This is a genomic window from Vibrio sp. MMG023, from assembly GCF_021654215.1.
Lineage (GTDB): Bacteria > Pseudomonadota > Gammaproteobacteria > Enterobacterales > Vibrionaceae > Vibrio > Vibrio jasicida.
Window position 1 is genome coordinate 115,343 of record NZ_JAKFZP010000001.1, and the last position, 57,671, is coordinate 173,013.

At 44.7% G+C, this 57,671-nt stretch carries 47 protein-coding genes, 6 tRNA genes and 1 pseudogene (2 of these 54 running past the window's edge); 40 read left to right on the top strand and 14 right to left on the bottom strand.

Going from position 1 to position 57,671, the window contains the following annotated elements:
* The 8 genes from tssI to L1076_RS00505 form a co-directional block, all read left to right on the top strand.
* A protein-coding gene (gene tssI / locus L1076_RS00470) for a type VI secretion system tip protein TssI/VgrG (RefSeq protein ID WP_237302916.1) crosses the window boundary here: on the top strand, window positions 1-842 show its 3' end. Its footprint begins 994 nt before the window's first position; 842 of the gene's 1,836 nt are visible here — the last part of the coding sequence; its start codon lies beyond the left edge, outside the window; the stop codon is at window positions 840-842.
* Window positions 843-853: 11 nt separating this feature from the next.
* Window positions 854-1,144 (top strand): PAAR domain-containing protein, encoded by a 291-nt coding sequence (locus L1076_RS00475; RefSeq protein ID WP_038867681.1) that lies wholly within the window; start codon window positions 854-856, stop codon window positions 1,142-1,144.
* Window positions 1,145-1,990, top strand: a complete 846-nt coding sequence (locus L1076_RS00480) for a hypothetical protein (RefSeq protein ID WP_042606081.1) — start codon at window positions 1,145-1,147, stop codon at window positions 1,988-1,990.
* A gap of 9 nt (window positions 1,991-1,999) precedes the next feature.
* On the top strand, window positions 2,000-6,289 hold the full coding sequence (locus L1076_RS00485) for a polymorphic toxin type 15 domain-containing protein (protein ID WP_237302917.1): 4,290 nt from the start codon (window positions 2,000-2,002) through the stop codon (window positions 6,287-6,289).
* Between the two features lies 1 nt (window position 6,290).
* Window positions 6,291-6,962, top strand: coding sequence for a GAD-like domain-containing protein (locus L1076_RS00490; RefSeq protein ID WP_038878423.1), 672 nt, complete (start codon window positions 6,291-6,293; stop codon window positions 6,960-6,962).
* A gap of 103 nt (window positions 6,963-7,065) precedes the next feature.
* Entirely contained in the window at window positions 7,066-7,440 is a 375-nt protein-coding gene (locus L1076_RS00495) for a hypothetical protein (RefSeq protein WP_237302918.1), read from the top strand.
* Between the two features lie 434 nt (window positions 7,441-7,874).
* Window positions 7,875-9,011 carry an exonuclease SbcCD subunit D gene (locus L1076_RS00500; RefSeq protein ID WP_237302919.1) on the top strand — a complete coding sequence of 379 codons (1,137 nt, stop codon included), beginning with the start codon at window positions 7,875-7,877 and terminating at the stop codon, window positions 9,009-9,011.
* A 12-nt stretch (window positions 9,012-9,023) separates the two neighbouring features.
* Window positions 9,024-12,113: an SMC family ATPase gene (locus L1076_RS00505; protein WP_237302920.1), complete on the top strand. Its 3,090-nt coding sequence runs from the start codon at window positions 9,024-9,026 to the stop codon at window positions 12,111-12,113.
* 68 nt (window positions 12,114-12,181) lie between these two features.
* Here L1076_RS00505 and L1076_RS00510 read toward each other — a convergent pair whose 3' ends face one another.
* Window positions 12,182-12,562 (bottom strand): cystatin domain-containing protein, encoded by a 381-nt coding sequence (locus L1076_RS00510; RefSeq protein WP_237302921.1) that lies wholly within the window; start codon window positions 12,560-12,562, stop codon window positions 12,182-12,184.
* 373 nt (window positions 12,563-12,935) lie between these two features.
* On the opposite strand from L1076_RS00510, the gene L1076_RS00515 reads away from it, so the two are divergent.
* The 7 genes and pseudogenes from L1076_RS00515 to L1076_RS00545 all read left to right on the top strand — a co-directional run bounded on the left by L1076_RS00515 (window position 12,936) and on the right by L1076_RS00545 (window position 17,989).
* Window positions 12,936-14,621: an immunoglobulin-like domain-containing protein gene (locus tag L1076_RS00515; protein ID WP_237302922.1), complete on the top strand. Its 1,686-nt coding sequence runs from the start codon at window positions 12,936-12,938 to the stop codon at window positions 14,619-14,621.
* A gap of 190 nt (window positions 14,622-14,811) precedes the next feature.
* A pseudogene (locus tag L1076_RS00520) lies at window positions 14,812-15,354 on the top strand (adenylate kinase).
* Window positions 15,355-15,471: 117 nt separating this feature from the next.
* Window positions 15,472-15,717, top strand: a complete 246-nt coding sequence (locus L1076_RS00525) for a hypothetical protein (protein ID WP_005444063.1) — start codon at window positions 15,472-15,474, stop codon at window positions 15,715-15,717.
* Between the two features lie 70 nt (window positions 15,718-15,787).
* On the top strand, window positions 15,788-16,441 hold the full coding sequence (locus L1076_RS00530) for an aspartate/glutamate racemase family protein (RefSeq protein ID WP_237302923.1): 654 nt from the start codon (window positions 15,788-15,790) through the stop codon (window positions 16,439-16,441).
* Entirely contained in the window at window positions 16,428-16,856 is a 429-nt protein-coding gene (locus L1076_RS00535; RefSeq protein ID WP_237302924.1) for a hypothetical protein, read from the top strand. The genes L1076_RS00530 and L1076_RS00535 overlap by 14 nt, the downstream gene beginning before the upstream one ends.
* Window positions 16,857-16,883: 27 nt before the next feature.
* The gene (locus L1076_RS00540) at window positions 16,884-17,411 is read left to right on the top strand and encodes a histidine phosphatase family protein (RefSeq protein WP_171357254.1); all 528 of its coding nucleotides are present in this window, start codon (window positions 16,884-16,886) and stop codon (window positions 17,409-17,411) included.
* Between the two features lie 56 nt (window positions 17,412-17,467).
* Window positions 17,468-17,989: a lipocalin family protein gene (locus L1076_RS00545; RefSeq protein ID WP_042601520.1), complete on the top strand. Its 522-nt coding sequence runs from the start codon at window positions 17,468-17,470 to the stop codon at window positions 17,987-17,989.
* 65 nt (window positions 17,990-18,054) lie between these two features.
* Here L1076_RS00545 and L1076_RS00550 read toward each other — a convergent pair whose 3' ends face one another.
* The 5 genes from L1076_RS00550 to L1076_RS00570 all read right to left on the bottom strand — a co-directional run bounded on the left by L1076_RS00550 (window position 18,055) and on the right by L1076_RS00570 (window position 22,896).
* A complete protein-coding gene (locus L1076_RS00550) occupies window positions 18,055-19,050 on the bottom strand; it encodes a succinylglutamate desuccinylase/aspartoacylase family protein (protein WP_038867648.1) in 996 nt (331 codons plus the stop codon).
* Between the two features lie 145 nt (window positions 19,051-19,195).
* Window positions 19,196-20,728, bottom strand: a complete 1,533-nt coding sequence (yfcC, locus tag L1076_RS00555; RefSeq protein ID WP_005426784.1) for a putative basic amino acid antiporter YfcC — start codon at window positions 20,726-20,728, stop codon at window positions 19,196-19,198.
* 218 nt (window positions 20,729-20,946) lie between these two features.
* Window positions 20,947-21,273 carry a cytochrome c gene (locus L1076_RS00560; RefSeq protein WP_017190809.1) on the bottom strand — a complete coding sequence of 109 codons (327 nt, stop codon included), beginning with the start codon at window positions 21,271-21,273 and terminating at the stop codon, window positions 20,947-20,949.
* Between the two features lie 78 nt (window positions 21,274-21,351).
* Window positions 21,352-22,356 carry a low-specificity L-threonine aldolase gene (gene ltaE / locus L1076_RS00565; RefSeq protein ID WP_054755341.1) on the bottom strand — a complete coding sequence of 335 codons (1,005 nt, stop codon included), beginning with the start codon at window positions 22,354-22,356 and terminating at the stop codon, window positions 21,352-21,354.
* 24 nt (window positions 22,357-22,380) lie between these two features.
* On the bottom strand, window positions 22,381-22,896 hold the full coding sequence (locus L1076_RS00570) for an NUDIX hydrolase (protein WP_039976576.1): 516 nt from the start codon (window positions 22,894-22,896) through the stop codon (window positions 22,381-22,383).
* 271 nt (window positions 22,897-23,167) lie between these two features.
* Here L1076_RS00570 and L1076_RS00575 point away from each other — a divergent pair, with 271 nt between their 5' ends.
* The 10 genes from L1076_RS00575 (at window position 23,168) to L1076_RS00620 (ending at window position 36,544) form a co-directional block, all read left to right on the top strand.
* On the top strand, window positions 23,168-24,829 hold the full coding sequence (locus tag L1076_RS00575; RefSeq protein ID WP_042601511.1) for an ATPase RavA domain-containing protein: 1,662 nt from the start codon (window positions 23,168-23,170) through the stop codon (window positions 24,827-24,829).
* Between the two features lie 9 nt (window positions 24,830-24,838).
* Window positions 24,839-26,293, top strand: a complete 1,455-nt coding sequence (gene viaA, locus L1076_RS00580) for an ATPase RavA stimulator ViaA (protein WP_042601510.1) — start codon at window positions 24,839-24,841, stop codon at window positions 26,291-26,293.
* 244 nt (window positions 26,294-26,537) lie between these two features.
* Window positions 26,538-26,611, top strand: a tRNA-Cys gene (locus L1076_RS00585).
* A gap of 654 nt (window positions 26,612-27,265) precedes the next feature.
* Complete coding sequence (locus tag L1076_RS00590) at window positions 27,266-30,553, top strand: glycoside hydrolase family 3 protein (RefSeq protein WP_237303268.1); 3,288 nt, start codon at window positions 27,266-27,268, stop codon at window positions 30,551-30,553.
* Between the two features lie 166 nt (window positions 30,554-30,719).
* The gene (locus tag L1076_RS00595; protein WP_039976572.1) at window positions 30,720-31,622 is read left to right on the top strand and encodes a LysR family transcriptional regulator; all 903 of its coding nucleotides are present in this window, start codon (window positions 30,720-30,722) and stop codon (window positions 31,620-31,622) included.
* A 446-nt stretch (window positions 31,623-32,068) separates the two neighbouring features.
* A complete protein-coding gene (gene dld, locus L1076_RS00600) occupies window positions 32,069-33,775 on the top strand; it encodes a D-lactate dehydrogenase (RefSeq protein WP_237302925.1) in 1,707 nt (568 codons plus the stop codon).
* 249 nt (window positions 33,776-34,024) lie between these two features.
* Window positions 34,025-34,111 (top strand) — tRNA-Leu (locus L1076_RS00605).
* A gap of 134 nt (window positions 34,112-34,245) precedes the next feature.
* A tRNA-Cys gene (locus L1076_RS00610) sits at window positions 34,246-34,319 on the top strand.
* A 318-nt stretch (window positions 34,320-34,637) separates the two neighbouring features.
* Window positions 34,638-36,161, top strand: a complete 1,524-nt coding sequence (gene amyS / locus L1076_RS00615; RefSeq protein ID WP_237302926.1) for an alpha-amylase — start codon at window positions 34,638-34,640, stop codon at window positions 36,159-36,161.
* A gap of 137 nt (window positions 36,162-36,298) precedes the next feature.
* Complete coding sequence (locus tag L1076_RS00620) at window positions 36,299-36,544, top strand: hypothetical protein (protein WP_042606504.1); 246 nt, start codon at window positions 36,299-36,301, stop codon at window positions 36,542-36,544.
* Between the two features lie 82 nt (window positions 36,545-36,626).
* Here the strand turns inward: L1076_RS00620 and L1076_RS00625 are convergent, their stop codons facing one another.
* Window positions 36,627-37,415 (bottom strand): lipase, encoded by a 789-nt coding sequence (locus L1076_RS00625; RefSeq protein ID WP_054755336.1) that lies wholly within the window; start codon window positions 37,413-37,415, stop codon window positions 36,627-36,629.
* 384 nt (window positions 37,416-37,799) lie between these two features.
* Between L1076_RS00625 and L1076_RS00630 the strand changes: the two genes are divergently transcribed.
* From L1076_RS00630 to cobA, 10 genes are all read left to right on the top strand, one after another.
* Window positions 37,800-37,886: transfer RNA gene (locus L1076_RS00630), tRNA-Leu, on the top strand.
* Between the two features lie 49 nt (window positions 37,887-37,935).
* Window positions 37,936-38,009: transfer RNA gene (locus tag L1076_RS00635), tRNA-Cys, on the top strand.
* Window positions 38,010-38,185: 176 nt separating this feature from the next.
* Window positions 38,186-38,259: transfer RNA gene (locus L1076_RS00640), tRNA-Cys, on the top strand.
* A gap of 351 nt (window positions 38,260-38,610) precedes the next feature.
* Window positions 38,611-39,105, top strand: coding sequence for a hypothetical protein (locus L1076_RS00645; RefSeq protein WP_039976568.1), 495 nt, complete (start codon window positions 38,611-38,613; stop codon window positions 39,103-39,105).
* Between the two features lie 128 nt (window positions 39,106-39,233).
* On the top strand, window positions 39,234-40,586 hold the full coding sequence (locus tag L1076_RS00650) for a diguanylate cyclase (protein ID WP_237303269.1): 1,353 nt from the start codon (window positions 39,234-39,236) through the stop codon (window positions 40,584-40,586).
* A 77-nt stretch (window positions 40,587-40,663) separates the two neighbouring features.
* Window positions 40,664-42,145 (top strand): nucleoside hydrolase, encoded by a 1,482-nt coding sequence (locus L1076_RS00655; RefSeq protein WP_237302927.1) that lies wholly within the window; start codon window positions 40,664-40,666, stop codon window positions 42,143-42,145.
* A 276-nt stretch (window positions 42,146-42,421) separates the two neighbouring features.
* Window positions 42,422-44,986: a nitrite reductase large subunit NirB gene (gene nirB / locus L1076_RS00660; protein WP_054755335.1), complete on the top strand. Its 2,565-nt coding sequence runs from the start codon at window positions 42,422-42,424 to the stop codon at window positions 44,984-44,986.
* A gap of 13 nt (window positions 44,987-44,999) precedes the next feature.
* Entirely contained in the window at window positions 45,000-45,323 is a 324-nt protein-coding gene (gene nirD / locus L1076_RS00665) for a nitrite reductase small subunit NirD (RefSeq protein ID WP_104036538.1), read from the top strand.
* A 184-nt stretch (window positions 45,324-45,507) separates the two neighbouring features.
* On the top strand, window positions 45,508-46,356 hold the full coding sequence (locus L1076_RS00670) for a formate/nitrite transporter family protein (protein ID WP_038865796.1): 849 nt from the start codon (window positions 45,508-45,510) through the stop codon (window positions 46,354-46,356).
* Window positions 46,357-46,562: 206 nt separating this feature from the next.
* Window positions 46,563-47,321 carry a uroporphyrinogen-III C-methyltransferase gene (gene cobA / locus L1076_RS00675; RefSeq protein WP_045405384.1) on the top strand — a complete coding sequence of 253 codons (759 nt, stop codon included), beginning with the start codon at window positions 46,563-46,565 and terminating at the stop codon, window positions 47,319-47,321.
* Window positions 47,322-47,342: 21 nt separating this feature from the next.
* On the opposite strand, the gene L1076_RS00680 is transcribed toward cobA, so the two are convergent.
* A complete protein-coding gene (locus tag L1076_RS00680) occupies window positions 47,343-47,783 on the bottom strand; it encodes a DUF4174 domain-containing protein (protein ID WP_054755334.1) in 441 nt (146 codons plus the stop codon).
* A 127-nt stretch (window positions 47,784-47,910) separates the two neighbouring features.
* Between L1076_RS00680 and L1076_RS00685 the strand changes: the two genes are divergently transcribed.
* Window positions 47,911-48,399: an NYN domain-containing protein gene (locus tag L1076_RS00685; protein ID WP_038865790.1), complete on the top strand. Its 489-nt coding sequence runs from the start codon at window positions 47,911-47,913 to the stop codon at window positions 48,397-48,399.
* Between the two features lie 102 nt (window positions 48,400-48,501).
* Here the strand turns inward: L1076_RS00685 and L1076_RS00690 are convergent, their stop codons facing one another.
* A complete protein-coding gene (locus L1076_RS00690) occupies window positions 48,502-49,833 on the bottom strand; it encodes an anaerobic C4-dicarboxylate transporter (RefSeq protein ID WP_038877310.1) in 1,332 nt (443 codons plus the stop codon).
* 351 nt (window positions 49,834-50,184) lie between these two features.
* Window positions 50,185-50,373 (bottom strand): DUF2986 domain-containing protein, encoded by a 189-nt coding sequence (locus L1076_RS00695; protein WP_020196844.1) that lies wholly within the window; start codon window positions 50,371-50,373, stop codon window positions 50,185-50,187.
* 72 nt (window positions 50,374-50,445) lie between these two features.
* On the opposite strand from L1076_RS00695, the gene L1076_RS00700 reads away from it, so the two are divergent.
* The gene (locus tag L1076_RS00700; protein ID WP_237302928.1) at window positions 50,446-50,955 is read left to right on the top strand and encodes a GNAT family N-acetyltransferase; all 510 of its coding nucleotides are present in this window, start codon (window positions 50,446-50,448) and stop codon (window positions 50,953-50,955) included.
* Between the two features lie 14 nt (window positions 50,956-50,969).
* On the top strand, window positions 50,970-51,365 hold the full coding sequence (locus L1076_RS00705; RefSeq protein WP_237302929.1) for a nitrous oxide-stimulated promoter family protein: 396 nt from the start codon (window positions 50,970-50,972) through the stop codon (window positions 51,363-51,365).
* A 12-nt stretch (window positions 51,366-51,377) separates the two neighbouring features.
* On the opposite strand, the gene L1076_RS00710 is transcribed toward L1076_RS00705, so the two are convergent.
* Window positions 51,378-52,763, bottom strand: a complete 1,386-nt coding sequence (locus L1076_RS00710; protein WP_039976557.1) for an MATE family efflux transporter — start codon at window positions 52,761-52,763, stop codon at window positions 51,378-51,380.
* 52 nt (window positions 52,764-52,815) lie between these two features.
* On the opposite strand from L1076_RS00710, the gene L1076_RS00715 reads away from it, so the two are divergent.
* On the top strand, window positions 52,816-53,715 hold the full coding sequence (locus L1076_RS00715) for an AraC family transcriptional regulator (RefSeq protein ID WP_039976556.1): 900 nt from the start codon (window positions 52,816-52,818) through the stop codon (window positions 53,713-53,715).
* Between the two features lie 111 nt (window positions 53,716-53,826).
* Here L1076_RS00715 and L1076_RS00720 read toward each other — a convergent pair whose 3' ends face one another.
* Together L1076_RS00720 and trxC are read right to left on the bottom strand one after the other, a co-directional pair.
* Entirely contained in the window at window positions 53,827-54,987 is a 1,161-nt protein-coding gene (locus tag L1076_RS00720) for an MFS transporter (RefSeq protein ID WP_042603343.1), read from the bottom strand.
* Between the two features lie 176 nt (window positions 54,988-55,163).
* Window positions 55,164-55,598: a thioredoxin TrxC gene (gene trxC, locus L1076_RS00725; RefSeq protein ID WP_042604241.1), complete on the bottom strand. Its 435-nt coding sequence runs from the start codon at window positions 55,596-55,598 to the stop codon at window positions 55,164-55,166.
* Window positions 55,599-55,763: 165 nt separating this feature from the next.
* Between trxC and L1076_RS00730 the strand changes: the two genes are divergently transcribed.
* Window positions 55,764-56,861, top strand: coding sequence for a ketoacyl-ACP synthase III (locus L1076_RS00730; RefSeq protein WP_061034720.1), 1,098 nt, complete (start codon window positions 55,764-55,766; stop codon window positions 56,859-56,861).
* Window positions 56,862-56,948: 87 nt separating this feature from the next.
* Here the strand turns inward: L1076_RS00730 and L1076_RS00735 are convergent, their stop codons facing one another.
* Window positions 56,949-57,671, bottom strand: partial view of a DUF1501 domain-containing protein gene (locus tag L1076_RS00735; RefSeq protein WP_237302930.1) — the 3' portion only. It continues 603 nt past the right edge of the window; 723 of the gene's 1,326 nt are visible here — the last part of the coding sequence; its start codon lies beyond the right edge, outside the window; its stop codon occupies window positions 56,949-56,951.

The following is a 57,671-nucleotide window of genomic DNA, read 5'->3' on the forward strand; positions in this document are numbered from 1 at the left end:
CCGTTTCAGCTTCGGTATTCAATCAGACAGGTCAGGGTGGTACCGCCAACCAAGGCGTGAGAGTTGCTTTTTATTGTGTTGATTCAAAAACGATATTGCGTCCATTAGCTAGGTTTGGAAAACCACAAGTTCGAGGCCTTCAAACGGCCATAGTGACAGGAAACAAAGAAGGTGAAATCTACATAGATAAGCATGGGCGAATCAAAGTTCAGTTCCACTGGGATCGTCAAGGAGAGCATGACGCAAACAGTTCATGTTGGATACGTGTTGCTCAGACAGTAGCAGGAAATGGTTGGGGGAGTGCTTTTCATCCTAGAGTAGGACAAGAGGTTATTGTTGACTTCGTTAACGGTGATCCAGACCAACCTATCGTCACTGGTTCTTTGTATAACGGTAACCAAGGAACACCGTATAGCTTGCCGGATCAAGCATCCCAAAGTGGTTACAAATCTCGATCAGTGCAGAAAGGTGGCAGCAATTTTAACGAATTACGTTTTGACGACAAACCTGGTGAAGAGCACGTCTATTTACACGCCGAAAAATTATTTCAAATGTTGGTAGAAGATTGCGCGGAAATTACCGTTGAAAATAACAAAACGGAAACCGTGACCAACAATGTAACGCAGGACATCGGCCAAAACTCGACGCTTAACGTTGGAAAAAATCATAAAACTGACGTTGGTGAGGCCTTGTCGGTTTGCGCTGGGAAGAGTATCGAAATTAAAGTTGGCGGAGCGTCGATACAAATGTCTAGCTCTGGGGACATCAATATTAAAGGAAATAAGATCTCGATCAACGGCTCCACTATCGGTCTGAAAGCTGGCCAAATATCTTTGAACTAGGGAGAAAGCAAATGGGAAAACCCGCTGCTGTCTTAGGAAGTCATCACGTCTGTCCAGCTAAAACCGGAAAAGTACCTCATCAGGGCGGCCCTGTAGCGATAGGTTCTGCAAACGTAAAAATTTCAGGTATTCCAGCTGCGAGGCAAGGCGATAAGCTAGTATGCGTTGGACCTCCTGATAGTGTTTCTTCGGGCTCCTCCAGCGTTAAGATCAATGGAAAACCGGCAGCCAGACTAGGAGACTCTACCGCCCATGGTGGAAAAATTGTCGCTGGCGTCACTACGGTTTTAATTGGGGGATAAATGCCGATCATATTTGACCCTGTTTTTTGTGTTCTAAACGGAAGAGAATTCTCTATTGAACAATATGCTAACAACACACTTAACGTGTCTGATGATGCTATACGTGTAAAGAGTCATGCCAATAATTTGGAAGATAGGGTTCAATCGTTACTCGAGAATCTTAGTCATCACATTCATGGTTTTGACATTCAAGCGCCGGTGTGTGTGTTACTTCCTCGGGTATCATGCAAGTCAGTGCTGAAGCGTATTTCCTCCGTTATTTTGTCGTTGTTTAATCTTGAAGCTAATCCACTTATTCGTTTCTATCCGTATGGTGAAGCGTCGCTCTTAATGGCATTGAGTCAATTGGAAGAGCTTAGTCATCAAAACACAGTTCCATGGATTATTGCGATCAACCTTGCACAGGGTTCAAGCAGCAAGTTTGATGTATATGATTCATTAGTTGTGGCGCGTTGCGTTGCGGTTAAAGAGGGGCTTAACGTTCGGACTCAATCAATAGATCTCGAACTTACGCCATTAAATACGGCGACAGACAATATCGTTCGGCAGTTAGGCAACGCTTCTGAACAAAGCTTTGATGAACTCTTATTGTCTATAGGAATTGAAGAAGAGCCACAATGGCTCAACTCGATTCACTTTTTGTCTTCATGGATTAGTGCGGAGACTCGATACATCTTTTCCGATTCCCGAACAGGCCCTTTAGGGGCGTGTGGTGGTCTTCTAAAAGCACTCTCTCTCTGTCATCGACAACGCGTTAAACATGTCGAGAACTTTCAAGTCTTACAAGTGGATATAGAGACTCAAGGCTATGCCATTGGCACGATTTTCAATTGGTGTAGTGAGTAAAGATTTAAAATGAACGCACAAAGGATTGTTAAGCTCACAACGCTGGACGGCGAAGCCTATTTGTTTTCTTCGCATCAACCCCCATTTGGTAAACAGGAACGATTCACGTCTGTCAGAGCGGCTGAAATCTTTGTCGAACGTTTTTATTACTCTGCGTTTGATGAACTCAGAGAAATTGCGTCTTGGTCTACTGCGACCACGTATTTCTCCGCAGAGATGAAAGAGCTCACTGACGAGGACCTTTATAAGCGTATTGCTGAGAGTTTATTTGAGCAATCGTTGTTCGCCTTTCAGACACCTCAACAAGCGCCTAGTACCTATTACCCCCCAACAGAGATACCTACTGATCTAATTGCCAAGACGAACGATAAAAAAGCAAAGTCGACAGATGACAGTCCTCATAAAAGCGAGAGTAAAAGTAGTGATACTCCCCAAAATGAGAGCAGTAAAAAACATGCAAAAGCAGGTGATCCTGTCTCTTTGGTAACGGGCGAAGAAAACTTAACACTAACTGATGTGCGACTACCTTTCGGTTTAGTGTGGCAGCGGACTTACCGATCTTCGCTTTCTGATAAAAATACAGGACTTGGTTTTGGTTGGCGACATATCTTCCAGTATGAACTGAAGGATGTACTGGATGAGAAAGAACAGATTATTGGCTGGCTCTTTGTAGATGAAATGGGAGACTCCATCTTATTCCCCCCTGTTTCTAAAGGAGGGGTGAGTTACCAAACTTATACCGATTCGACTTGCCAATATCATCCAAATGGTTATCGATTGGTTACGATAAATGGCAGTGTACAAGTCAAGTTTGTTCAAGTAGAGGAGCTCTGGTTAGCTAGTGAGATTCGACTTGGGCTCATGAAAACGGTAAATCTAGAATATTCACGTAATCACCGCATCACCCAAGTAAACGTCAATCGACAAGCAAAACTTGAATTACAATATAACAAGCAAGGATTACTTGTTGAAATACGCCATCCTACAACCCTAGCTACTCTAGCTGAGTATCAATATGACCGTACCTTTTGTTTAACCAGGGCCACGGATGAACATCGGCAAGCAGAATCTTATCAATATAGTGATACCTGTTTACTAACTAGACGAACACGTGCAACAGGATTTTCGCATTATTTTGACTGGATAGGTCGAGGCGTGAGTGCTAAGTGCGTAAGTAATTGGGCGGATGATGGCGCGTATCGATATACTTTTGAGTTCCAACCGACTCAATCGACTGTTGTCGATCCGAGAGGTCATGCATGGCGATACAAACACAATGAACAAGGAAAGTTGCTTGAGTGTGAAAGCCCTGAATCAAGACGCTGGGTATATGAATATGATTCGAAAGGGCACTTGGTAAATGAAGTATCACCGGATGGCTGCTACGTCACTTACGCCTATAATCAATTTGGGCAACTAAAAAACAAACGGCATTCTTCAGGTGCAACGGAACATTTTGACTATGATGAATTCGGTTGTAGTACGAGACATCAGTTGCCTGACGGTGAAACCATTGAAAACCAATTTAACGCGCTCGGCCAACTGGTTTGGCAACAAAGTAAAGAAGGTAAACAAGAGCGATACCGATACGATAAACATGGCCGCTTAGTTGAAAAGGTTATTGACGCTGGCGCATGTGTTCAATGGTGGTGGGATGATGAGCATCAACTTAGAGCGAAGAAAACCAATAAAAGTCTCTTTCGCTACAGTTATGATGAACATGACCTTGTAAATGGAATCGCTTATCCGGAAGGTCTTGTCTCCGGCTTTGAGCGCAATCAAAATCGTCTACTTACCCGTCTGTATTTTCAGAATTCGAAAGATGAAATTTTACGCGAACATCGATACGAATATGACGACTACGGCCGTGTCAAACTTATCAGTACACCGAGAGGGGAAGTAGAGATCAATTGGAGCAGCCTTGCTCAACCTGTAGAGGTTTTTAAACAAAATAAAAGCGTCATGTCGTTCTCTTATGACGAAGAAAGGAACCTTAAAACTATCGAGCGTTCCGATGGTTGTAAGTACGAATTTGCATATACACCTGATGGACAAATTCAGTCGACGATAAACTTCGACCAAATACATACAAGTTATACCTACGATAAGGCTGAGCGATTAAGCAAGATTAGGCGCCGGACTAACCAAGTTAGCTTTCGTTATGATGACCTTGGGCGAGTCGTCAATATTCGAGCAATTGGAAGCGGAAAGGGAGTAGAAAACCATTTCCAATATAGCTTAGGCGGTAAACTAATCCACGTGCATAATCGCTTCTCGATGTCTTCTTATACCTATAAAGATACAAAATTGGTAAGTGAACAGCAGGGACGCTATTCCTTCCACAACAGATATCTTAATAACGGTTTACTCCAGTCCCAATGTTATAGTGACGGTACTGAAATCTCCTACCAATACGACGAGTACGGTGTGGTGTGTTCCATTTCTATTCAAGGGGGGGCGCACACCACAATACAGTTTAAATACGATGACTTACAGCGAATAACTCGTATTCAGTATGGCACTAAAGGGGAAACAAAAGAGTTTGATGGATTAGGAAGACTAAAGCGTCAAATATGGGAGAGTTTGGAGCGAAAGTATCATTACAACGCACAGCATCTTTTATCTCTTATCGTCGACAGTGAGAAGGGGCCCCAACATTATCAATATGATGACCTCGGCCATTTAGAAAGGGTAAAGACGCAAACCTCTGAGGAGTCATACATCTATGACAGTTTTGGCAACTTTAATGATGAAGGTGCACAGCTAGAATATGACCGCCTTGTTGAATACCATGGCGTCAGGTACGACTACGACGAACTAGGTAACAGAACCAGTAGTCAAGGTAATGGATTAGAGCAGCGCTGTACTTACGATGCTAAAGGGCAGCTAATTTTTGTCGAGAGCGAAGGGCGTTTATGTCAATTCGAATACGACGCACTAGGCCGAAGAATCAAGAAAATCAGTGAAAATGGCACCACTGAATTTGTTTGGCAAGGAAGTCATTTAGTCGGCGAGTATTCTCGTTCGGGTTATCGGTGGTATCTATATCAACCAAACAGTTTTGTTCCGCTTGCTCTTATTGAAAACGGTGAGTGTTATTTTTACCAATGTAATCAAATCGGAACCCCAGAACGTTTGGTTGACTCTAAAGGGCAGGTAGTTTGGCAAGCAGCATACGATACCTTTGGATTTGCTCACGTTGCAATCGAGACGGTTAAAAACAACCTTCGCTTACAGGGGCAGTACTTCGATATTGAGACTGGTCTGCACTACAACTTAGCACGCTACTACGACCCTCAAATAGGTCGATTTATCCAACCCGACCCTCTAGGGCTGCTTGGTGGAACCAACCACTATCAATTCGCACCAAACCCTGTCTCGTGGGTTGATCCTCTGGGTTTGTGTGCAAAAGAGGATGCGCATACAGTTCTAGCAGGGCATAACGATAATGCACCGGAGAGGATGGTCTACGAAAAAGCAGCGGTTAATATTTCTGGGCCAACGATTGAGGAACTTATCGCAGATCCGACTTTACAGGGTATTAACGCTGTAAATATCGATCCAATATCGATGATGGTCGAAGGGATTGAAGATATGATAAATGCAGGGAACGCATTTATCGATAATCCTTCATTCTCTACTGCAACGAGTATGGCTATCACCGCAATACCAGGCAGATATGCGGAAAAAGTTGTCGATGAACTGCCGCTGAAAAAACTCGATAACGCCATGGTGAAGTCTTTGAGCACCATGAAGCGATTTAAAGTGCCTTGTTTTGAACCTGGGGCAACGATTAAAGGCAAGTTCAAAGGCAAAGAGCGTGAATTGGAAAGTCATTTTGCTCGCCAACTAAGGCATCAAGAAGCGGGTCTTAATGACTTGACCGTGGGGGAATACATCGAAAATCGCAATCGTTACAAAGAAATGAAACGAGCGGGAACGGGTATGGCTCAGGAGGATTTCAGAAAGCAGTTTTCTCGTCAATTGAATAGTTCGCTAGCTGAAAGCTTTAAGTTGAAGATGAGCCCTATGGACGCCAAAAAAGCGGCGAAACAAAGAACATCTGAGATTATGGATAACCTTGCGGCTTTGCATGATCCAGATATGATTGCAGGCGGGGCTGACAAGGTGAATAGGATGGGGAATAAAGGGGTTAACTCCTCAATTGGCTCTCAGTGGCGCACAAAGTCGCGCTTAACTCAGATGGATGAGCAAGCACAACGTGCATTTGAAAACCTAGGACCAGATGTCAAAATGAATGTTTCGCTGGAGCGCTGCCCATTACGTGGAATTAAATAAGATGAATGACGAATATTTTGAAATGTTTATAGAAGAGTTTGGCGAGCCGACCGAACATATTCAGGCAACTGACCAACAAGTTGAAGCATATCGAGGCATACTTCCAGATCAGCTACTTAAATACTGGCAAATGGTCGGTTTCTCTGGCTTTAACGATGGTCTATTCTGGATCACTAATCCCGCAGAATTTGAAGATGTGCTTGAATCTTTTCTTGACGATACAGAGTTCGCACACTTTGACAATTACCATGTGATCGCTCGAAGCGCCTATGGTCAACTCTATTTGTGGGGAGAGCGAACAGGTGCGTCACTCGATATAGCGACACACTTAAATTGGATAATGACAAATCAAGGACACGCAAAAGACATTTCTAAAGGCGATGCTAATATTGCAATTCAAAGCTTTTTCGGTTTTCAAGATAAAGAATATATAGACGTAGAAGTTAGTTCAAAACCTCTCTTTCCGTCTGCGATTAAAAAACATGGTCCAGTGGGTAAAGAAGAAGTGATGGTGTTTACCCCTTACCTATTTATGGGGGGCAAGAAGTCCGCAGATGCTATGACCAAAGAAGATCTACATGTATTTTTACAGGTTATGGCGGATTTAGGGGGAGCCGAAATTATCGATATGGCGTCAATGGTCGGCAATGTCCTTAAAAGTCACAGAGAGTAACCCGTCCTGCGTAGCAAAACTCAAGCTCACGCTTTGTGGGCTCTTTTGTTTACCCAGTATCGATCTAGATAGATATCTTTTAAACAATCAGTTTGGCTGAATAGTGATCACACACAAGGCAAGAGTTCTTAGCTTAAACTCAGATATTGAAGAAGAAGTTACGCTTGAAGTTAATGGTGTCGAATTAACCTGTTTTGCCGGGGTGTGCCCCTATGAATTGTATATTGGGCAAGAATATCCCGTTACATTTGAAATGTTGGATTTTGAATTAACAGAGCAGGAAAGTGCAGAAGAAACTAGTACGACAAGGGTCGATAGTACCTATGCTTACAAGCTATTAGGTAGACTAAACGGTGGGACCATAGACGCTGGACTTAAGATTTGCGATGATTTTTTAGAGTCTGATTATGCTTCTTTGGAAGGTCAGTTTATCTGCCTCTGTGTCGAGCGGCTGGACGTAGAGTTCTTGGATAGATAAACCAAGTGCTTGGGGGCATATTCTTTGCCCCCAAATAATGAGCGGGTTTGTGCAAGTAAATTAGGCAAAAGATATGAGCTCAAATGATTAATCAAATAAATTGAAAAAAGTACCTCATCAACCCTATAGCCTAGATGGACTAAAAAATGGTGAGTGTTTGTGTGTGGTCAATCGAGATGGTTCTTGGCAAGTTGTATACAACAGTCAAGGAAGAATTACTTCTGTAACTGAATGTCAAAATGAAGAAGATGCGTATGAGGAACTATATCGCCAAATCTCAGATGCTTATGGTTGGTAGATTTGAAGTGCGACAATTAGCTCGTTTAAACTTTAACTCCAGCATACGCCACAAACCACATGAAAAGCTTACGAACTCACGATATCCTAGTGGGATAATAAGATAACGCCATGTAGATGGCAGAAAGTGAATTCGAATGAAGTTTATCCATACCTCAGATTGGCACCTTGGCCGACAGTTTCATAACGTCTCTTTGCTTGACGATCAGCAAGCCGTTCTTGACCAGTTAATCCGATACATTGAAAACAACCCTGTTGATGCAGTGGTAGTTGCTGGTGATATTTATGACCGTTCTGTCCCACCAACCATCGCGATTGAACTACTTAACAAAGTAGTGAAGCGAATCTGTGGTGAGCTAAACACGCCGATGATTTTGATTTCTGGCAACCATGACGGTGCTGAGCGCTTGGGATTTGGCTCTGAACAGATGAAAAATGCGGGCCTTCACATTATCAGTAACTTCGAAGACATGCTTACCCCTGTTGTTATTGAAACCGAAAGCGCAGGGCAAGTGGCTTTTTATGGCATGCCTTATAACGACCCTGAGCAAGTCCGTTTTGCCTATCAAGAACCCGTTTCGACCCACGATCAAGCGCACAAGTTACTTGCCGAGAAAATCACTGAGCAGTTCCAATCAGAGCAACGCAACGTTTTAGTCAGCCACTGCTTTGTCGATGGTGCTATTGAGTCTGAATCTGAGCGTCCACTTTCGATTGGCGGTTCCGACCGCGTCAGTCACGAGCATTTCCTCAACTTTGACTATGTGGCGTTGGGGCATTTGCATCAGCCACAGAAAAAAGGCGAAGAGTACATTCGTTATTCTGGTTCACTGATGAAATACAGCTTTGGTGAACAAAACCAGAAGAAAGGTTTCACGCTGGTGGAAATCGACCAAAACGGGTTTGTCTCGGCCGAGCATGTTGACCTTGCTGCACCTCATGAGATGCGAATCGTTGAAGGTGAGCTTGAACAAGTGATAGAGCAGGGCAAAACCGATCCGAAAAACGAAGACTACTTGTTGGTACGTTTGATGGATAAGCACGCAATCTTAAACCCAATGGAAAAGCTACGTACTGTTTACCCGAATGTTTTGCACCTAGAAAAACCGGGCATGTTAATTGGTGTCGAGCAGGAGATGGCGCAAGCGAAGTTGGCGAGAAGTGAGATAGACATGTTCCGAGACTTTTTCACGGAAGCGCAAGATAGCCAATTATCGCAAGAACAAGATCAAGCGATCAGTGACATCATCAAACAACTTTCCCAGCAGGCTTAGTAAGGACCAAACATGAAACCCATTAAACTGACAATGCAGGCTTTTGGTCCGTTTGCTCAAACAGAAACGATTGAATTCGACAAGCTGGGAACTAACCCTCTGTTTCTTATCAATGGTCCTACTGGTTCGGGTAAAACCTCGATCCTCGATGCGATTTGTTTTGCTCTATATGGTGAAACGACGGGTAATGAGCGCCAAGGAATTCAAATGCGTTGCGATATGGCAGCGTCAACGTTATTGACCGAAGTGACGCTAGAGTTCTCTTTGCACGGCAAGTCTTATCGAGTGATTCGCTCACCAGAACAAGAAGCACCAAAGGCGCGTGGTGAGGGCATGACGGTGCGAAAGCATACCGCGGCTTTGTATGAGATTACGGACGAAGAAAAGCTCATCACCAGCAAAACAACGCAAGTAAAGACGGAAGTGGCCAACATTATTGGTTTGAACGAAACTCAGTTCCGCCAAGTGATGGTGTTGCCACAAGGTAAGTTTCGAGAGTTGTTACTTGCGACATCCAAAGAGCGGGAAGAGATCTTTGGTCAGCTATTCCAAACGGATATCTACAAGAAGATTGAATACGCACTGAAAGACAAAGCGAGTGCCATTAGCAAAGCCAAAGACGAGTTTGATAACCAAATTCGAGGCGCGCTGCAGGTAGCTGGTGTTTCTTCCGAAGTGGAGTTAACAGAGCAGCGTGAAGCGTTATCTTCTCAATTTGAATCGGTACAAAAGCAAGAGCAAGAATCTCTGGCGCAATTAAATGCGGTAAAAACGGAACTGCAAAAAGCAGAAGCGCTGAGCAATGAGTTTAAAAAGCGCGAGCACGCCGAAGTTGCATTGAAGCAACATTTTGAACAGAGCGATGCTGTCTCATCACGTCAATTGCAGTTAGACAATGCGAAGAAGGCAAGCAAGGTTGAGTTGCCTTATGTCACGTTACAAAACGCATCAAAGCAAACGCAAGAACTTGAGCAAAAGGTGGCTAAGTTATCTCAAGATCTTACTGTGGCAAATGACGCGGTAAAATCCAAAGAAGGCGCACTGCAAACCGCGAAAGAACAAGCTGCACAATTGCCAAAACTGACAGAGCAGCAATACCAACTTGAAGGCATGAAAGGAAAGTTGGTTGAAAAGTCAGAGCTAGAGGAAGCCATTAACGCAGGTTTGGCCCAAAAGTCGGAGTTTGAGGTAACGCTTAAGAAATATATCGCTCTGAAAGAGAAGTTAACGCTAGAGGCGCAACAAGGTCAGAAGTCACTAGATCAAGCTCGAGTCGATGTTGCAAGTATTGGCAGTGTAGAGGCTGAGATAAAACAGCAACAACGTTTGATGCAAGATCTACAGAAGCTCACTGGCTTAAACCAAGAGCTAGCGAAATTGGATGCATTGACGCCTAGCAAACAAGCTTCGGTTGACCAAGCAAAAGCGCGATACGTAGAACTTCAACGCTCAGCAGATACACTTGAACTGAGCTGGCACAATGCTCAAGCCGCAGTATTGGCTCAGCGCTTACAAGCCGGTGAAATGTGTCCGGTGTGCGGTAGTGTAGAACACCCTCAACCCGCTCAATTTGTTGGTGAAGAGGTAACAAAAGAGCAAGTTCAGCGTGCTCGAAACACGGAGCGAGAAGGGCAAGTTGTACTTAACCAATTGAACAATCAGTTGGAGCAGCACAATATCGCAATCGAACAATACAAGCAGCAGATTGAACAACTATCCGTTGAACTTGGTCAAAACGCATCAATGGATTTAAGCGCGTTACAAGCGTCCATGCAGCAGCTCAATGAACGTCTACAGCAATTGTCATCGATTAACTTGGTTCAATTGGATCAAAGCGTTAATGAGTTAAACCAGCGTTGCATCACTGGTGAAAGTAAGATCAATGATCTGCAAAACCAGATGGCAGCGAATGAATCGACGATAAAAGTGAATCAAGAGCAATTGGCTAAACTCTCAGCTTCGTTAGATGCTAAGTACTCGTCACTTGACGTTCTTGAGCAAGAGATTGTTGCGATTCAAAAACAGATTACCGAGTTAAATACCGCATTCGAGTCTGCACAAAACCATTTGCAACAAGCCGTGCTGGCGAAGACCAATATTGAAAGCCAACTGACAACCAATCAACAGTGGTTGAATGAGGCACTCGATCGTTTGAACACAGCCAAAGCTGGTTGGAACCAGGCTTTGCAGGCGAGCGCATTCGAGGATGAAGCGCAATTCATAGCATGTAAAGTTGATGAAGCCGAGATGCAGATTTGGCAGCAAGAAATTGATGTGTTCAAACAGACCCAAATCAAGCTAGAACAAACATTGGCAGATTTGAGTTCAACATTGAAAGACTTGGCATTGCCTGATTTAGATGACCTTAACGTTAAGTTAAACAGCATTCAGCAAAGTTACGTTGAAGCGCGTAATCAGCTTGATAGCACGCGCTCTCTGTTTGAACGTCTAGAGAAAGTCCGTAATGACATCGCGACGTTACATGACAAGAACACTAAGTTAGAAGACGAATACAAAGTGTTTGGCACCTTGTATGACGTTGCAAGCGGTAAAACGGGTAGCCGTATCAGTCTGCACCGATTTGTCCTTGGTGTGTTATTAGACGATGTATTGATTCAAGCCTCACAGCGTTTAAGTCTGATGAGTAAAGGTCGTTATATCTTGGCTCGTAAAACTGAAGGCTTTAAAGGTGCTGCAGGGCGAGGCTTGGATTTGGTGGTTGAGGATAGCTACACAGGTAAAACGCGCGATGTCGCGACGTTATCAGGTGGTGAATCTTTCATGGCAGCGTTGGCATTAGCGCTCGGTCTATCTGATGTTGTGCAGTCTTACAGTGGCGGTATTCGCTTGGATACGCTGTTTATTGATGAAGGTTTTGGCAGCTTAGATCCGGAATCTTTGGATCTTGCGATTCAAACCTTGGTCGACTTACAACAAACGGGTCGCATGATTGGCGTGATTTCTCATGTATCCGAGCTGAAAGAGCAAATGGCGCAACGCATTGATGTCGAACCGTCGCGACTTGGTTCTACAGTTTCTGTGAAGTCTCAGATGGCATTTGATTCTTCATCGGTAAAGGTAAACGGTACCGGTAAACATTGATAAACAAAAAGCCCCGCTAGATTACGGTGTAAAATAGCGGGGCTTTTGGGTTTTCAGTTTCGAAGCATTTATTGTTCGCAGAAACGACCTTCTTTCGGTGATTGCGTAATCGCATATTCACCATCAAGATTGCGGTAAACAACCGCGTTCCAAACTGAACCGTCATTCAATTCAAACTCTATCGCGTAGTTCACACCACTCACAATTTGTGCATGAACGGACAAGATCTGTTTAAATGAAGAGAGAGTTTCCATTTTATTTAGGACAAAGGCCATTGCCTTTTGAGCGTCTGGGGTAGCATCAAATTCGTTCCACCCACCTGGCATATTTCCTTGTGTATTACATACATCTGCCGAGGTTGTTGGTTGTGCCGCTTCATCTTGAGTATTTTGCTGACACCCGACAAGCAAAACCAAGATTGCGCAAGCTGACACGGTTTTTAATTTCATAAAATTAACCTCTGTTTGCAAGCACGCATTATAAAGCTCGGTGTTAAAGCACAATGTCTACGTTGTGCAAACTTTTGATATGCAGAGGGTTAAATCCTAATGAAATCGTTGCGAGCGAGCTCCAAAAAAAGAAGATTGGTTAAGTTTTTGTGGGATTTTGATAGAACGTCACGCTTAATTGCGAGCGCAGCTTTACGGTTCATTTCGCGTCGTGAATTAAGATCACAATTATAAAATAGAGATTAAAAACATAACTTTGTAAGTGTATCTGTTTTCTTAGCTCAGCCATATAATCCAATCAAAATTCATTAGGCACCAATAGAAAGTGCTGAGTGATTGTTGTGATGAAGCAAAATGGATGAGAGGTAACACGATGAAGCAAAAAGCGCTATATCTAGCAGTAGCATTGGGTTTGAGTGGTCTTTCAAACGTAGCATCCGCTAATGAGATGGTGAATCCAGATGGTGGTGTCGTAGTCGGTTATTGGCATAACTGGTGCGATGGGGCTGGTTACAAGGGTGGTAATGCACCGTGTGTGACATTGGATGAAGTTGATCCTATGTACAATGTGGTTAACGTCTCCTTTATGAAGGTGTTCAATACCAGTGAAGGCCGTATTCCAACCTTTAAGCTCGATCCAAATATTGGTCTTTCAGAACAACAATTTATTGATCAAATTGGCGCACTAAACCAACAAGGACGCGCCGTTCTTATTGCGCTTGGTGGGGCTGATGCACACGTTGAGCTGAAAACTGGCGATGAGCAAGCATTCGCACAAGAGATCATCCGCCTGACTGATAAGTTCGGCTTTGATGGTCTGGATATCGACTTAGAGCAATCTGCAGTAACCGCGTCAGACAACCAAACAGTAATCCCAGCTGCACTTCGCCTTGTAAAAGAACACTACCAACAGCAGGGTAAAAACTTCCTAATTACGATGGCGCCTGAGTTCCCATACTTAACAGAAGGTGGCAAATACGTTCCTTATATTACGGGATTAGAAGGGTACTACGATTGGATCAACCCTCAATTTTACAACCAAGGTGGTGATGGCATTTGGGTTGAAGGTGTGGGTTGGATTGCACAAAACAATGATGCGCTAAAACAAGAATTCATCTACTACATTTCAGACTCTCTATCGAACGGTACACGTGGTTTCCACAAAATTCCGCATGACAAATTGGTGTTTGGTATTCCATCTAACATTGATGCAGCCGCAACGGGCTTTGTACAAGACCCTCAAGATCTTTACGATGCGTTTGACCAACTTAAAGCGCAAGGGCAGGCACTTCGTGGCGTAATGACATGGTCGGTGAACTGGGATATGGGCACAGACAAGAATGGTCAGGCGTACGGTGAAAAGTTTGTGAAGGATTACGGTCCGTTTATCCATGGCCAGACTCCACCACCGCCAAGTGAAGGCGAACCGGTGTTCAGCGGCATCAGTGATGTTCGCGTGCATCATGGTAGTTCATTTGATCCGTATGCAGGTGTTACCGCGTCTGACAAAGAAGATGGAGACCTAACTAACAGCATTACTGTTGAAGGTTCAGTTGATGTGAACACCGTTGGCACATATGTTTTGGTTTACAGTGTAAAAGACAGCGACAACAATGAAACCAAGCAAAGCAGAACAGTTGTTGTTTACAGCCTAGTGCCTGAGTTTGAAGGTGTAACGGATACGACCATACAGCTTGGTGACGCATTTGACCCAATGGCAGGCGTAAAAGCGACGGATGCAGAAGACGGTGATTTGACTGATCAAGTTCGTGTAGAGGGCAGCGTAGATGTTAACGTGCTAGGTGTCTACGACTTGGTTTACCGAGTAACGGATAGTGCAAATCAGACTACGACATCTCAGCGTTCTGTGATTGTTTCTGATGGCAGCAGTTACCCTCCGTATGAATCTGGAAAAACGTATGAGGCAGGTGACATTGTTACAGGTTCAGATGGCAACTTGTATCAATGTAAACCGTGGCCATACACAGGGTGGTGTTCAAACCCTTCTTATGCACCTGGTGAAACCGTTTATTGGTCAGACGCATGGGATAAGTTGTGATTAGCTCATGAATTATTGCAAGCCTCCTTCATTGGAGGCTTTTTTATGCGCGTAACTTCACATCTCATTGAATCAACGCTAGAACTTTAAAGCGTAATCATTAGTATCCCGCCTCCGCATTTTCCACACTTACCTATAGCTGGAATGCGTCGCTCTTTGTCAATTTGGTACGGTCACCTAGGAGGATTTAATGAAAAGGATCAATGTAGTAGGCAGCAGCGGAAGCGGTAAATCGACGTTTTCAAAGCAGCTCGCAATGAAATTAGGTGTCACGTACATAGAAATGGACAGGTTGTTCTGGCTTCCTGATTGAAAAGAACTCGATGATGAGACGTTCTTCGATAAAGTCGTGGACGTAACTCAACAAGAGGCTTGGGTACTCGACGGGAACTACAGCAGAACACAACCGTACAAATGGCAAAGGGTCGATACCATCATCTGGCTCGATTATTCACGTTCTATCACCACTTATCGCTCCGCAACTCGTGCTATCAAAAGGGCATGGACTCAAGAAGAGTTTTGGGAAGGAACTGGAAATAGAGGAAGTTTTAGAAAAGCGTTTTTGAGTAAGAATTCGATTATTTGGTGGTCGGTTAAGAATTACCGAAAGAATCGGAAGCGTTATTTAAAACTGAAAGAGGACTTAAAAGGTTCGCCCATCGAGTTCATCCATATCACTTCGCCAAAAATGGCACAAGATTTTCTTGGTTCTCAAAATTTTATAAATAGATAAGTAACTTATTTAAGGGACTTTTTGGCAACGGCTCGCAGCTGTGTAAATCCTGACATTTCGCCTCCGTTAGATGATGAATACTAACCACGTTCCCGTCGTATTCATTGTGGAGGTATTATGATCGGCTACGAAGAAATGGCGATATCCGGCTACCTAGGTTGGTTACTCGCTGTTTTGTTGGTTTACCCCTTTGCCTATGTTGGTATCCATATCGGTGTATTCGATATAAAAATCCGTACCAAAGTCAGTCGTTATTTCAATCGCTTTATATTAGCTTTGATTGCATTTTTACTGATTATGCATATGCAAACTGAAGTGGTTTACGGCAAGTACTTTCTTGGTCTTTGGGAAGCACAACAGTAACTCTGATCGCATTAATTCCCATCGCCTTGTGCTAAGTTGTCGAAATTGAACTAAAAATCGACAACTTAGCATGAAGCCATACGACCTTTATTTTCTTCATACTTCACCCGTACACATTCCACCTTTCTCCAAATTGATGACAGAGCTCGCACCGGATTTAAAAGTCGCACACTTTGCCGATGCTGACTTGTTGGAGCGTTTGGTTGCTGGAGAGGACGAATCTAAGGTGGAGCAATCCGTACAAGACAAAGTACGAGAGCTTTCTGAACAAGCAAACTTGGTGGTTTGTACCTGCTCCTCAATTGGTCGCTTTGCTGAATCACTTACGGAGCAGGGAATCAATGTTCAGCGTATCGACCGCGCGATGGGTGACCAAGCTGTCACTCATGAGCGAGTGTTGTTACTCGCGGCATTATCGACAACCATTGAACCTAGCTTGGCGTTACTTGAGACAAGTGAGGGCAATTGTATCCGTCAGTTAGATACGTTTGTAGTTGAAGGTGCTTGGAAGCGTTTTCTCGACCAAGATAACCAAGGCTATTACGACAAGATAAAAGCGGTAATAGAGCAAAAGGCTCGTGATTATGACGCAATCGTACTGGCACAAGCTTCGATGTCAGGTGCTGCATCATTAGTTGATGTCGACATTCCAGTATTAAGCAGCCCACGTTTAGGCGTAAAAAGGGCAATTGAAACCTTGAGGATATTCCATGCAAATAACTAGTTGGATTCAGCTTTACTTGCGCGAGCTTGAAGGGGCGCCCATAAAAGAACATTCCGATATCGAAGCGTCGTTTGCGGAGTCTGAACGTTTCTCGAAATGGAAGGCAAGCAAAAGAGAAATACGCCTCGAAGAAGTCAGTGATCGTTGCTGGATCAAGAGCTGCACGGGTGGCTACATCACAGAGGTGCACTTACATGCGGATGGTTCACTTGATGAATACACCTTGTTTGGACGCCTTCACACCAAAGGGCATTGGGAGCTAGAGGCTGGCGTACTTCATATCACGATCTACAAAGGTGAAAACACTTACGAACTTTCTGTTGTGGGAAACCGTGAACCTTCCATCCACTCGGCGATTGAATACAAAAATGGAGAAGTGCACTCCTATCTAAAACTGACTCCAATTTCTCAATAGCAATTTAACAAGGACGAGCACCACAAGATGGATATTGTATTTGTAAGGCATGGCGTGCCAGATTTTACGTTAGCGGATGAGCGGCAGATGACCCAACTTGAGAAGGATTATGCCCCGCTTTGTCGAGAGCATTTGTCTGTGTTGCAAGAAAAACTCAATCATCCAGTCTTCAATGATGCTGAAATCATCATCAGCTCTCCTTATACAAGAGCCCTTCAAACAGCAGAAATTCTCAATCGTCACCGCGGTTTGCCTTTGTTTGTTGAGCATGACTTGAGAGAGTGGCGTGCGGACAAAGAAGGCGGTTATATTACCTTGAATGAGAGAGACCGACGCTGGCACGAATACCGAGAGTTGTTAAAAGCGGGGATTCCAATGACCGACAGTCGCTACGAACATGTTGATGGGCTAAAAGCACGGGCTGAGTTGGTGCTGGAACGCTACCGCCAATATCGAAAGGTTGTTGTCGTGAGCCACTTTAATGTGTTTGAAGCACTACAAGGTTTCCAAGACGTAGGACTGTCCTGTGGAGAATTTCGATACATTAATTTCTGATCGAATTTTTATCTTCTATAGTAAAATCAGTCACTAACTTAATTTCAGGTTGCTGTATGAAATCTCTTAAAACACTTTTACTTTTGTCCCTTGCAACGTTGTTTGGCTGTACGTCTAAACCGGATGGCGTGGAGCCGGTCAATAACTTTGAACTTCAACCATATCTAGGCAAGTGGTATGAAATTGCGCGTCTTGATCACTCTTTTGAGCGTGGTTTATCGAATGTGACGGCTGAATACGAGCTACGTGAGGACGGTGGCGTAACGGTTATAAACCGAGGTTATTCAGAAGAAGATAAAGAATGGACGCAAGCTGACGGCAAAGCGTATTTCGTTGATGGTGAAAACACAGGGCATTTAAAAGTGTCTTTCTTCGGTCCGTTTTATTCGTCTTACATCGTATTTGAACTAGGTGAGAACTACGACTACGCGTTTATCTCTGGTTTCAATCACGACTACCTATGGCTACTGTCACGCACACCAACTGTCGATAAAGCAACGGTCGAGCGTTTCAAACAAGTAGCAAAAGAGAAAGGCTTTGCGTCGGACGAATTAATTCTCGTAGAGCAAACAAAGTAATACTTACCGCGACAAATGAAACATGCCCCACAAAAAGTGGGGCATGTATTCAACTGAGTTCTGGATTACTTAATTAATCGAACAACTAATGAACCTGGTGCTCGGATCGATTCAATGTTGTGGCTCAGCACTGTACCTTCAGTCGGCGCTGTGTAACGCTGAATCTCATCACCAAAGCTGTCGTATTGAATTGCAACCAATTGACCTTGTTCTACCTTATCCATCATCTTCACTTGTGGTAGTACAAAACCACCTAATTCAGCGCGAATGCTGATGATGTCTTTGCCTTCTAGGCAGGGCGTGATCTCTGCAACTTCGCCGGTCACTACGTCATGACGAGCAAGGATATTGAAGATGCCAGTCACGGTACGGTCGATCAGCTCTTGTTCTGTGTAACGACCCATGCCCACCTCGATGGTGATGCTTGGAATGCCGCTGTTGTTCCAGACGGTTTCAAGTACTCCAGCGTCACCCGGATCGTTAAGAATCGCATCTGGGTTAATGAGGCGAGCCATTTCCAGAGATTGCTCAATACGGAAGTCAGCAAACACGTACAGCGGGTAAGCAGCACCAGTGGTTTGAGTGTGCAAATCAATCGCCAGTTCTGCGTTCGGTTTAAGAAGGTTATTCCACAAAGCAAATAGGAAGCGGTTTGCTTCGTTGCCATTTGCATCGCCAGGGAAGAAACGGTTTAAGTTTGCTGGAGATGCATCTGGATCCGCAGAGAAGAAGTCACGGCTGTGGTTCAGCATACCCGTCAAGTTGATGGTCGGAACGACAGTTACAGTACCCGCGATGTCTTTGCCAATCAGTTCTCGAGCGGTCTTTTGCGCCGCTAAAACACCGTTGTATTCGTCACCATGAACACCTGCTGTGATCATGATTTTCTTACCCGGTTTTTCGCCTTTGAAAACCAATACAGGTAAATGTTGCCACTGAGATAGGGCGTTGGTTGCGATACGGAACCAAAACTTATGCTCACCCGCAGGCAAGTCTGTTACGTCAAGAGATTGAATGACTTGATGACCTTGAATTACGTCATCCAGAAATTGTGTTGCCATTAAAGTTGTCACTCCAAAACATCTTACTTCGATGCTTGTTTGCCATACGGCTTGAATTAAAAAAGGCGAGAACTTGTCTCGCCTTATTCTTTATACCCAAACTCCGCTTTCGCGTTTAAGTTGCTTGGGGATATTGGTAATCAGTTTACGCAAAACCCATCACGTGAGCTGCGACGACGACAATGCTCGATAGGGTAAAGAGTAATAGCATAAAGCGCCAGCAGAATTTCGCCCAGTCACCCCAGTCGATACGACATACACCCAGTGTTGCCATTAGCGACGCTGAAGTAGGAACGATAACGTTAGTGAAACCGTCACCAAGTTGGAATGCTAGAACCGCAACCTGACGAGTAACGCCAGCGATGTCTGCAAGAGGAGACAATAGAGGCATTGTCAGCGCTGCTTGACCAGAACCTGAAGTCACGAAGAAGTTGAAGATAGATTGGAAAACATACATCAACCAAGCCGCAGCAACGTCAGGAAGACCGCTGATTACGCCACCAGCGCTGTTCAGGATCGAGTTCAACACGCTCGCTTCATCAGTAGTACCGCCACCTAGGATAAGCAATACACCTTTCGCACAACCAACCAATAGAGCAGGGGCAAGCATGATTGCTGCACCTTCTTTAAATGCGTCAGCCGCACAGTTTAGCGTCATGCCGTTCAGACGGAAGATCGTACCGATAATCGCAACGACAAAGCCCATAGTGAAGAATTGAGATGCGATTTCTGGGATGTACCATGCGTTGGCTACTACGCCCCAAACAACCCATACTGTCGTTGCGATAACCGTAAGGATTACTAGGGTATCACCTAGGTTCCAACGAGAATCGTGGTCACCTAGCTCTTGCTGACGGAAGTATTTGTCAGTGCGACGGCTGTAAGAAAGCTCAGGGTTTGCTTTGATACGCGCTGCGTAAATCATAGTGAAAGCAATACCAATCGCGGTGAAAGCCGCCCAAAGACCCATACGTACAGTCATACCGGACAGAACAGGAATGCCGGCAATACCTTGTGCAATTGCTACCGAGAATGGGTTCATCCAAGACGTTGCAAAACCAATCTGAGTCGCAACGTAGGTCACCATTACTGTAGTAATACCATCGTAGCCAAGACGAACCATAAGCGGTGCGATAATAATCGCAAATGCAACGGCTTCTTCACCCATACCAAATACTGCGCCGCCCAAAGAGAACAGCAAGAACAGAACGGGAATGAATAGCGCTTCGTTGCCTTTGGTCTTATCGATAAGGCGAAGGATACCGTTGTCGATTGTGCCTGTGCGCATTACCACACCAAATGCACCACCGATAACCAGCATGAACATGATAACGCCAATCGCGCTGCCCCATTTAGAGCCTGAAACCAGACCTTCGAATGGGAAGTTCATTAGACCAATGCCACCGCCTGAAGCGAACAGTCCAACCTTGTTGTAAACCAATTCACCGTTTTCGTCGGTTGCATAAGAGAAAGAAGATGGATCGATAACTGTGCGAGTTTTTTCTGCACCGTCGACCATGTAGGTCACCTGTTGGCTATCGAAATGACCAGCAGGAATTAAGTAGGTAAGAATCGCAGCAAGAATACCAACAATGAAGATCAAAATGAGGGTATCAGGCATCTGCCATGATTTAGGGGTTGCCGCCGATTCCGATGGCTGAGCGTGTGTGTGAGACATAACCTATTTCACGTCGAATTATAGAAAGCATGAAATATCGATAAAATAGAATAAAAAGTCAATATTAACTGGGTTGATGAACTATAAATTCATCAATAATTTAATCTGAAGAGGGTTGAGTTGCTTATCAATGATTTAATGGTTAATTGTTTTGGTTAGATGTTGTGCGAATGAAAACGGAGTTAGGACTTGTGGTGATTCACAAGTCCCATAATTATTCACTTTTCTGCATGAGGTGTTTGTTCTGAATAAAACGCGGCAACATCGCGTAAATCTTCATCATTCAACATACGTAATTGGGCTGCCATCATCTCAGCCAAAGGACCTAAGCGAAGCCCATCTTGATAGGCTTTCATAGAATCATACAGGTACTGAGCATTCTGACCGGCTAGGTTAGGGTAAGCGTCGTTTGTCGTCATGCCGTTCGAACCATGACAGTAAACACAGCTTGGCGATTTAAGTTTGCCTTTATCAACGTCACCAAAAGGTTTCGCCACAACAGAGGAAGAGAGAAGAAGAGACGTTAGAAGCACGTATCTAAGCATGAAATGCACTCATTGTAGTTCTTGAAAGCGCATAGAATAAAGCTTCCCCTTAGGGGAAGCTCAATGATCAAAATCAAGTTAAAGCAGAGATTTAAGGCTAGATAGGAAGGTATCGATGTCTTGTGCCGAAATATCTTTGTGCGTCACGAAGCGGATTGGGTTTCCTGGAGTAATCGTGATGCCTTGCTCCTTCATCTTTTCTGCAATACCAGCGATATCCACTTGTGGGTCAAGCTTGGCAAAGACGATGTTGGTTTGAACAAATTCTGGATTAACAGAGAAACCAGACAATTCCGCTAAACCTTCCGCCAAGGTTTTTGCATTGATGTGGTCTTGTTTTAGCTGTTCTACTTGCTCGGTAAGGGCTAGTTTACCAGCTGCAGCGAGAATACCCGCTTGGCGCATACCACCGCCGACCATTTTTCTTAGACGGCGTGCTTTTGCGATGTACTCTTTGCTACCAAGCAGTAGCGAACCAACAGGGGCAGCCAAACCTTTAGATAAACAGATAGTCATTGAATCAAAGTACTGACCAATCTCTTTCACTGGAACATCAAGCGCTACAGCTGCGTTGAATACGCGAGCGCCATCTAGGTGCATCTGCAAGTTATGTTTGTTCACAAACTCACGAGCCTCAGCAAGGTAGGAAAGAGGAATCACTTTACCGTTGATGGTGTTTTCCAGACTAAGTAGGCGAGTACGTGCAAAGTGCGCGTCATCTGGCTTGATTGCTGCTTCTAGCTTATCAAATGGCAAAGTACCGTCTGGGTTGTTTTCAATCGGTTGAGGTTGAATAGACCCCAGTACTGCCGCGCCGCCAGCTTCGTACTTGTAGTTATGCGCTTGCTGACCACATAGGTATTCGTCACCGCGCTCACAATGTGCCATTAAGCCAAGTAAGTTTGCCTGTGTGCCAGAGGTTGTGAACATTGCCGCTTCAAAGCCCGCAAGCTCAGCAGCAAATTGCTCTAACTCGTTAACGGTTGGGTCATCACCGTACACATCATCACCTACCGGAGCGGTAAACATTGCTTCACGCATTGCTTGGGTAGGTTGCGTAACGGTATCTGATCGAAAGTCCATAATTCTCTCCTCGGTCGAAAAGACCTAAATATAACCGCAAAGACGAGCTTTGCTTAGGCAAGCGATAGTTTTGGCATCCGTAATAATGCCTTGAATAATTTGTTGTTCGAGTTCTTCTCGTGACAATGTCACCACTTCAATCACTTCATCGTCGTCACACTCGTATCGATTAGTCCTGTTCAGTTGCTCAGCAACAAACAAGTACTGGATTTCATCACAAAAACCAGCGAGAGGGGTAACTTGACCAAGCGATGTGAACTTTTCGGCGCTATATCCTGTTTCTTCTTCCAACTCTCTTTGAGCACAGTGCAACGGATCTTCATCGCCTTCACGTGTGCCAGCAGGCAATTCAAGCAGCCATTTGTTAAGAGAGGGACGGAATTGATTAACAAGAACGATGTTGCCATCTGAAGTAATAGGTAAGATAACGGCAGCACCGGGGTGTTGGATAGTGGTATGTGTGATCATCCGACCAGTTGGTAGTTTAACTTCCTCTTCGACCAGAGAAATCTGCTTCCATTTATGAATTGTATTGCTCATGCAGTTGTGGATCCTAGCGGTAACCGCGTGTTGACGTGTTTTGCACATTAACCACAAACCGCGTGAAACAAAAGTAGAAAATGGTTTCATACTCTTATGAAATCAGCACATTCAGTGAGTTATGTCTCATAAATGAAAACTATGGTTACCCGCGCACGCGCGCGAAGAGCATCTGGTATAACCGCGGTTCACTAAAAAATACACTTGTAACAAAGTGATAACAAATGTATAAAATTAAATATACAGCCTCAGTTCAACAGCCGGAGCTTTTATGATTCAACCATCTTTCGCATCAAATGCAGAAAAGGCGCTTCTTTCAGAGCGTATCAACAAGCTGGCTAAAGCACTGACCGACGGCGTTTACGAACGCGAACACACCATCAAACTTTGTCTTCTTGCCGCTCTAGCGGGTGAGAGCGTCTTCCTTCTTGGTCCTCCGGGTATTGCAAAAAGCTTAATCGCCAAACGTCTTATCCAAGCATTTGATAACAGTAGTTACTTTGAGTACTTAATGACTCGCTTCTCAACACCAGAGGAAGTGTTTGGTCCATTGAGCATTCAAGAGCTAAAAGACAACGGTCGTTATGTCCGTCTTACTCAAGGCTACTTACCAACGGCACAGGTGGTTTTCCTTGATGAGATTTGGAAAGCAGGTCCTGCGATTCTGAATACGCTTTTGACTGTTGTGAACGAAAAGACGTTCAAAAACGGCAGTGAAATTGAACGTGTACCGATGCGCCTTTTGGTTTCAGCATCAAACGAACTACCAGACGAAGATAGTGGTTTAGACGCACTTTACGACCGCATGTTGGTGCGCGTGTTTGTAAACCGCATTCAGGATAAGCAAAACTTCAAATCCATGCTGACAGTGGGTACGTCTCAAGAAGCGCAGGTTCCAGAGGGTTTGGCGATCACAGACGAAGAATACCACCGCTGGCAGCAACAGCTCGATAAGCTGACTCTCACCGACAATACATTCGAAAAGCTATACCAACTTAAGTCTATGTTGGAAACGAAAGTAGAGTCTGAGTTTGGCGACGCATCATTAACAGATATGTACGTGTCTGACCGCCGTTGGAAAAAAGCGGTCAAATTGCTTAAAGCGAGCGCGTTTTTCAATGGTCGTGATGAAATCAACCCACTTGATCTTCTGCTACTGCAAGATTGTTTATGGAATAGCCCTGAGTCACGCGATGTCGTTCGCAGTGTGATTCAAGAGTTCGCACTAAAACATGCCTTTGATCAGCAAGAAGCAGAGCAAGAGATCGAATACTGTCGTGAATCTTTGGTTGATGTGCAGCATGAACTTGAAGACAAATATCGCATGACGCTAAACGCTGAAGCGGCAACGGGACTGCTTCGCAAAGAAACCATGAGCTTCGATACATCCAAAGCGAAAACTTACAAAGTAGGCGCGGCGGTGAATCTGGTTAAGCTGGTTATTCTGCAAAGCAACATGTCGGTATCTGAATCAGAGAAGGGTGACAGCCGCTGGGTATACGTACCAAAAGACGAGCTTGACCGAGTGATCAAAGAAGGTCATGGCGATGTGTATGGCTATGTGAACCAAAACACCAATATGTGTCGTCTGCGGTTTGATGTCGATGCGGCAAACAACCTTGTGATCCGTGACATTGCAAACCGCGGTGTGTTGGTGAGCTTGGTTACCCAACAAGGTTTAGACGTTGAGCTTTACCAAAAATGGTTGGCAGAAAGCGAAAAAGCAGTCAGCCAATTGAGTGAAGCTGAACATCATATGCGTAAGGTTAAAGCCAACTTTCATGGCGCATTACCTCACAGTTTCGTGGATCCAGAGTTACCACGTCTAATGGAGTCGAGTCTGCAACAGGTGAGCCAGAGACTTGAGTCTATCCAAGGTGAAAGCGAGAAGATCATTCAGCGCTTTAAAAACTTACATCAGTTTTTCTCTTAAGGAGACGACATGTTAGGTGCAGACGGACTCAGCTTAGCACTTATGGTGGCAGATTCAGGCATCATTGATAGTGCGGTTAACGATTTAATGGCGCGCTCACAAGTCATGATGATGGCAGAAAATCGAGGTATGAAATCCTCGGTGAAAAACCATCTACTTAAATGGCGTGGCAACGTGAAAAAGCGCATGACGAAAGTCTGTGAGACAGAACGTTTTCAACAGGAACTCGCACTCTATCAAGAAGTGATTTATTGGGATGAAAACGAGTTTTTCGAACGAATTGATGACGTGATCAAAAAGCTCGAATGGCACTCGGCGTTTTACATGCAAGCGCGTCGCATGATGGAGAAGAACAAGGGGGTGAACAACCCAATGTTCCCTCATTACTTCTGTGACCAGTGGTATCAAAGCCTTGCAGAAGCAATCAAACAAGCGCAAGTCTCTGAGCTTGAAGAGAACAAAGAAAAAGTCCTCAACGATCTTTATCAACGTATGGAAACCATGCGTAACATGGATAAAGTGACGGAGTCTGGTGACGAAGAAAGCGTTGGGCGTTTGTGGGATATGGCGTCCGCTAAGTTGAGTAAAACTGACTTAACCGTGATGAAGCGCCACGCAGAGTTCCTTAAAAAGCACAAAGGTTTGCAAGAGATCGCAGAGCAACTTGGTCGCATGGCGGGACAAGTGAATGATCCTGACCTCAACCGCGCACCAGCAGAAGAGCTGCAAATGGTTGAGGAAAAGAGTGACGAAGCGACAGACGATATCGTCGGTATTCATGAAAGTGACGATCTCAACAAACTGCTACCTAACGAAACCATGTTTTTGGCGTATCCAGAGCTGGAAGTCGTGTTCTACAAGCATTTGGTTGATAAACGCTTGATGAACTACCGCACGCAAGGTAAGTCTCGCACACTACGTAAAGTGAAAGCGCATAAACCAGATCATAAAGCGGTGGATGTTGAAAAAGGCCCATTTATCGTTTGTGTTGACGCGTCAGGCTCGATGAGTGGATTCCCGGAGCAATGTGCCAAAGCCATGGCTTACGCACTTATGCAAATCGCTCTGGCTGAACAACGAGATTGTTATGTGATCATCTTCTCCACTGAACACATTACTTACGAGCTAACGCGTCAGGATGGTTTACGTGAAGCCGCTGACTTTTTAACTTACAGCTTCCATGGTGGGACGGATTTGGAGCCAACGTTAATTAAATCTATTGATCTAATGAACAGCGACAAATACAAAAATGCCGACATGGTTGTTATCTCAGACTTCATTGCACCAAAACAGCAAGATGAGTTGCTTGCAAAAGTCGATGCGTTAAAAGCGAAAAAGAACCGCTTTCATGCCATTAGCTTATCGAAGTATGGCAACCCAGCGTTAATGTCGATGTTTGACCACACTTGGTCTTACCATCCAAATGTAGTGGGGCGCTTATTTAAACGCGTCGCAAACGGCTAACACCATCGAACAGTATAAAAGTGACAAGCAAAAGCGGCTTAAGCGGTCGCGTTTGTCGTTTTTTGTTCGGTGATATGCAATAAAGCCATTAGTAATTAGGCGCCGATTAGATCGAATTATCGACTGTTTGGTTTAAAACAAAGCAAACGAAGCGGAAATAAAAGATTTTTGTTTGACTATATTTCCTGAATCCGTAAAGTAGCACCCAACGCAACGGGGCAGAGCCGTTAAGCGTAAACAATTTGGCGCCTTGGCAGAGTGGCTATGCAGCGGATTGCAAATCCGTGGACCTCGGTTCGACTCCGGGAGGCGCCTCCAAATTCATAAAAAGAGACGTCCTAGGGCGTCTTTTTTTGTATCTAAAATTCCTGTTCCATCAATTCCTTTTGCCGCCGTCAATCACTACTTTGTTTTCTCTTTACTGTTTCACATGTGTCGTGCTTTGAGACTTAGTAGAGCTTCACTTCTGAGTTCTCTCGGTTTCGTGGTAGCGCTATTATTTTGCTACTTCGTGAACTTAAGATGCGAGGAGAATTAATAACGCCACATAGTGTGAATATGCTTCAAACTTATGCAATTTGACACTAATTTAAATTGTTGAATATGGAACATCTATCACTAATACGTTTTTTCAAGATTTGAAATCAAATCACATTTCTATGAATCTGCGAAATACCATGCATATCATACAAAAGTGCAACAAGCCTTACTCTTTCTCGTTTAACGAACAATCAAACTGTTAACGATATCTTTATTTGTTTCATGAACTATTGCGTGTATCCAATCAGCATATTTCTGTGACTAACACAGAATTATTTATCATTTATTTCAGTAGTCTAAATAAAACCCCTGTAGTGAAAAATTAGTGGTGACTAGCACGTCTCTGGCGTGTGGTCCCGTTGGATAACAAAATATTTCAGGAGCAATAACGTGCTACGAACAAAGAAAACAATCGTCAGTATTCTCGTTTCAATGGCGATGATCTCAGGCTGCAATGATTCAGACAGTGACACCATTTCAACCAGTCCTATTCCTTACTTTGCGGAATGGAAGGATGTCGACAGTGTTATTAAAAAAGATGATGCGATGGAAGCAGAAATCCAACGTATCCTTGCATTAATGACGTTAGAAGAAAAAGTCGGTCAGATGGTACAACCGGACCTTCGTGAGGTCACTCCACAAGAGGCGAAAACCTATAAGCTTGGCTCAATCCTAAACGGTGGTGGCGGTTTTCCAAACAATGATAAATACGCGACCGCACAAGATTGGGCGGACGAAGCGGATAAATACTGGTTAGCGTTGGAAGACGCTTATGCTGACCGAGGATTCCGAATTCCCTTTATGTGGGCGACAGATGCAGTACATGGCCACAACAACGTTTTCATGGCGACGGTATTTCCTCATAACATTGGCTTAGGTGCAGCTCGCAACCCTGATCTGATTGAAGAAATAGGAAAAGCGACCGCAAGAGAGGTTGTTGCGACAGGTCTTGATTGGACATTCGCACCGACCGTTGCGACACCACGCGATTATCGTTGGGGACGTGTATATGAAGGCTACTCGGAAGATCCAGAAATCGTGTATGAATACGCGAAGCGCATGGTGGAAGGCATTCAAGGTGGTGAAGAAGGCTTAAAAGGGGACACTAACGTAATCTCTAACGTGAAGCACTGGGTCGGTGACGGTGGTACGTTGGGTGGTGTTGACCATGGTGAGAACCGTTACACAGAAGAGTACCTACGCAATATTCATGCAATGGGCTACATCGGTGGCTTGAATGCAGGCGCACAAGTGGTGATGTCGTCGTTCAACTCTTGGTGGAATGATGCCAACTACGATCCTATGGTTGGTATCGACGGTGCTGAGGATGGTGGCGATTACATGCAAAACCAGAAAATCCACGGCTCACAATACCTGATTACTGACGTCTTGAAGGGCAAATTAGGCTTTGACGGCTTAGTCGTCACAGACTGGAACGGACAAGGTGAGATCAACGGCTGTACAGCAGCAAACTGTCCGCAAGCTGTAATCGCAGGTAATGATGTGTTTATGGTGACGTCGCGTAATGACTGGCAAGCGTTCTATCAAAACGTGATTGACCAAGTAAACGAAGGCATCATTCCAATGTCGCGTATCGATGACGCCGTGACGCGTATTTTGCGTGTGAAAATGCGTGCAAACCTTTGGGAAAAACCACAGCCTTCAGAACGTTCATTGGCAGGCGAACAATCCGTATTGAGCGCGCCAGAACACGTTGCTATTGCACGCCAAGCGGTATCTGAATCCTTAGTATTGCTTAAAAACCAAGACCAAATCCTACCTTTGAAATCCGATTCGAAATTCTTGGTAACAGGTTCGGCTGCCAACGACATCACCAAACAAACAGGTGGTTGGTCGCTAACTTGGCAGGGTGATGGCAATACCATTGAGAAAGACTTCCCGAATGCACAAACGGTGCTTATGGCAATGCAGAAAGAAGTTGGTGAAGAAAACGTTTTTACCGATGCTTCGGCAACAACACCAGAAGAAGCTACTGCGCTTGTGGTTATCGGTGAAGATCCTTATGCAGAAATGTTCGGTGACATCAGCAAAGCACAAACGCTTGAATTTTCGAAGCTAAAAGCCTCTTATCAAGCGGATCTTGATACGATCAAAGCGCTAAAAGAGCAGGGATACAAAGTGGTCACGCTATTCTTCTCTGGTCGTCCACTTTATGTCAATGAAGAGCTCAACAACTCAGATGCGTTCGTTGCAGCTTGGTTGCCGGGTACGGAAGGCCTAGGTATTACTGATGTGTTGTTCGCAAAAGATGGAGCGGATTTCAAAGGTAAGCTCTCTTATTCGTGGGGTGCTAAGAAGTGTTCGACCACAATCAACCGCAAGGCACTCAATATCCCTAACTACACGACACCAATTGATGGCATAAATGGTGAGTTGATTGAGCAAGATATCGAAGGCGAACATAAGCCGTTGTTCCCATATGGATATGGTTTGAACTACGCAAATCAGACCGAAGTTCCTGCTCTGTATGAAGACTTGAACGATATCCCGCTTGATCCTCGTGATTATGGCTGTGGTATGGATGAGCCAGATAACGGCATCGCTGAGTTCCCATTAGAGATCTTCGGTAAAGATGCAAAAGGAGAGTTTGTTGCACGTATGTCAGGCAGTGCGAATGGTTGGTCTGGACTGGAAATCAGCAAAGACACCACCACAATCGGCTCAGTAACAACGAAAGGCATCAACTACGATGGCATGCAGCAGTCAGCAATCAATGTGAAGTTCTCGGGAGAGACTGGTGATTTTGTTGGCAATTCAGCCGCTCAAATTTACATGCAAACCCCAGACGAAAAGGGTGTTGATTACAACAGCTACATGAATGCGGATTCGACTTTGGAGTTTGATATTCGCATGGGAACTGCAGCGCCAGAGAGCTTAGTGCTATCGACTCACTGTGAGTATCCTTGTCGCGGTGAGGTTAACATTAACAAAGTCTTACCAGAACCGTCAGAAAGCACTTGGACGACGATCAAAGTGCCGCTTCAATGCTTGAAAGATACTGGCATGAGTTTCCAAATGTTGAACACGTCTTTCTTGATGTACGCAACGGAGGCGGTGGAGTTTGATTTGGGTAAGATCCGTTACGTTCCAAACCCTGAAGGATTACCTTCTGATGCGGTAAGTTGTGAAGACATGCTAGAAGATGCGTTGCCACCACTAACGGGTGACAATTATAACCTATTCGCTGACTTCAACGCGCAGATAAATGCTTCAGACCAATATACCACTGAAGGTTGGGGGCCAATTCCTGATGGGGAAACACACATGACAGTAACCCCGGTAACAGATGGGGCAACAGTCACGTACAACAGTGCTAGTCCAGAGGCTTACAAAGGATTATTGCACTTCAACTTTGATGCACAAAACTTGGAAAACTTTGCGGAAGCGGGTTCACTAGTCTTCACAGTGAATGTCACTACCTTTGGCTCACAAAAGCCTGATAATGATCAAACAGGCTTAGTGCTGAAACTTGCTAATGCGGATGGCGATACGGGAGATGTTTTTGTACCGGAACTTTCCGCTGCGAATCTTGCACTAAACTCTGATGTTACCGTTACGGTTCCAATGTCCACATTTGGAGATAAGTTCGATAACAAGTATTGGGCGCAAACTGTTAAGACGTTCACTATCTTCCCCGCATGGGCAAATACCCAAGCTGGCGTAGAGTTTGAAATCAGTGATATTCACTTCACGAAGTAAACAGACCATCTAGGAAAGTTACTCAATTTAGTAGAAACAAGGCGAGCCTCAATAGCTCGCCTTTCTCGTTGAGGAAGCCTTTAAAAGCCAAGTGTGAACTTTCTTGCGGCAATCTGTGTGAAATCTCTTTAGAATGTCTTCTTCGACAAGGAAGCAGTGAAGACACATGAGAAATACCGACGACTACATTATTTTCTATCATTTGGTTGAACAGGGTTCATTCAGCGCCGCTGCAAGACAAATGGAACTTACTAAGTCGGTCGTCAGTAAGCGCATTGCCAAATTAGAGCAGGAGATAGGTGTTCAACTGCTTTATCGAACCACACGCACGCTTAAACTGACAGAAGCAGGGCAGTCCTTTCTCGAACATGCTCGTAGTGTCTACCAAGCCGTCGCAACCGCAGAAGAATCCATTGTTGGTTTGGGTAAGAGTCTATCCGGCAACATCAAGATTACCGTTCCGACTATCTCTGGTGAACTTATCCTTCCTACCGTTATTTCTGAATTCAACCAAGCTTACCCAGATATCAACATTGATATGGAACTGGACAATCGATTCGCCGACATCGTCAACGAAGGTTTTGACCTTGCCATTCGTACTGGGGTTTTACCAGACTCAAGCCTAATCGCACGTAAGCTTGTTGATGCAAACTGGATTGTGTGTGCATCGCCTAAGTACGTCGCCAAACATGGCAAACCAAAAATGCCGGACGATCTCACTAAGCACAACTGTTTGGTTTATGCCTATCAAGAGACAGGTGCACGTGAGTGGGCTTTCAAGCGTCATGATGAAGTGTATCAGGTTAAGGTAGATGGGAATCTATGTACCAATAACTCATCTGCGCTACGTAACGTCGCTTTGCTAGGGCAAGGTATCATTTATGTACCTCGGGTACTGGTTTATGAAGACTTGCAGCAAGGTAAGCTGATTCAGTTGTTTAAAGACGAAACCGCTAAGTGCTTGGGCATTTATGCCGTGTACCCATACACACGTCAGCAACCAGAAAAGATTAAGATCTTTATTGAGCATCTGTATCAGTGTTTTCAACGTCGTAGCTATCAATTCTAGTGGTTCAACTTTTCTCAAAGGAGTGATTCTCCTTTGTTCGAAGGGATTCGCTCTAAATTTAAAACTCCACAATCTATCTGTTTTCTTTGTCGATCAACAATATCACAGTGATATAACGCTGCGATAACGTCATGGTGTTCACATGTTGTGGTTTTGTTTTAACTCAATATTCTATCAAGGTTAGGTATATAAAGCCTTGTGATTCTTTTGACTTTGCTTTTCTTGGATGTTGTGCACATTTGTTAACAATACACTTTGCTATTGTTTCTTTTTGGAAACGATAAGTTTCTTTGTTGATTTTATAGTTCTTCGAAACTTAAGTGATTGAATCTATGGGTAATTAAAGTAGTTAATTTTGTCTGGGTGTCGTTATCGGACTTTGGTGGCATGGACGTTCAGATTCGGACTACTTATATTGGCTGGGCATAATAACTAGAGATACGGATATGAAACAGAAGCAGCTCATCGACGCGTTTGTCACCATTGTCGGGGAAGAAAATGTCCTTACCGATCAAATCAAAACCAAGTATTACCGCAGCGGTTTTCGCTCAGGAAGCGGCACGGCGTTGGCGGTGGTTTTTCCTAAGACTCTGCTAGAGCAGTGGAAGGTCATCCAACAATGTGTCGACAAAAATTGCATCATCATCATGCAAGCAGCCAAGACGGGTCTGACCGAAGGCTCAGCGCCAAGTGGTAGTGATTACGACCGCGACGTGGTGGTGATCAATATTACCAAGATGAAGCAAATCTATCTGTTAGATGGCGGTAAGCAAGCGGTTTGTCTTCCGGGAGCAAGTCTGCATTCGCTGGAAAAAGAGTTGCGAGCAGTTAATCGCGCGCCGCATTCGGTGATTGGTTCTTCTTCTCTGGGCGCAACCGTTGTGGGCGGTATTGCAAACAACTCTGGTGGCGCTTTGGTTAAACGAGGTCCTGCTTATACAGAGCTTGCCATATTTGCTCAGGTCGACAAGGACGGTAAGCTCAATCTTGTAAACCACCTTGGTATTGAAGGATTAGGCTCGACGCCTGAAGAGATCTTACAGAACATCCAGGATGGTAACTTCGACCCAGATAAAGTGATTCATGATGAACGCATGGCGTCGGACAAAGAATACGACGAACGTGTACGTGATGTGACTTCTGATATCCCATCGCGCTTTAATGCGGATGAGCGTCGTCTGTACGAGGCGAGTGGTTGTGCAGGTAAACTGGGCGTGTTCGCTGTTCGAGTCGATAGCTATCCTATTCCTGAGAAAGAGCAGGTGTTCTATTTAGGTACTAACGATCCAGATAAACTTACCAAGCTGAGAAAAGACTTCCTTACTCAGTTTGAAAACTTACCAGAAATGGGTGAGTACCTTCATCGTGACATCTTCAACATGGCGGAGAAATACGGTAAAGACGTCTTCCTTTCTATCGATCTATTGGGCACAGACAATCTACCTAAGATGTTCTCGCTTAAAGCTAAGGTCGAAAACTTCCTAGAGCGAGTTCCGTTAGTCAGTAAATACCTGCCAGATACTATTCTGTATTACGCAAGCAAGTTGTTCCCGCAGCATCTTCCTAAGCGGATGTTGGAATACCGTGATAAGTACGAGCACCATCTTGTACTTAAAATGAGTGACGGCGGCATTGCCGAAGCGCAGAAATACCTAAAAGAGGTGTGGGCGGCTGAGCACGATAGTGACTTCTTCGAATGTACACCAGAAGAGGGCAAGAAAGCGTATCTACACCGTTTTGCAGCAGCAGGTGCAGCCATTCGTTACGAAACCATTCACCGCAAGGAAGTGGAAGATATCGTTGCTCTTGATATCGCGTTACGACGTAACGATGAGGAGTGGTTAGAAACATTACCTGAGGAAGTGAGTAGGAACCTAGTTAAGTCCCTCTATTATGGGCACTTTATGTGCTATGTTTTCCACCAAGACTATGTCTTCAAAAAGGGTACCGACACCAAGCTGATGAAGAAGCTAATGTTGGAACACCTAAACAGTCGCGGTGCAAAATACCCAGCTGAACACAACGTAGGGCATCTGTACGAAGCGGAAAACTCGCTGCAAACGTTCTACCATCAACTTGATCCGACCAACACCTTTAACCCAGGCATAGGTAAAATGGACCGCTACAAGCGCAACTGTAACTGTTGTGCATAACGTTTTCATTGAGAGAGCTGATAGGGAGTCGCTAATATAGCGGCTCTATTTTATGGGCGAGGTCGTTAAGATTGCGTGTGTGTTTTAATCGAATAGCTCAACTCCCATACATTCAGTAGTGTTTTTAACCATCTGAATCAAAAAGGATAAATTTATTGTTGACCTAGAAATATAATCCGTTAAAGTACACCTCGTTCTCACGGCTAAGGTCGTTAGAGCAGGTGGTGTTGCCATCGCATTGATTGCGTTGCCCTGGTGGTGGAATTGGTAGACACAAGGGATTTAAAATCCCTCGACGTTCGCGTTGTGCCGGTTCAAGTCCGGCCCGGGGCACCATCCGCAAATTGAGTGTGTGGATTTTATATCCCACCGTCGAGTTGACCGACCGAGTGTCGGACCATCAATTCCGGTCGGAGAACCATCTCTCATAAAGTGAGATTAAATAATCTCAGAGAACAACAATTCGGTAAGGCGCCTTGGCAGAGTGGCTATGCAGCGGATTGCAAATCCGTGGACCTCGGTTCGACTCCGGGAGGCGCCTCCATTCTTTTCGAAAGCTCGTCATTATGACGGGCTTTCTTCGTTTTAGCGCAATGAAATCGACGCGCTTTAATCCCTCTTTCTCCTGTTTACTTATTATCTCCTCCCTGATTATTTGATCGGGATTCAATAATTGCACTCAATTAGTTATTGATTTTATAAATGTTACACATCTCAATAATTGTAGAGGGTGATTGGTGATAATTTCTCCACGATTGTAGTCCGAACTTTTTGTTGTACAACAGACGGTTAGTTGGGTTTCTTCTACCTGTCTTGCGGCTCTCTAAGTTCGGGCTTCGTCCTAAAACGTGAGAGAAAAATAATGAAAACATTCAACCTTAAACCCACACTTTTACCTTTAACTTTGCTGCTCAGTTCGCCGGTAATGGCGGCTCAAAATGGAACCATGATGCAGTATTTCCATTGGTATGTGCCAAATGATGGTGCACTCTGGACACAAGTTGAAAACAACGCACCAGCATTATCTGACAACGGCTTTACCGCGTTATGGCTGCCTCCTGCCTACAAAGGTGCCGGTGGTAGCAATGACGTAGGTTATGGTGTTTACGATATGTATGACTTAGGCGAGTTTGATCAAAAAGGATCGGTACGAACCAAGTACGGTACCAAAGACCAATACCTCGATGCTGTTAACGCGGCACACGCAAACAACATTCAAATTTATGGTGATGTGGTGTTTAACCACCGTGGCGGTGCGGATAGTAAATCGTGGGTCGACACCAAGCGAGTCGATTGGAACAACCGAAACATTGAACTCGGCGACAAATGGATTGAAGCTTGGGTCGAATTTAGCTTCCCAGGACGTAACGATAAATACTCAGACTTTCATTGGACGTGGTATCACTTTGACGGGGTCGACTGGGATGACGCAGGTAAAGAAAAAGCGATCTTCAAATTCAAAGGTGACGGCAAAGCATGGGATTGGGAAGTCAGTTCTGAAAAAGGCAACTACGACTACCTCATGTACGCAGACTTAGACATGGATCACCCAGAAGTCAAACAAGAGCTGAAAGACTGGGGCGAGTGGTACTTAAACATGACGGGTGTGGATGGCTTCCGAATGGACGCGGTTAAACACATCAAATATCAGTACCTACAAGAGTGGATCGATTACTTGCGTTGGAAGACAGGCAAAGAGCTGTTTACTGTGGGTGAATACTGGAACTACGACGTGAACAATCTGCATAACTTTATCACTAAGACTTCTGGCAGCATGTCATTGTTTGATGCACCGCTACACATGAACTTCTATAACGCTTCACGCTCGGGTGGAAACTTCGATATGCGCCGTATCATGGATGGAACTTTGATGAAGGACAACCCAGTGAAAGCGGTAACATTGGTCGAGAACCATGATACGCAACCACTGCAAGCGCTGGAGTCTCCGGTGGATTGGTGGTTCAAGCCTCTTGCGTACGCGTTCATTTTGCTTCGTGAAGAAGGTTATCCGTCAGTGTTCTACGCGGATTACTACGGCGCACAATACAGCGATAAAGGACACGACATCAACATGGTTAAAGTGCCGTATATTGAGCAGTTGGTGAAAGCACGTAAAGATTATGCTTATGGCAAGCAGCACTCCTACCTTGATCATTGGGATGTGATTGGTTGGACGCGAGAAGGGGATGCAGAACACCCGAACTCAATGGCGGTTATCATGAGTGACGGACCTGGCGGAACAAAATGGATGTACACAGGTTCGCCGAGTACGCGCTACGTCGATAAGTTAGGTATTCGCACCGAAGAAGTCTGGACTGATGCCAACGGTTGGGCAGAGTTCCCAGTGAACGGCGGTTCGGTTTCTGTTTGGGTCGGCGTTAAATAATCAGGCTCGAAGAATTGCAGGTGTGACCGATTTCGAAAATAGTGCGCATTTAATTAATGTCTTGTTTGATATTCATGAAACATATGCGTAACTTTATACCTGAGCATTATCAGTAGGCAGATTAAGGAAAGGAATCTATGGCTGACGTTTTGATTGTTGCGATTGTATTCAGTGCAATATTTGGTGGTGGTATCGTTAAGCTGGTACTTAACCATCGTAAGGAAGTAAAAGCGTTAGAGATCTCTGAACGCAATCAGATGAGTGAAGAAGAGCGAAATGGTTTGAACAAGCAAGTCGCAGAGCTCAAACAGCGCGTTGAAGTATTGGAGCGCATCGTTACCGACAACAGATACCAACTTGATAAAGAAATTGCGTCCTTGTAATTCTGAACCAAGACGAAAGAGCCAGTTTAATACTGGCTCTTTTTGTATCCGTCCTTTAATCCCTAGAAAGCGAAGCAATGGATTACCGTTCATCAAAGAAGTCTTTATTTCGAATGTACTTACTCATCAAGTGATAAGAAAAAGGGCGTATCACCCAACTCACCAAAGAGCGTCCAAGCCGCATCAACGTTGGTGTGTTCTCGTAAATCCTACCGTTATAAAGCCAAAGCATTTTGCCCACATGCCAGTAGAGAAAAGGCACCGGAGGCATAAAGGTAACAATATCGATGTCGCAACAGATTCGATAGGTTTTGTGGCTTAAACGATAGCGTTTCTTGAATGTCCAATCACCAATCGCTGGTTGACCAAATGTCACCACACGTTTGATGCTTTTCGGGTACTTTCTTTCGATATAATCGGCAAACACGCTACCAATTGCGCCGCCCGATGAATGCCCAGTAATGGTGATGCGCTTGCCTTGTAGAATCAGTGGTACGACGGTGGCTTCTAGTCGCTCAATCACGCTCAAACCAAGACGATCTTCATTTCGAGAAGGTTGACTTTCTTGAAATAACAAATGGTAGAAGCCTGCATGGATTCGATAGTTTAGCCCCAAGCGCTTGCAGCTGCGTGTCCACATCGCGAAGTTCAACAGCCAATCGGTCATGCTATGCGAACCTTTAATTACTACGACGACTTCCGTACGCTTCTTGCTCCATAAAACACGGATCATGGTTTTGCCAAACTCGTTTTTAATGATGCGCTGCCCATTAGGATCAAACCCATAGCGGGTCTGTTTAAAGACTCTGGGGTAGGCGAGATTACAAAGGACGGCGTAGCGTTCGTACTGATATCGTTTTAAAGGCTTCACATTATTTTTCTGTCTCTTGGTCAACGTAAACTCTAGACGTGAAATATGAAAATTAGATGAAGATGAGAAATGAACAGAGGTTGGCGAAGCGTTTTTACTCAAGGGCCAGTGAAAGCAGAGTATTGCGTCAGTATTCATTCAATGTAGGAGGGTTTTGAAGTTTTTTGTTTGTACAAGCAAGACCGGGATTAGGGAAGATGCCATTCGCTGTGTATATGAATTGCGCAAAATGATCGTAGATTGGGCATGTGAGTCGCCTTTTTAACCATATGAATGAAAAAGACAAAATATCTGTTGATCTAAAATCTGAATCCGTTAAAGTACGCCTCGTTCTCGCGGCACAGGTCGCTAGAGCAGGTGGTGTTGCCATCGCATGATTGCGTTGCCCTGGTGGTGGAATTGGTAGACACAAGGGATTTAAAATCCCTCGACGTTCGCGTTGTGCCGGTTCAAGTCCGGCCCGGGGCACCATCTCTCGTAGATTGAGATTTTTAAAGTCTCAGAGAACAAAAATCGGTAAGGCGCCTTGGCAGAGTGGCTATGCAGCGGATTGCAAATCCGTGGACCTCGGTTCGACTCCGGGAGGCGCCTCCATTCGATTGAGTACCATCGCATCTCATTATCGAACGTACGATTAGGTTAGTGTGTTTATTTAAATTATTTGAGGCTGATTTAGCTTCTAGAAAATTTGAATAGAATCTGTCGCATTGACCATCGAAAGGGTTAACCCTAACGAAAACCTCAATGTTTCTTCTTAGAAACGACAAAATGGCGCCTTGGCAGAGTGGCTATGCAGCGGATTGCAAATCCGTGGACCTCGGTTCGACTCCGGGAGGCGCCTCCATCTTCTCTCTAATACATAATCACTTCACTTAAGACCTCTGACCATTCACTCAATAAGTCAAAATTTAAGACGTTTGTTCATAAATTTACTCATCAGTAACCGATATTTATTGCGTCAAATTCGACGTAATCCTCATTTTCGACTTAACACCACAATTTTATGTTCCAGTTTTGCACATTCAACTCTATTAACAGAACGTTGTTAATTATAAACTTGGTGCATTACTAAAGGCTAATTGATAACATCATATATAACGTATTGTTAATATATGACATTGTTAGATTTTGGCTCAGGACGAGCCCATTGTTGTTTTAGGGAGAAAAACACGTGTTTAGTCGTAAAAGCAGGCGAATGCTAGCCTTGGTGTTAAGTGCTGCGTCTTGTTCAACTTTCGCTGCTTCAATGGCCAGTTACCCAGAAGGGTGGCTCGATTGGCCTGTTGTAAAAGAGTCACAAAACCTACCAGCAGACACGGTTCTACCTCCAGATACTTCTCTTTTTATACAAGAATCTGTTCGAGCTTATAGCTGGATCAATAATGGTCAGGGTTCGCCACTGACGATCCGAGTTAATCCAGCAAAGCTAGAACAATATAAAACCCACGGACCATATACCGATGGTCCAACAGCCGTTGCCATTTCTGAAGTCGATGGCATCGTTTGGGTAACAGAGCACATTGGCGGTATGGCGATATACGGAAGTTATGATCGTCAAGGAAAAGACATCAGTCATACTCATCCATCTCTCGAACCTTCTTTTTGTCAAAGCTGTCACACGACCTATCAAGATATCTGTATCAACGGAACGTGTGCAGAGCCTGTCTTAGGTGTGTACAAAGACAAGTAGTAGCAAAAATGAGCACGCGAGTTTTTGGTTGGCTTACGATTAACCAGATGTTGTTTGTTTCGCATCTGGTGTTAGTGATGTCGATTATCTTTGGTTTGTCATTGACTCGGTTCCAGAGCGAATGGGATATGCGCATTGAACATGCTGCGACCATGGCAAAAACTCACCTTTCTTCTCAAATGACCTTCTTGTCTGGATCGATTGCAGGGCGGAATTACGCAAACTTAATGATGCCATCTACTAAAGCAAATTTGAGTGCTATCGATGATTTGCTTTTTGTCGAAGTGTCTGGTGTATCGGATTACAAAACTCAAGAGGTAGCTGTGCGTTACCTCGCTCAAACCAACCAAGTATGGCGGATTGATGTCAGTGATTACGAAGTAGGCAGCTTAAAGGGACAAAAAGATAATCTACTTCGTATGCTTTCAATGACGCCTGATGAAGATGAGATAAAACGGAATAAGCTCCAATATCTGGTAAACAAAACGAGCATCGACCTCGATGCGTTGCAAGATAGCCAGCGTTTAAACAGGGAGACAGAATTACCTTGGAATAAGGATGTGCTACGTCAAACTGACTTCTATTACGATTCTACCTTGTCAGTGCTGCATGTTTGCCTACCACTTCGTAACAATAACGGTGGCTACATCTGGGCAGTGTTGGATGCAAGCCAGCTCGACCACATCAAGTTAAACCTCATCAAAGAGCTAAGTCGTGAAGCGCTCATTGCCATCTTGATTTCAATGATACTTATCTATGTCGTTACGATGTGGATCGTTAGCCCATTAAAGCGTTTGTCTACTTCGATGAAGAAAGACATTGAGAAAATAGATCAATCCCATATTCCGGAAATCCGACGTTCTGATGAAATTGGCGAGTTGGCACGCTCATATTCTAGCTTGATCACCAAGATCAAAAATCAACTTCGTGTGCTTCGTCAACAAACAGATACTGATACGCTGACAGGGGTTGGTTCTCGGTTTTTGTATAAACGTAGCGCGCCGTTCTTTGTTCGAGATTCACTCAAGACTATGGAGTACGTCTGCTTTGTTCTGTGTGATATCGATAACTTTAAAAAGTTTAACGACACCTATGGCCATACCGAAGGGGATAACGCACTTTGTGACGTGGCGGAAGTATTCCGTTCACAGCTTGGGGCAGACCAGCCGTCTTATCGTTTGGGTGGGGAGGAGTTTGCTCTGCTCGTTTATGGTAACAATCCTGACGTCCTTAATTCTAAAGTCGAACGTTTAAGGCAGGCCGTAGAAACACTCTCTATACCACATATGAAGAATCACCCATCTGGTGTAGTTACTATCTCTGTTGGCGCTGTTCCAATAACACTCTCAGCACAAGAACCAACCTTTGAATCCTGTCAGGCAGCACTAGAGCGTGCTTTTGAAATTGCAGATAAAAACCTATACACCGCCAAAGACACTGGCCGAAATACGGTGATCATGGCGAAGCCTATCCAAATTTAACTGGTATTTGTCCAGTTTTTCACCGGCCCACGCTGGCCAAACTAAATTCAAAAAATAGCAAAGAGAAAGGAGTCTCCATGCATCATATTGGGGAAGATAAACAGTTTTGCGGCTCACAAACACGTTTATGGGTGGATACTGATATCACCATTGGTCACAAGAGTGGTTTAAAGCCATGTGATGTCGATGACGGGTATGCACTGGGCTTGTTACTTCGAAGCCAAGAAGTGGATATTGTTGGAGTAAGCTCTACATTGGGTAACTGCGACGATATTGAAGTGACGACTGAAATCGCACAGTCTTTTATCCAAAAGTTTGGTCCGACATATCTGAGTGTTTCGAAGGGAAGTGCAAGCTTCTTTGACTCTGCTGTGGGGGTTCCAAAAGCCGTTACCGATCTTGCTTATCAACTAAAACAAGAGCCTCTGACTATTTTGGCAATTGGTGCGTTAACCAATATTGCACTGCTGATTAAACATTACCCTGATGTGCTTCATAACATCGAAAAGATCGTTTGTGTTGCAGGCCGCCGCAGTACCGACCAGCATTTTGTCGCGAGCAAACATCAAACGCGTCCATTTCGCGATCTCAACTTTGAGGTCGACGAAGCGGCTTTCGAAGTACTTTTAAGTAGCGATGTACCTATAACATTGGTTCCTTTTGAGGTATGTGCGGATGTCTGGGTGAACTTTTCTGAACTAAGAGCCATGAGCCACTCCAGCAGTTTAAGCCACTTTCTGGAACAACACTCAATGATTTGGTGGACAGAGTGGAAGCTGATCTTTGGTGCAAAAGAAGGGTTCATTCCTTTCGACATGGTTGCTGCAGCTTATGTGGTGAATCCAGAATGGTTTGTATCTCATTCTTGGGAGGCCAAGGTGGAGATCGCGGCAAGTGATACGGACAAACACAAAGAGAAAGCCTATCTGGTTTGCAATGAATCGATAGAGCAGGGACGAGAGGTCGACTATGTGGTTGAAGTATCACCGGATGCCGAACCAGAAATGCTTAAGCGTTTAGCGGAGCGTGATATTGGCGCATTTGTACTTGGTTTATCTCATATCAATGTCATTGTCGACGATGTTGATACGGCGGCTGATTACTACCAGCGAGTACTCGGCTTTGAACGCGCACTTGATGCTCAGCGGCAAAAAATGGATTACCGCGGTGTGAGTATGGCCGAGTTTAACCAAGATGCAGGTTTAGTTGGACAAGATGTTGTCGTTGACGTGCTGTTTGTGAAGCATCCTTATGCGTCGGTCTATCTTGAATTGATGAAATATCACACACCAATCGGGACAAAAGACATCCCCCCTCAACCAAAAACTTATGACTTGGGCGGCCCTCGTCATGTCGCGCTAGAAGTTTCAAACTGTGGTGAAGTCTTCCGTTACTTAAAACAACAAGAAGGGGTAACCATGATCAATACGTCGGATGAATATCATCCTGAAAAGCTCGACGGATTCCCGATTTCTTTCTTCTACTGGATAGACAAATACGGCATTCAATGGGAAATGGAAGAAGGACGGAGGGTAGGTACGTCTAGAGGCATTATCTAATTGACTGAATTTAAATAATTTTTTGAACAGAAAAGGCAAGCATTTTGGTGCTTGCTTTTTGTTTGTTATTAAGAAATATGACAAAAAGGGTGATCTTATTTTATTCGGGTTACATTAATTTTGTTTAAGTTACGAAAGTAAAGGTTTAAATACGGGTTAAAAAGTGCTCCTACCCCTTTAGGGTAGTTTAATTCCGTAATTGATTTACATCATGTATTAATTTTCTTTCACAATTAACAATGCAGACAGTTAAGAACCTAACCCTTAGGAAGTACAATGAGCAAGTTGAAGCTAGTAGTCGTCGGTAACGGTATGGTAGGCCACCGTTACATCGAAGACTTAGTCGAGAAAACCGATGTCTCTAATATGGATATCACGGTTTTTTGTGAAGAACCTCGTGTCGCATACGACCGTGTGCACCTTTCCTCTTACTTTTCTCACCATACTGCAGATGAACTTTCTTTAGTAAAAGAAGGCTTCTACGAGAAACACGGCATCAATATGTTGATCGGCGAGCGCGCGATTAACATCAACCGTGAAAACCGTATTGTTTATTCAAGCACAGGTCGTGAAATCAAATACGACAAGCTGATTCTTGCTACTGGCTCATTCCCATTTGTACCACCTATCAAAGGTCATGAAAGCAAAGACTGTTTTGTTTACCGCACTATCGAAGATCTAAAAGCGATCGAAGCGTGTGCGAAGAAAAGCAAATCTGGTGTGGTTATCGGTGGTGGTCTTCTAGGCCTTGAAGCTGCAGGCGCGTTAAAAGCTCTGGGTGTGGAAACTCACGTGGTTGAGTTCGCACCAAAACTGATGGCTGAGCAACTTGACCTTGCTGGTGGTAATCAGCTTCGTCAAAAAATCGAGCGTATGGGCGTGAACGTTCACACCAGCAAAAACACGCTTGAGATTGCAGCAGAAGGGGAAAGCGCACGCAACGTTATGCGTTTCGCTGACGGCACTGAACTAGAAACAGACTTCATTGTATTTTCGGCAGGTATCCGACCTCAAGACAAACTGGCTCGTCAGATGGACCTAGACGTTGCGCCACGTGGTGGTATTGCCATTAACGACTACTGCCAAACGTCTGATGAAAACATCTACGCTATCGGTGAGTGCGCATCTTGGAACGAAATGTTCTACGGTCTTGTGGCTCCTGGCTACAAGATGGCGACGGTTGCAGTGGATCACCTACTTGGAAACACGGAAAGCAAGTTCGAAGGCGCTGACATGTCTGCGAAGCTAAAACTGCTTGGTGTGAAAGTTGGTTCTATCGGTGATGCGAACGGTCGCACTGAAGGCTGTAAGAGTTACGTTTACCAAAACGAAGAACAAGAAGTTTACAAACGTCTTATCGTATCGGAAGACAACAAGAAACTGCTAGGTGCAGTAATGGTTGGCGATACGTCTGACTATGGTGATCTTCTACAGCTTATGCTGAACGAAATCGACCTACCAGAACACCCAGATGCGTTGATCCTACCAGCACACGCAGGGGCTGAAAAACCTTCTTTGGGTGCAGACGCATTGCCGGAGAGCGCGGTTATTTGTTCATGTTTCGACGTGACAAAAGGCAAGATCGCACAAGCAGTTGCTGATGGTCACCACACATTGGGCGACATCAAAGCCGTGACTGGCGCAGGTACGGGCTGTGGCGGCTGTATCCCTCTAGTAACGTCTGTTCTCAATGCTGAGCTTGCTAAATCTGGTATCGAAGTGAAGAACGACGTGTGTGAGCACTTTGCATACTCGCGCCAAGAGTTGTTCCACCTAATCCGTATCGAAGAGATCAAAACGTTTGATGAGCTTCTAGAGAAATACGGTAAAGGTTATGGCTGTGAAGTTTGTAAACCACTGGCTGGTTCAATCTTGGCTTCTTGTTGGGGTGAGCACATTCTTAAGCCACAACTGGTTAAGCTGCACGACACGAACGATAACTTCCTAGGTAACATCCAAAAAGACGGTACTTATTCAGTAATCCCACGTATGGCAGGTGGTGAAGTAACGCCTCAAGCTTTGGGCGTGCTTGCCGCTGTTGCAGAAGAATACAGCTTATACACCAAAGTCACTGGTGCACAGCGTATTGGTCTGTTTGGTGCGCAAAAAGATGATCTTCCAGAAATCTGGCGCAAGCTTATCGATGCTGGTTTTGAAACGGGTCAAGCGTACGCCAAAGCACTTCGTATGGCGAAGACATGTGTTGGTTCTACTTGGTGTCGTTACGGTGTTCAAGATTCTGTTGGTCTAGGTTCTTACATCGAGAATCGTTACAAAGGCATTCGTACCCCTCATAAGATGAAGTTCGGTGTTTCTGGCTGTACTCGTGAGTGTGCGGAAGCACAAGGTAAAGACCTTGGCATTATCGCGACTGACGCCGGCTGGAACATGTACGTATGTGGTAACGGCGGTATGAAACCTCGTCATGCAGACCTACTAGCGAGCGACTTAGACAAAGAGACTCTGATCAAGTACATCGACCGTTTCATGATGTTCTACATCCGTACTGCTGCGCCACTACAACGTACATCAGTTTGGATGGAAAACATGGAAGGTGGCGTTGACTACCTACGCGAAGTGATTGTTAACGACAAACTTGGCATTAATGCTCAGCTAGAAACTGATGTTGCGAAACTGGTCGATGAGTACGAGTGTGAGTGGACTGCAACCATCAATGATGAATCACAGCTGACTCGTTTTGCACACTTCGTTAACTCAGATAAACGCGATGACAATGTTGTGTTTGTACAAGAACGCGAACAGCACCGCCCAGCAACCTTCACGGAGAAGCACCCTGAAGCGAAAGGCGACATCCTACACGTAGCGATTACAGAAGCATAAGAGAAGGTTGATTATGTCATTTGAAAAGATTTGCCAAATCAGCGACATCGTACCGGGCACAGGTGTTTGTGCACTGGTTGATGGTCAACAAGTAGCGGTATTCCGTCCAACTGAAGCGGAAGAAGTGCTAGCGATTAGCAACACAGACCCTTTTTTCCAATCAAACGTGCTCTCTCGCGGTTTGATCTGTGAGCACCAAGGCGAGCTTTGGGTGGCAAGCCCACTTAAGAAACAACGCTTTAACCTGAAAACAGGTGCGTGCATGGAAGATGAACACTTTAGCGTGAAAGCGTACAAAACGCGTGTAACAAAAGGCAAAGTCGAAATCTCAGCATAAGAGCTTGGTTAAATTCCCTCCTCTTCGGGGGAGGGAATGAACCGAAATCTAGATTCAATAGGTAAAGGCTTTTCGATGTTCACCTTCGGGGGACAAGGAAGCAAGGTGTTACTGAGTTAACGGGAAGCCTTTCTCTATTCAATCTTTAATTTTTAACTTTCAACTTTTGAATAAGGACACATTCATGTCTACAGACTTTAAACCTGCTGAATTCGTACAAACCATGATTAACGTGGGTGAAGCGAAAACAAACACCAGCACTCGCGATTTGCTACTTCGCGGCACAATGGCAGGTATTATCCTGTCACTTGCGGTCGTTGTTGCGATTACGACTATCGTTCAAACTGGCGTTGGTATTGTAGGTGCACTTGTCTTCCCTGTTGGTTTCGTGATTCTAAGTGTGATGGGTTACGACCTCGTTACTGGCGTATTCGGTCTTGCTCCTTTAGCTAAGTTTGCAAACCGTCCAGGCATCACTTGGGGCCGCATCTTCCGTTGTTGGGGTCTTGTCGGTTTGGGTAACCTTATCGGTTCTCTAATTGTTGCTTACCTAGTTGCTATCTCTCTAACAGGTAACTTCTCTCTAGAACTGAACGCAGTAGCGAAGAAGTTTGTCGCTGTTTCTACCGCGCGTAGCCTTGGTTTTGAAAACATGGGGATGGACGGATGGATCACGTGTTTTGTACGCGGCATCTTCTGTAACCTAATGGTGTGTCTAGGCGTTATCGGCAACATGACAGCACGTTCAGTGTCTGGTCGCGTAGCAATGATGTGGTTCCCAATCTTCATCTTCTTCGCACTAGTATTTGAGCACACAGTAGTAAACATGTTCCTATTCCCACTAGGTATGATCCTAGGTGCTGATTTTGGTATCGCGACTTGGTTGAACTTCAACCTTATCCCAACCATCCTAGGTAACATTGTTGGTGGTCTAGTGATGACTTGTATTCCACTGTACCTAACTCACGCAAAAACTGCGCCTTCTATCAATGCTGAAGAAGAAGTAAAAGCACAGCCTGCAATGGCTAAATAACCATTCACTGGTAACACACTTAATCTGGTCCCGCTTCTGGATGGGCGGGACCATTCTCCAACCTGGATTTCAATTTTTAACTTTCGCTTTCGCGACATATTTATTGGTTTAGCTATAAAAAGTAATAACTCCTTAGAGTGGTTTTAACCCTAAGTGCATAACGCGAGTGTTACTCTTTATATCTAAATTTTTCGATAGGCGTTGATATGACTACTGCTCACTCATCTTTAAACAGCGGCTTTGTTTCTCTTGTTGGTGCCGGTCCAGGTGATCCTGATTTGCTCACCGTAAAAGGCTTAAAAGCCATTCAAGCGGCTGAAGTTGTGGTTTACGACCGATTGGTGTCGAAAGACATTCTGGAATTGGCTCACGCATCAGCAGAGATGATCTACGTAGGCAAAAAATTGGACTTTCACTGCGTACCTCAAGATCAAATCAACCAAATCTTGGTGCAGAAAGCGCAAGAAGGTAAACGCGTTGTGCGTCTAAAGGGCGGTGATTCATTTATCTTTGGCCGTGGTGGTGAAGAGTTAGAAGAACTAGCGGAATTTGGTATCAAATACGAAGTGGTTCCGGGTATCACAGCAGCAGCGGGTGCAACGGCTTATGCCGGTATTCCATTAACGCACCGTGACCATGCACAAAGCGTACAGTTCATCACGGGTCATGTACAAAAAGATGGGCGCGAAATTGAATGGCGTTCTCTAGCACAATCCAATAACACACTTGTGTTCTACATGGGTTTGAAGCAAAGCGGCCACATTATGGATAAGCTGATCACTCACGGGTTAGATCCTGAGATGTCATGCGCCATTATTGAAAACGGTACGCGCCCAGAGCAGCGCGTGTTCCAAGGAAAGTTGAATGAGCTATCGAGCATGGCAGAGCAAGCCGTGAGCCCGGCATTGATTGTGGTTGGTAGCGTTACTCAGCTGCACAACAAATTGGATTGGTTCGGCAAGTAACCGAAGACCTAATCTTAAGAATTAAATCGCGCAAGGACTGCGTTTCTGCTGCATCTCTCTTTTACGCATTGGCATTTCATCAATCAGATTGTTGATGAACTGCCAATCGGTTTGCGCTCCCCAGCGGTGTTTCTCTTCACCATCTTTACCTAATAGAATCGCCGTGTGTTGGCCTTGTTTCACTTCGTAAAGTTTGGCTAGCATCTTAAGGTCAAACTCTTCTTTCAACCAAGACGGCTCTGTATACCCATCTTCTGCAATGACGAGCGTTATCACGTCTCTGTCTTCAAGTTCACACTCATTCATTAAAGCCTCTAGCAAAAACTGTTTCACATGATTGTCGTTTTCTGGCGCAAAATATAAGACGCTGCGGTGTGGCCAATATTGAGAGTGAGCAGGGTAACCAAACGCGGCACTTGATATGAGGCATGAAAGCAACAGGGCAATAGTAGGCTTGTTCATGGTTTCCCTCCTTGAAACGCGAAACTCCGATTATCAGGTTATACGATAAGTTTAGTGGAATTAGTTCATTGTGCTTTGGCGCAAGTTCGCTTAGGGTATGGCACAAACAAATAAGGCATAGAACTTGATGAATTCGGAAAGCAAACAAAAGATCGCCATCTTGGTTGATGTGCAGAATGTGTATTACACCTGCCGCGAAGCGTACCGCAGCAATTTTGATTACAACCAGTTTTGGTATGTTGCGACACAAGGGAAAGAAGTGGCGAGTGCAAAAGCTTATGCGATTGCGAGTAATGACCCGAAGCAGCGTCAATTTCATCATATCCTGCGTGGTGTAGGCTTCGAAGTCATGCTTAAACCGTTTATTCAGCGACGTGACGGTAGTGCAAAAGGCGATTGGGATGTGGGTATTACACTTGATGCCATCGAAGTAGCACAAGACGTAGATGAAGTCGTATTGGTCTCTGGTGATGGTGACTTTTGCTTGCTGGTTGAGCGAATTCAGCAGCGCTTCAATAAGAGGGTCACAGTGTATGGCGTACCTAGGCTTACGTCTCAAACCTTGATCGATTGTGCCGATAACTTCGTCGCTATCGATGAAGACTTTCTTCTCTAATCTCGCCTAGCTGTATAGCTTCGAGAATCAAAGAAAGGGCGAGTCACTTCAGGCTGTACGCAAACGTACAATGACTCGCCCCTTATTTCTGATTCAGATGATTTACGAAGGAATGATCATTTGTCCTAGTAAGTAACCCAAACAACACGCACCAATCACGCCGATTAAACCCACAGACATGAATGAGTGGTTGAAGTACCACTTACCAATCTTAGTTGTACCTGAGGTATCGAAGTTCACAGTTGCGATATCCGAAGGGTAGTTTGGAATAAAGAAGTAGCCGTAAACCGCTGGCATCAAGCCGATAAGCAGTGCTGGCTCCAAACCTAGACCTAAACCGACTGGCAACATCATACGCGCTGTCGCTGCTTGAGAGTTCACCACAACCGATACGATGAATAGTGCAAGCGCGAAGGTCCAAGGGTAGCTAGTTACCATCTCTACGATGCCGGATTTAAATTGAGGCATTGCGTATTGGAAGTAGGTGTCTGACATCCATGCGATACCGAAGATCGCAATTGCCGCCACCATACCGGATTTGAAGACCACGCCGTTTGGAACATCACGTGGATCGGTTTTTGTCGCAAGCAGAATGATACCGCCGAAGCAGAGCATCATCATTTGGATAACCACCGCCATACTGATTGGTTTGCCGCCGTCGACAATAGTTCGAACTTCCGGCCACATAGCAATCACTACAATCACGAGAATCGATAGAATGAATAGCAATACTGAATTACGTGCGCTTACGGGCAATATTTCATCGAGCGAAGTTGCGGTTGTATTCAGGATCTTGTCTCTCCAAACCGGATCTTTTAGACGTTCTTGGTACTCTTCATCGTCTTCTAACTCTTTACCGCGTTTTAAGCTGTATAGAGACATCAACAACGTACCGAATAAGGTTGCTGGCACGGTAACGAGCAAAATAGAAAGTAGGGTGATCTCGTGTTGGATATCAGACAATTGCGCAAGGTAGTAAACCACTGCTGCTGAAATTGGTGACGCAGTAATAGCGATTTGAGAAGCAACCGATGCCGCTGCCATTGGACGCTCAGGACGAATGCCGTTTTTAAGCGCAACGTCGCCAATGATTGGCATGATAGAGTAAACCGCGTGACCAGTACCAAGTAGGAAGGTCATAAAGTAAGTCACGAACGGCGCAATAAGAGTGACGCGTTTAGGATTCTTACGTAATACGCGTTCTGCCACCTGCAACATGTATTTTAAGCCACCTGCGGCTTCAAGAATGGAGGCACAAGTAACCACCGCGAGGATGATCAGCATTACGGTCACTGGCGGAGACGTTGGAGGCATCTTGAAAATGAAAACCTCAATGACCAAACCAATACCAGAAACGACACCAAGACCAATGCCGCCATACCGTGAGCCGATATACAGCATCACGAGCAAAAATAGAAACTCAAGATACAACATGTTTAATTTCCTTATTAGAAACAGGGACTTCTATTGTTTCGATATTGAAGGAAAAAATACTTAGCCTTGTTCACATTCCGTTTTATAAGAAACAGCAATGTCCAATAATTGGGAATAACTCACGCTGAGCCGTGTCAGTGTTAATAGCGGTTTGAAAGGGTGTTGAAGGAATGTTTGAATCGTCGTCAGCTAAGGTTACAGCGGTCCATTTTGGTGCAAGGATTTTCAGTGGTTTTGAGCGCTTTTTGGCCTAGATGATAATTTAAACGATAGGCGTTAGATTTTCAGGCGACTTACATGCCAAGTTAACCTTGGTTAAAATAAAAAAAGCCGCGTTATGCGGCTTTTCTTTTATGCTTCGTCAGTTGTTTGAGCTTCTTCACTCACTTGCGAAGTTTGCTCAGCTGCTTTTTCTTCAGCTTCCATCTTCGCACGCTCTGCTTTTGAGATGTAGCGAGGCTTGTTGCTCTTATGAAGCTTTGCATTTTGTTTTTTCAACTTCGCTTTTAAGATCGAGTTGATTTTCTTCTTGCGGTTCATGGTGTTGGTCCTTTAATTTAGCGGGGCAGGATAGTGATTTTTCCACCAAGTTACAAGCCTAATGGATTCCTTATGAAAACACTTATTACAGAACGCCTGACACTTCGTCTTGTTAGTGTAGAAGATGCGCCGTTTATTTTAGAACTCTACAATCAGCCTGACTTTTATCGCTTCGTCGGTGACAAGCAAATTCGCACCTTGGAAGAAGCAAAACGCTACATTCAAGACAACATGTTAAGGATGCAAGAACTCAAGGGCGTCAGTTTGCTGGTGGTAGAAACCAATCATGATAAACAACCTATAGGTATTTGTGGTTTGGTCAAACGCGACACATTAACGGCGTTTGATATTGGTTACGGTTATCTACCTAGCGCTTATGGCAAAGGTTACGCAAAAGAAGCAGCGAGTGTCGTGGTCGATTTTGCTCGGGACGAGATGAACATAGAAAACTTGGTCGCCATCACCAATAATGACAATAATCGTAGTATAAGTTTGCTAGAAAAATTGGGTTTTCAGTTTGAACGTATTGAGCAGACTTACGATAATGGCCGAACTTTACAACTCTACACCATGACGCTGTAATCAAAGGGTGAACAATGAGCGACATTTTACTGGGCAAACTCGCCACTGAATTTAAAACCGTTAAAGCTATGGTTGAGGTCTATTGCAAAGATCACCATGGTACGAAAGGTGAGTTGTGTACAGAATGTCGTGAATTATTAGAATATGCAGAAGTACGCCTTGATCGTTGTCCTTACGGAGAAGACAAGCCAACATGCAACAAATGTCCGATTCACTGTTACAAGCCAGAGCCTAAAGAACAAATGCGTTTAGTGATGCGTTATTCAGGGCCGAGAATGTTGCTTAAACACCCAATCTTGGCAATTCGACACTTGATGCATGAGAAACGCGAGGTGCCTGAAAAACCTGCTGCCAATGCGTCGAATCGCCACAAACGGATGAGTGAAGAGCGCGAGGGTAAGAAATCCTAGCCAACATAAGAATTAAGAAGTTGTCACTACCGTTAAATTCTTAATCCAATACTTTTGCGTGTATCTGCGGTAACACAATGCTAGTTTCACCACCTCTTCGGCGATCATGAGCGCATAAACGTATTTGAATTCCCAACCTAGTGCAAACGCAGCAACCGCACACAAAGGTAGGCCTGTCATCCACATCGCGATAAAGTCCATGCGTAAGCAAAAGACGTTATCGCCACCCGCACGAATAATACCGTTGATGATGATCATATTAAGCATGCGTAGCCAAATCGCACTGCATAAAATCACAACCGCAGGCGCTGCAAGTGGGTAAAGCTCAGGGTTGTCTAAGTTCAAAGCAGCAATGATTAATTCTCGGTTTAGTAGCAGTAACGCACCAATCGAAATACCAAACACAAAAACCGCTTTAATGAAGAAGCTTGCCATGTACTGAGCTTGTTCAAAAGCATCACGCCCTAACGACTGGCCAATCATCACAGAACACGCGACCGATATACCAAAGAAGATGGAATAACATAGCGACTCAAACGGGCCTAACATGCTGAATACCGCCAGTTCTGTCGTGCCCATGTGACCAAAAATCATTTGATACACCATGGTGCCAATAGCCCAAAGTAGCGCACCTAAGGTCATTGGCAGAGCTAAGCGACGGTAAGAGAGCCACAGCGAAGGACGCTCAGAACCTTCTTTCACTTCCAATAACCAATGCTTACGCCAACGCATGTAACCAACCATTGCCAGCACTTGGAACAGGCGAGAAATCGTTGTCGCCAAAGCCGCACCTGCAACGCCCATTGCTGGTACACCGAAACCACCTTTGATGAGCCAGAAGTTAAGTGCGATATTGAGAACAATCGTCACCGCCCCCAAAAGTAAAGGAGTGACGGTGTCACCAGAAGAGCGCATGCTCGCTTCTAAAACAATGATGATATGAGTGAGTAACAGAACAGGAAATGCATACCAAAGGTAAGTGGAGCCGAGTTCGATGACTTGCGTATCGTTGGTTTGTAGACGCATGATAAGTTCGCTACCGACTGTGATTATCAGGGTAACAGGAATCAAGACTTTTAAACCAAATCGAATCGCTATACCAGTAACGGTTTTGGCGCTTACCGCGTCTTCACGTCCCCAATATTGAGCAACGAGTGTGCCGTTTGCCGATGCTAAACCCGCCATGATCATAATCGCGACAAAATGCCATTTTGACGCGATTCCCACAGCTGCGGTTGCTTCTTTACCAAAGTCACTAACCATGAGAACATCAGCCAAGGCGAGAATAGCCACCAACGCACTCTGGATCGCGACAGGGAAACCCAAGCGGATGATCTGCTTAAGTAGCCCGCTAGATAAAGAGTTGTCGCTGTTTTTGATGCCAATGTTGTTCGTCATAGTTACTCCTCGAAATTTGTGAGGAATATAAAGCCAATAGGGACAGAAATACATGTGCGAAAAACCACAAAACCTGTGCGAATCCGTCATCGAACAATTTGCCATCAAAACAGAGTGGCACGACGATGTGCATTTAGCTCCTGCATGTAAAGAACGATTCCTGACTCTAACTGAAATCCCCGAATGGAAACGAGCTGATATCTTTATGGCGGGGCTGGCTGAACTGCGCGATGGTTACCATGTCGAGCGAGACAAAGTGGGCGTTCATACCTTGCTGTTTACCATTGAAGGTGGCGGTGTTTTGATTACACCGGGTTTCGTTAAAGAAATTGAGCCTTATACGCTGACTATTTTGCCCGTAGATACGTGTTTTCGATTTGAAATGAATCCAAGCAAAGGAATCTGGAAGATGGTTTGGCTTCTGCCACAAAATACCGAGGCTTGGCAGCATCTCTCTGACTTGGGGCAAACCGTGGTGCCGTTTATGGGCTCTGAGCAGGTATGGTCATTGATGACCTTACTCTACAACGAAATAGGGGGACGAACGGGGTTTCGTCAGCTGTTGATCAGTGAAGTGCAACGATTGGTAAAAAGTGTTGAAACCCCAATCAGTACGTCGCTGTCGCGCGTTCAAACACTCTTTAACGAAGTTGAAGGTCAGTTACACTTGCCGTGGACCATTGCCGAAATGGCCAAGCAGTGTTTTATCAGTGAAGAGCAGTTCAATCGTTTATCTAAACAGCTTTTCAATATGAGTCCGAGAAGCAAGTTAATTGAGCTTCGTATGCACAAGGCCGCTGACTTATTGCAGTATCCAGCTTGGTCAGTCGCTATGATTGCCAACCGATTGGGTTATCGCGATCCTTACAACTTCACTCATCGATTTAAAAAGTTCTACGGCACTTCGCCAACACGTTATCGCAAGAGGCTACTGGAGAATCAAAACCAATGAGTCGTTTTGATTTCTAATGATCACCTAATGATCGATAAAGTAGAGAATTCAGAAACACAAAAACGAGGGCATTGACCCTCGTTTTTGCTTGTCTTTAGGGAGAGGTTTGAATTACAAACCTGCAGCCATTTGATGCTTTGATTTTGTTGCAGCGATGAGCATGTAGATGCAAGTCGCAAGCAAAGCTGCAAATAGATAGCCCAACAAGCCGTGCATTTGGCCCATGAACTTATCAGCAACTACAGGACCAGCAACTGAGCCGATGCTGTAGCTAAACAACATCACTTGTGTTGCGGATACAATGAAACGTTCTTCTAAACCTTCACAACCCAAGTTGATTGCAATTGGATACAGTGCAAATGTTGCCATTCCCAATAGGAACAGCGCTACTGCTAGAACCACCGCTGAGGTAGAAACAAACGTCAAACCAATAGAGAAAATACCCAAAATACAGAAGAACGCCATCAAGACTGTACGAGCCATGTATTTGTTTAATGTGGTCACCATAGGTTGAACCAACATGCCGCCAAGGATGACAAGTGCCATTAGGGTACCAATATCTTGGTGACTAATTTTACGGTTTGCTAGCTCTACAGGCATTAAACCGTAGATTGCACCCAAGGTTAAGCCAGAAACAATACAACCAATGATTGCAGCGTGGCTTAGCTTAGAAATTTGTTTAAACGATAGTGCGGTTGATTCGTGGCTGTTTGGTTGTTCACAATCGATGAACAGCAATACTAGCATTGCCATTAGGATCAACGTTGTGATTGCGATAAAAGGTACACCGCCGCTTACACCAAGGATACCAATACCGAACTGACCAAGTGCAGAACCACCGTACAAAGAAAGCATGTACAGGCTTAAACGTTTCGCACGAGACGATTCATCACCAGACATCAGCCATGATTCAACAATCACAAACACGCCAGCGACCGCCATACCTGCGATAAAGCGGGCAACAAGCCACACCATACCGTTTGGAAGAATAGGCATTGCCATAATCGTTAAAGAAAAGGTCGCCAAACATCCAACAAACGCTTTGCGGTGCCCAACGGATCGCACGACACGCTCAAAGAAAATCGCACCAACTAATAGGCCGCCATAGAACACACTCGCCAACCAACTCGCGTAATCAGCAGAGATGTTGTACTCACCAAGCATGAGGGGAATCAAGCTCATCAAATAGCCTGATGCCACTGCATAAAGAGACAGTGCTACGACCGGAACTGTGACTCGTGGTGATGCTGCGGGAACGACTGTGTTTTCCAATGTTTTGCGCCTATTAGTTAAGTAAATTTAAGGGGTTATTCGGCGCGAATATGAGGCTAATTAATAGGCAAGTAAAACGATATATTTCAGTCGTTTCGATAAAAGATATTTATCGATATTCTATGAAGAAATGCTGCATAAAAACGCCAGCCTGTAAACGAGGCTGGCGAAGTGGATTATTTACTAAGTGCTTGATTTAACCACTGATCGAATTCAGTTTTCGGTAGTGCTCCGTTGATCATGTCAACGCGCTGGCCATTCTTGAAAACCATAATGGTTGGGATGCTACGAATACCAAATTGAGCGGCAAGCTGCTGTTGCGCTTCGGTATCAATCTTGACAAAACGAGCGTTTCCGGTCTGTTCTTGTGCCACATCCGAGAAAACAGGCGCAAAACCAACACATGGATTGCACCACGGTGCCCAAAAATCCACCACAACTGGCGTGTTACTTTCTAGCAGCGCCGAGAAGTTATCGACAGTACCTTCTATCGGTGCACCATCAAACAGGGCGTTTTTGCATTTACCGCAACTTGCAGCTTCTGCAACTCGCTCATTAGGGACACGATTTAAACCGCCACAAGACGGGCAACGAGTTTTAAACGATGACATGACTTCTTCCTTTATGACAACTTGATGAAAACATGACTTACCAGTCAGCCTCATAATTTGTATACTTATTTTTTAGCCTGCCGAATTATAAGACGGCAAGTCTGTATTTGGACCCGAACAGGTTCTAAGAAATTTCATTAAAATACAACAATAAATAGGTCTGCGATGACAAATTACTACGCTGAAATTACCGGTTGGGGAAAATGTCTTCCACCAGCCACGCTCTCTAACGATGACCTTAGCACTTTCCTTGAAACTTCAGATGAATGGATTCGCACCCGTACTGGTATTGAAAACCGTCGCATCAGCCACGTAAACACGTCTGACATGGCAACGGTAGCCGCGCAACACGCGATGGCTCGTGCAGGTGTAGAAGCGAGTGACATCGACCTGATCATTGTTGCGACATGCTCTCCTGACTCTCTTATTCCAAACATTGCTTCTAAGGTTCAGCAAAACCTTGGTATTCGCTCTGCTGCTGCATTCGATTTAAACGCGGCATGTACTGGGTTCGTATACGGCCTTGAAACAGGCACACGTTTGATTCAATCGGGCAACTACCGAAACGCAATCATTATTGGTGCTGAGCGTCTTTCTTTTTACATTGACTGGGCAATGCGTGACACTGCTGTGTTGTTCGGCGATGGTGCCGGGGCAGTTGTTCTGACCCGTACAGAGCAAGAAACAGGTCTACTGCAATCGCAAATTGGTTGTGATGCAAAAGGGCGCGACATCCTTTCCGTGCCTAAGTTTGGTACATGCATGGATCGCTTTGCGGAAGACAACGGTTACTGGGACTTCAACTTTGTAGGTCAAGAGATCTTCAAACGCGCCGTAAAAGGCATGGGTCTAGCGGCGAAAACAGTTTTGAAAGCTTCAGAACTAACCACAGATCAAATCGACGTGGTAATCCCGCACCAAGCAAACATCCGTATCATCCAAACACTGTGTGATCTTTCTGGTATCCCGCAAGAAAAAGCGTTTGTGAACATCCAAAACTACGGCAACACTTCGGCAGCGACGGTGCCAATCGCATTATGTGAAGCGCTAGAACAAGGCCGTGTTAAGCCAGGTAACAACATGCTATTAGCAGCGTTCGGTGCTGGCCTAACATGGGGTGCTGCGGTGCTGAAGTGGGGTGACCGCGTAACGCCAATTGCAGAAAGCGACGCTGTGTTACCTGAAAGTGACAAGTCTGCACTTGAGTTACTAGAGCGTGCTATTAAGCTTTGTAACGCACGCCCACGTGGTGAAGACGCATAACTAGCGCTCGCGGTTAACTGGTCAAAACAAGCAATAAGCGAAAGGGAGCACAAGGCTCCCTTTTTTGTACCTATTTCTTCGCAGGCGTTAAGACATAAAACCAAGATTTGATGAAGAGAAGCTTCGAATGTTTGGGAACACATAATCTAACGCTGCATTGTCACCAATCCCCATCCATTGTGCGAGTGTAGCGCCAACTTGGTCCGCTGCTATTTTCGGAATCAAACGACCTTTGGAATAGTCATCTTCGCCCCCTAAGACCAGCTCAGGCCAAGTTCCAATAGGTTGGGAACCTTTTACGGCTCCGCCAATTAATAACTGATGCCCGCCCCAGCCATGGTCGGTACCGTTACCATTATTTGTCATTCTTCGCCCAAAGTCAGACATCGTAAATGTCGTGACATTGTCACTCAATCCCAAGCGTTCGATAGCTCGATACATAGCAAAGAGGTTTGTGGCGAGATCGCCAAGTAATGCAGGGTGCTTAGACAGCTGTGAATCATGGACGTCATAACCGGTGTGCTTAACAAAGAAGACTTGGCGCTGTTGATTCAACACTCCTTGGCTCGCAATCAATTTATAGACCGTCTGCATTTGTTTCCCCAATGTACTGGAGGTAAACAGAGGGGCGTTATCGACATCATTTAACTGTTGAGATAAAACACCGCTCATGGTCATCGACTCATCTACCATGAGATTGAAATGGCCACTGAATGGATTGTTTGTCGGTGTCGATTGAAGTTGGTCGTAAATCTCTTTGTATAAAGGATTGCCCAAGGCACTTAGCTGTACTGCTCGGTCTTTTTTCAA

What these genes read in the sequence shown, in the direction of transcription:
- L1076_RS00475 (WP_038867681.1), top strand. Translation starts at nt 854, where the DNA reads ATGGGAAAACCCGCTGCTGTCTTAGGAAGTCATCACGTCTGTCCAGCT.
- L1076_RS00480 (WP_042606081.1), top strand. Translation starts at nt 1,145, where the DNA reads ATGCCGATCATATTTGACCCTGTTTTTTGTGTTCTAAACGGAAGAGAA.
- L1076_RS00485 (WP_237302917.1), top strand. Translation starts at nt 2,000, where the DNA reads ATGAACGCACAAAGGATTGTTAAGCTCACAACGCTGGACGGCGAAGCC.
- L1076_RS00490 (WP_038878423.1), top strand. Translation starts at nt 6,291, where the DNA reads ATGAATGACGAATATTTTGAAATGTTTATAGAAGAGTTTGGCGAGCCG.
- L1076_RS00500 (WP_237302919.1), top strand. Translation starts at nt 7,875, where the DNA reads ATGAAGTTTATCCATACCTCAGATTGGCACCTTGGCCGACAGTTTCAT.
- L1076_RS00505 (WP_237302920.1), top strand. Translation starts at nt 9,024, where the DNA reads ATGAAACCCATTAAACTGACAATGCAGGCTTTTGGTCCGTTTGCTCAA.
- L1076_RS00510 (WP_237302921.1), bottom strand. Translation starts at nt 12,562, where the DNA reads ATGAAATTAAAAACCGTGTCAGCTTGCGCAATCTTGGTTTTGCTTGTC.
- L1076_RS00515 (WP_237302922.1), top strand. Translation starts at nt 12,936, where the DNA reads ATGAAGCAAAAAGCGCTATATCTAGCAGTAGCATTGGGTTTGAGTGGT.
- L1076_RS00525 (WP_005444063.1), top strand. Translation starts at nt 15,472, where the DNA reads ATGATCGGCTACGAAGAAATGGCGATATCCGGCTACCTAGGTTGGTTA.
- L1076_RS00530 (WP_237302923.1), top strand. Translation starts at nt 15,788, where the DNA reads ATGAAGCCATACGACCTTTATTTTCTTCATACTTCACCCGTACACATT.
- L1076_RS00535 (WP_237302924.1), top strand. Translation starts at nt 16,428, where the DNA reads ATGCAAATAACTAGTTGGATTCAGCTTTACTTGCGCGAGCTTGAAGGG.
- L1076_RS00540 (WP_171357254.1), top strand. Translation starts at nt 16,884, where the DNA reads ATGGATATTGTATTTGTAAGGCATGGCGTGCCAGATTTTACGTTAGCG.
- L1076_RS00545 (WP_042601520.1), top strand. Translation starts at nt 17,468, where the DNA reads ATGAAATCTCTTAAAACACTTTTACTTTTGTCCCTTGCAACGTTGTTT.
- L1076_RS00550 (WP_038867648.1), bottom strand. Translation starts at nt 19,050, where the DNA reads ATGGCAACACAATTTCTGGATGACGTAATTCAAGGTCATCAAGTCATT.
- yfcC (WP_005426784.1), bottom strand. Translation starts at nt 20,728, where the DNA reads ATGTCTCACACACACGCTCAGCCATCGGAATCGGCGGCAACCCCTAAA.
- L1076_RS00560 (WP_017190809.1), bottom strand. Translation starts at nt 21,273, where the DNA reads ATGCTTAGATACGTGCTTCTAACGTCTCTTCTTCTCTCTTCCTCTGTT.
- ltaE (WP_054755341.1), bottom strand. Translation starts at nt 22,356, where the DNA reads ATGGACTTTCGATCAGATACCGTTACGCAACCTACCCAAGCAATGCGT.
- L1076_RS00570 (WP_039976576.1), bottom strand. Translation starts at nt 22,896, where the DNA reads ATGAGCAATACAATTCATAAATGGAAGCAGATTTCTCTGGTCGAAGAG.
- L1076_RS00575 (WP_042601511.1), top strand. Translation starts at nt 23,168, where the DNA reads ATGATTCAACCATCTTTCGCATCAAATGCAGAAAAGGCGCTTCTTTCA.
- viaA (WP_042601510.1), top strand. Translation starts at nt 24,839, where the DNA reads ATGTTAGGTGCAGACGGACTCAGCTTAGCACTTATGGTGGCAGATTCA.
- L1076_RS00590 (WP_237303268.1), top strand. Translation starts at nt 27,266, where the DNA reads ATGGCGATGATCTCAGGCTGCAATGATTCAGACAGTGACACCATTTCA.
- L1076_RS00595 (WP_039976572.1), top strand. Translation starts at nt 30,720, where the DNA reads ATGAGAAATACCGACGACTACATTATTTTCTATCATTTGGTTGAACAG.
- dld (WP_237302925.1), top strand. Translation starts at nt 32,069, where the DNA reads ATGAAACAGAAGCAGCTCATCGACGCGTTTGTCACCATTGTCGGGGAA.
- amyS (WP_237302926.1), top strand. Translation starts at nt 34,638, where the DNA reads ATGAAAACATTCAACCTTAAACCCACACTTTTACCTTTAACTTTGCTG.
- L1076_RS00620 (WP_042606504.1), top strand. Translation starts at nt 36,299, where the DNA reads ATGGCTGACGTTTTGATTGTTGCGATTGTATTCAGTGCAATATTTGGT.
- L1076_RS00645 (WP_039976568.1), top strand. Translation starts at nt 38,611, where the DNA reads ATGCTAGCCTTGGTGTTAAGTGCTGCGTCTTGTTCAACTTTCGCTGCT.
- L1076_RS00650 (WP_237303269.1), top strand. Translation starts at nt 39,234, where the DNA reads ATGCGCATTGAACATGCTGCGACCATGGCAAAAACTCACCTTTCTTCT.
- L1076_RS00655 (WP_237302927.1), top strand. Translation starts at nt 40,664, where the DNA reads ATGCATCATATTGGGGAAGATAAACAGTTTTGCGGCTCACAAACACGT.
- nirB (WP_054755335.1), top strand. Translation starts at nt 42,422, where the DNA reads ATGAGCAAGTTGAAGCTAGTAGTCGTCGGTAACGGTATGGTAGGCCAC.
- nirD (WP_104036538.1), top strand. Translation starts at nt 45,000, where the DNA reads ATGTCATTTGAAAAGATTTGCCAAATCAGCGACATCGTACCGGGCACA.
- L1076_RS00670 (WP_038865796.1), top strand. Translation starts at nt 45,508, where the DNA reads ATGTCTACAGACTTTAAACCTGCTGAATTCGTACAAACCATGATTAAC.
- cobA (WP_045405384.1), top strand. Translation starts at nt 46,563, where the DNA reads ATGACTACTGCTCACTCATCTTTAAACAGCGGCTTTGTTTCTCTTGTT.
- L1076_RS00680 (WP_054755334.1), bottom strand. Translation starts at nt 47,783, where the DNA reads ATGAACAAGCCTACTATTGCCCTGTTGCTTTCATGCCTCATATCAAGT.
- L1076_RS00685 (WP_038865790.1), top strand. Translation starts at nt 47,911, where the DNA reads ATGAATTCGGAAAGCAAACAAAAGATCGCCATCTTGGTTGATGTGCAG.
- L1076_RS00690 (WP_038877310.1), bottom strand. Translation starts at nt 49,833, where the DNA reads ATGTTGTATCTTGAGTTTCTATTTTTGCTCGTGATGCTGTATATCGGC.
- L1076_RS00695 (WP_020196844.1), bottom strand. Translation starts at nt 50,373, where the DNA reads ATGAACCGCAAGAAGAAAATCAACTCGATCTTAAAAGCGAAGTTGAAA.
- L1076_RS00700 (WP_237302928.1), top strand. Translation starts at nt 50,446, where the DNA reads ATGAAAACACTTATTACAGAACGCCTGACACTTCGTCTTGTTAGTGTA.
- L1076_RS00705 (WP_237302929.1), top strand. Translation starts at nt 50,970, where the DNA reads ATGAGCGACATTTTACTGGGCAAACTCGCCACTGAATTTAAAACCGTT.
- L1076_RS00710 (WP_039976557.1), bottom strand. Translation starts at nt 52,763, where the DNA reads ATGACGAACAACATTGGCATCAAAAACAGCGACAACTCTTTATCTAGC.
- L1076_RS00715 (WP_039976556.1), top strand. Translation starts at nt 52,816, where the DNA reads ATGTGCGAAAAACCACAAAACCTGTGCGAATCCGTCATCGAACAATTT.
- trxC (WP_042604241.1), bottom strand. Translation starts at nt 55,598, where the DNA reads ATGTCATCGTTTAAAACTCGTTGCCCGTCTTGTGGCGGTTTAAATCGT.
- L1076_RS00730 (WP_061034720.1), top strand. Translation starts at nt 55,764, where the DNA reads ATGACAAATTACTACGCTGAAATTACCGGTTGGGGAAAATGTCTTCCA.